The sequence below is a fragment of the Nitrobacter vulgaris genome, assembly GCF_031453995.1.
Classification (GTDB): Bacteria; Pseudomonadota; Alphaproteobacteria; order Rhizobiales; family Xanthobacteraceae; genus Nitrobacter; species Nitrobacter vulgaris.
This window is the reverse complement of record NZ_JAVDPZ010000029.1, coordinates 1-49,603: the sequence shown is the minus strand read 5'-3', so window position 1 is coordinate 49,603 and position 49,603 is coordinate 1. Positions and strand designations below refer to the sequence as shown.

General features: G+C 57.2%; 31 protein-coding genes and 1 pseudogene. 11 read left to right on the top strand and 21 right to left on the bottom strand.

The genetic code is table 11. The annotated features are described in order from the left end of the window. The 7 genes from GGQ85_RS15885 to GGQ85_RS15855 form a co-directional block, all read right to left on the bottom strand. Window positions 1-4,906: non-ribosomal peptide synthetase (locus tag GGQ85_RS15885; protein ID WP_309775329.1), on the bottom strand; the 4,906-nt coding region annotated here is incomplete at its 3' end. A gap of 2 nt (window positions 4,907-4,908) precedes the next feature. Next, window positions 4,909-14,661 (bottom strand): non-ribosomal peptide synthetase, encoded by a 9,753-nt coding sequence (locus tag GGQ85_RS15880; RefSeq protein WP_309775327.1) that lies wholly within the window; start codon window positions 14,659-14,661, stop codon window positions 4,909-4,911. Window positions 14,662-14,724: 63 nt separating this feature from the next. Continuing rightward, window positions 14,725-15,624, bottom strand: a complete 900-nt coding sequence (locus tag GGQ85_RS15875) for a TauD/TfdA family dioxygenase (protein WP_309775325.1) — start codon at window positions 15,622-15,624, stop codon at window positions 14,725-14,727. A 37-nt stretch (window positions 15,625-15,661) separates the two neighbouring features. Beyond that, window positions 15,662-16,417, bottom strand: coding sequence for a thioesterase II family protein (locus tag GGQ85_RS15870; protein WP_309775323.1), 756 nt, complete (start codon window positions 16,415-16,417; stop codon window positions 15,662-15,664). A gap of 20 nt (window positions 16,418-16,437) precedes the next feature. After that, window positions 16,438-16,662: an MbtH family protein gene (locus GGQ85_RS15865; protein WP_309775321.1), complete on the bottom strand. Its 225-nt coding sequence runs from the start codon at window positions 16,660-16,662 to the stop codon at window positions 16,438-16,440. A gap of 1,032 nt (window positions 16,663-17,694) precedes the next feature. After that, a complete protein-coding gene (locus GGQ85_RS15860; RefSeq protein WP_309775320.1) occupies window positions 17,695-20,016 on the bottom strand; it encodes a TonB-dependent receptor in 2,322 nt (773 codons plus the stop codon). A 445-nt stretch (window positions 20,017-20,461) separates the two neighbouring features. Beyond that, entirely contained in the window at window positions 20,462-21,259 is a 798-nt protein-coding gene (locus tag GGQ85_RS15855; RefSeq protein WP_079447727.1) for a universal stress protein, read from the bottom strand. A 325-nt stretch (window positions 21,260-21,584) separates the two neighbouring features. Here GGQ85_RS15855 and pabB point away from each other — a divergent pair, with 325 nt between their 5' ends. From pabB to GGQ85_RS15810, 9 genes are all read left to right on the top strand, one after another. Then, entirely contained in the window at window positions 21,585-23,702 is a 2,118-nt protein-coding gene (gene pabB, locus GGQ85_RS15850) for an aminodeoxychorismate synthase component I (protein ID WP_309775319.1), read from the top strand. 479 nt (window positions 23,703-24,181) lie between these two features. Beyond that, the gene (locus tag GGQ85_RS15845; RefSeq protein WP_309775318.1) at window positions 24,182-24,706 is read left to right on the top strand and encodes a hypothetical protein; all 525 of its coding nucleotides are present in this window, start codon (window positions 24,182-24,184) and stop codon (window positions 24,704-24,706) included. A 12-nt stretch (window positions 24,707-24,718) separates the two neighbouring features. Beyond that, complete coding sequence (locus GGQ85_RS15840; protein ID WP_309775317.1) at window positions 24,719-26,266, top strand: glycosyltransferase family 2 protein; 1,548 nt, start codon at window positions 24,719-24,721, stop codon at window positions 26,264-26,266. Further along, window positions 26,263-27,576 carry a glycosyltransferase gene (locus GGQ85_RS15835; protein ID WP_309775316.1) on the top strand — a complete coding sequence of 438 codons (1,314 nt, stop codon included), beginning with the start codon at window positions 26,263-26,265 and terminating at the stop codon, window positions 27,574-27,576. Before GGQ85_RS15840 ends, GGQ85_RS15835 begins: the two co-directional genes overlap by 4 nt. A gap of 152 nt (window positions 27,577-27,728) precedes the next feature. Then, a complete protein-coding gene (locus tag GGQ85_RS15830) occupies window positions 27,729-28,826 on the top strand; it encodes a LicD family protein (protein WP_309775315.1) in 1,098 nt (365 codons plus the stop codon). Next, a complete protein-coding gene (locus tag GGQ85_RS15825) occupies window positions 28,823-29,284 on the top strand; it encodes an adenylyltransferase/cytidyltransferase family protein (RefSeq protein WP_309775314.1) in 462 nt (153 codons plus the stop codon). Before GGQ85_RS15830 ends, GGQ85_RS15825 begins: the two co-directional genes overlap by 4 nt. Window positions 29,285-29,338: 54 nt before the next feature. Beyond that, the gene (locus tag GGQ85_RS15820; RefSeq protein WP_309775313.1) at window positions 29,339-30,361 is read left to right on the top strand and encodes a hypothetical protein; all 1,023 of its coding nucleotides are present in this window, start codon (window positions 29,339-29,341) and stop codon (window positions 30,359-30,361) included. Between the two features lie 56 nt (window positions 30,362-30,417). Beyond that, window positions 30,418-31,269: a PI-PLC domain-containing protein gene (locus tag GGQ85_RS15815; RefSeq protein ID WP_309775312.1), complete on the top strand. Its 852-nt coding sequence runs from the start codon at window positions 30,418-30,420 to the stop codon at window positions 31,267-31,269. A gap of 45 nt (window positions 31,270-31,314) precedes the next feature. Next, on the top strand, window positions 31,315-31,461 hold the full coding sequence (locus GGQ85_RS15810) for a hypothetical protein (RefSeq protein WP_309775311.1): 147 nt from the start codon (window positions 31,315-31,317) through the stop codon (window positions 31,459-31,461). Here the strand turns inward: GGQ85_RS15810 and GGQ85_RS15805 are convergent. The 5 genes and pseudogenes from GGQ85_RS15805 to GGQ85_RS15785 form a co-directional block, all read right to left on the bottom strand. Then, window positions 31,454-32,686, bottom strand: a complete 1,233-nt coding sequence (locus tag GGQ85_RS15805; protein WP_309775310.1) for a carboxylate-amine ligase — start codon at window positions 32,684-32,686, stop codon at window positions 31,454-31,456. The two genes, GGQ85_RS15810 and GGQ85_RS15805, sit on opposite strands and share 8 nt — an antisense overlap. Further along, window positions 32,676-33,557, bottom strand: a pseudogene (locus tag GGQ85_RS15800) (asparagine synthase-related protein); the annotation flags it as partial. The gene GGQ85_RS15805 and the pseudogene GGQ85_RS15800, both read right to left, overlap by 11 nt. A 5-nt stretch (window positions 33,558-33,562) precedes the next feature. Beyond that, window positions 33,563-34,402, bottom strand: a complete 840-nt coding sequence (locus tag GGQ85_RS15795; protein WP_309775308.1) for a class II glutamine amidotransferase — start codon at window positions 34,400-34,402, stop codon at window positions 33,563-33,565. Window positions 34,403-34,685: 283 nt separating this feature from the next. After that, window positions 34,686-35,000 carry an SWEET family sugar transporter gene (locus tag GGQ85_RS15790; protein ID WP_309775307.1) on the bottom strand — a complete coding sequence of 105 codons (315 nt, stop codon included), beginning with the start codon at window positions 34,998-35,000 and terminating at the stop codon, window positions 34,686-34,688. A 68-nt stretch (window positions 35,001-35,068) separates the two neighbouring features. Beyond that, window positions 35,069-35,290 (bottom strand): hypothetical protein, encoded by a 222-nt coding sequence (locus GGQ85_RS15785; protein WP_079447739.1) that lies wholly within the window; start codon window positions 35,288-35,290, stop codon window positions 35,069-35,071. A gap of 524 nt (window positions 35,291-35,814) precedes the next feature. Between GGQ85_RS15785 and GGQ85_RS15780 the strand changes: the two genes are divergently transcribed. Next, complete coding sequence (locus tag GGQ85_RS15780) at window positions 35,815-36,264, top strand: DUF2231 domain-containing protein (RefSeq protein WP_309775331.1); 450 nt, start codon at window positions 35,815-35,817, stop codon at window positions 36,262-36,264. Window positions 36,265-36,429: 165 nt separating this feature from the next. Here the strand turns inward: GGQ85_RS15780 and GGQ85_RS15775 are convergent, their stop codons facing one another. The 3 genes from GGQ85_RS15775 to GGQ85_RS15765 all read right to left on the bottom strand — a co-directional run bounded on the left by GGQ85_RS15775 (window position 36,430) and on the right by GGQ85_RS15765 (window position 42,852). Further along, window positions 36,430-37,983, bottom strand: coding sequence for a sensor histidine kinase (locus GGQ85_RS15775; protein ID WP_309775306.1), 1,554 nt, complete (start codon window positions 37,981-37,983; stop codon window positions 36,430-36,432). 322 nt (window positions 37,984-38,305) lie between these two features. Then, complete coding sequence (treY, locus tag GGQ85_RS15770; protein WP_309775305.1) at window positions 38,306-41,116, bottom strand: malto-oligosyltrehalose synthase; 2,811 nt, start codon at window positions 41,114-41,116, stop codon at window positions 38,306-38,308. Between the two features lie 224 nt (window positions 41,117-41,340). Beyond that, complete coding sequence (locus GGQ85_RS15765) at window positions 41,341-42,852, bottom strand: protein adenylyltransferase SelO (RefSeq protein WP_309775304.1); 1,512 nt, start codon at window positions 42,850-42,852, stop codon at window positions 41,341-41,343. Between the two features lie 213 nt (window positions 42,853-43,065). On the opposite strand from GGQ85_RS15765, the gene GGQ85_RS15760 reads away from it, so the two are divergent. Beyond that, complete coding sequence (locus GGQ85_RS15760; protein WP_309775303.1) at window positions 43,066-43,254, top strand: hypothetical protein; 189 nt, start codon at window positions 43,066-43,068, stop codon at window positions 43,252-43,254. A 48-nt stretch (window positions 43,255-43,302) separates the two neighbouring features. Here GGQ85_RS15760 and GGQ85_RS15755 read toward each other — a convergent pair whose 3' ends face one another. From GGQ85_RS15755 to GGQ85_RS15730, 6 genes are all read right to left on the bottom strand, one after another. Next, on the bottom strand, window positions 43,303-43,740 hold the full coding sequence (locus GGQ85_RS15755) for a hypothetical protein (RefSeq protein WP_079447745.1): 438 nt from the start codon (window positions 43,738-43,740) through the stop codon (window positions 43,303-43,305). A 132-nt stretch (window positions 43,741-43,872) separates the two neighbouring features. After that, complete coding sequence (locus GGQ85_RS15750; protein WP_309775301.1) at window positions 43,873-44,724, bottom strand: cytochrome-c peroxidase; 852 nt, start codon at window positions 44,722-44,724, stop codon at window positions 43,873-43,875. Between the two features lie 157 nt (window positions 44,725-44,881). Next, window positions 44,882-45,421 carry a hypothetical protein gene (locus GGQ85_RS15745; protein ID WP_309775300.1) on the bottom strand — a complete coding sequence of 180 codons (540 nt, stop codon included), beginning with the start codon at window positions 45,419-45,421 and terminating at the stop codon, window positions 44,882-44,884. Window positions 45,422-45,643: 222 nt separating this feature from the next. Beyond that, on the bottom strand, window positions 45,644-46,276 hold the full coding sequence (locus tag GGQ85_RS15740) for a TonB-dependent receptor domain-containing protein (RefSeq protein WP_309775330.1): 633 nt from the start codon (window positions 46,274-46,276) through the stop codon (window positions 45,644-45,646). Continuing rightward, complete coding sequence (locus GGQ85_RS15735; protein WP_309775299.1) at window positions 46,203-47,801, bottom strand: TonB-dependent receptor plug domain-containing protein; 1,599 nt, start codon at window positions 47,799-47,801, stop codon at window positions 46,203-46,205. Before GGQ85_RS15735 ends, GGQ85_RS15740 begins: the two co-directional genes overlap by 74 nt. A 314-nt stretch (window positions 47,802-48,115) precedes the next feature. Beyond that, window positions 48,116-49,291, bottom strand: a complete 1,176-nt coding sequence (locus GGQ85_RS15730) for a hypothetical protein (RefSeq protein ID WP_309775298.1) — start codon at window positions 49,289-49,291, stop codon at window positions 48,116-48,118. Window positions 49,292-49,603: the final 312 nt, after the last annotated feature.

Sequence of the window (49,603 nt, the reverse complement as noted above, 5' to 3'; positions counted from 1 at the left end):
CAACCCCGCGATCCCGCAGCCGCCACGCCAAACGGTTCGCCTGCGCGTTCAGCTCTCCATAGCTCAACGCCTCGTCCCCAAATACCAGCGCGATCGAACCTGGCGACCGCGAAACATAAAATTCAAATTGATGGACGACCGAACGATCTCGTGGATACCGCGCCTGCGTCCGATTCCATGTCTGCAGCAACCGCTGACGTTCTTCGGAAGGAAGAATATCCAATTGTCGAACTGGCGAGCGAGGTGAATGCTCCAATGTTCTAGCCAGCTGATCGAGCGCATGCTGCATCAAACCGCAGATGCGATCGGCCGAGAGCGGGCGAACCACCTGAACGGTCACACCAAGCGCCCGACCATAATCCTCGACCGCGATCATCAAGGGATAGTTTGTCCGCTCCTCACCGCCGAGCCACTCGATGCCCTGTATTCCAGTGCCACCCTGATCTGAGGATGAAGCCTCCGCCATCGCATTGTGCCGATAGTTCAGAATCGAGCTGAACAGCGGCGCCGGCGCGGCGACACCACTGCATCGTTGCGCCAGTCTCAGCGAAGCATGTTCATGCGCCATCAGTTCGGTCAGCCGGTCATGGGTCTGGCGAACGCTATCCTCGACTGGCGTGCCATCGAGATTGAGCCGCAACGGCAAGGTATTGATGAACAAACCCATGCTGCGATCACTAGCGTCACCACCGTGCAGGCGCCCGGACAGAACGGTGCCGAATACGATCTGTTCGCGCCCGCTGCTCCGTGCCACCACTTGTCCCCACGCCAGGTGACACAGGCTGGCAAGGCTCACACCCATGCGCCGGGCCAATGCACGAAGCCCCGCGTTAAGTGACGCGGGCAGCATCCGTCGGACTTCCTTTATGCCGCCGCCATCACCGTGCACCCGGTCCAGGCAGAACGGCGTGGTCGGCTCATCGATGTCGGCCAGCATGCTCCGGAAAAAGCGCTCGTGCTCTGCGGTCGCCAAGGACTTGCGTGACTGCGCTACCAGGTTTCGGAACGGATGCGGCGCTGAAAGCTCATGGCCGCGTCCGGATAATATCTTACGGACTTCATCGTGCATCACCTCCAGCGTTGAGTGATCGCCGATCAGATGATGCAGCAGCGCCAAAAGCAGCCAGCGTCCGGTGGCGGGATCGCGCGCGATTGCAAATCGTAGCAGCGGCGCCTGACCAAGTTCGATCCTATGGCGGCGCGGATCGAAGCGTCGCGCGAGCTGCTCTTGCGCAGGGTCTTCGCCATCGAGGACGACCTCTTTGACAGCCACGGCAGCCTTTCGCCAGACCACTTGCGCAGGCGCGGACAATCCGTCCCATACAATGGACGTGCGTAGAATATCGTGACGATCGATAACCTGCTGAACGGCGGCGAGATAGCGGTCGAGCAAATCGCGGCTTTCAAACGCCATTTGGCCGACCAGCAGATAGGGATCGCCTTCCTTCGCCAGCAGATGGTGAAATAAAATGCCGTCCTGGAGCGGCGACAGCGCATAGATGTCCTGAATATTTGCAATGCCGCCGGGCACCCCCGCAACGATGCGGTCAATGTCCGATTCCGTCAACGCGATCAGCGGCAGCAATTCGCGTGTGATCCTCGTTGTCTGAGGCGTGATCCGATTGGCCGGGATATCAGCATCTGCTGCGACTTTGAGGCCGGCGGCGAATTCAGCCAGCACGGGCTTTGCGAATAGCATACGCACATCGGCAACGAGCGAATGACGCCGCAACCGCTCCAGCAAGCGGACTGCAAGGAGCGAGTGACCGCCCAGTTCAAAGAAATGATCGTTTCGTCCAATCCGGTCGACGCCCAACAACTCTGTCCAGATCCCGGCGACGACCTCCTCAGTTTCCCCTCGTGGCGGCTCGAAGCTGCGCCTTGCAAAGGCATCGTCTTCCGGAGCCGGCAATACCTTGCGGTCGACCTTGCCATTCGGGGTGAGCGGCAAGGCGTCCAGGCGCACGAAGGCCGACGGCACCATATAGTCCGGCAAGAGCGCGCGGAGATGGCTGCGCATCGCAGCCGCAAATTCACCCGCATCGGGTATCGTACCGGCGTGCTCGCCCAGCGCAACGTAAGCGATCAGCCGTGGATCACCACTATGATCGTGACGCACAAGCACCACTGAGTCGGATACGGACGGGTGCTCGTTCAGGCGAAACTCGATCTCGCCCAGTTCGATGCGGAAGCCGCGAATCTTGACCTGATGATCGTTGCGGCCGAGGAACTCGAGATTGCCATCCGGCAGATAACGTCCGAGATCGCCGGTGCGGTACATCCGCGCGTTTGCGTCGCCGGCGAACGGATCGCGCTTGAAGCGCTCCTCTGTCAACTCAGTGCGATTGAGGTAACCGCGGGCGATTCCTGCCCCACCGACATAGATCTCGCCGGTCGCCCCGAGCGGAACGGGCGCACCGAACCTGTCCAGCAGATATACACGCTGATTTGGAATGGGACGGCCGATGGGAATCGCATCATCGTCAAAGTCCGCTGGCCGCAGCCAGGTGGTCGCGCAAACCGTTACTTCCGTCGGCCCGTAGCCGTTGAAGACAGCAACGTTTGAAGGCAGGTTCTTGATCAGTTCGGCCTTTGGTGATTCACCCGCGAGTACCAGCACCTTCAGCGTCGCCAGCCGGTCAAGATCGGTGCGTCCTTGCAGCATTGCCGGCGGCAAGCCGGCATGCGTAATCGCATTGTCGACGAGGTAGTCAATCAGGTCGGACGTGTTCTGATATTCGCGCTGGCCAACAAGAAACAGCGCGGCTCCCGAGCACAGCGCCATGACGATTTCCCAGACACTAGCGTCGAAGCTGAATGAGGCAAATTGCGCGATGCAGCTGCGCGGGGTGACCGCGTACATCTCCTGCTGCGTCAACGCCAGATTCACCACGCCGCGGTGCTCGACCATCACACCCTTTGGCTTTCCGGTCGAGCCGGAGGTGTAAATGATATAGGCGAGATGCCTTGACGTGAGTGCAACGGTCGGGGCGGACGACGTCAGTCCGGCAATAGTCGAAGCGCTCGCCTCCAGATCCAGAATCTCGCACGCAGCATCCGCAAAGATCGCGCATCCACCGTGATCGGCGATCAACAGTTTCGGCTTTGCGTCCTTCACGATCTGTCGCAATCGCTCCGCCGGATAGACCGGGTCGAGCGGTAGATAAGCGCCCCCTGCCTTGAGGACCCCAAGCAGGCTCACAATCATCCCGATACCGCGTGACAAGCAGATTGCGACCAGTTGATCCGGGCCGACGCCGGACGCAATCAAATGTCTTGCAAGCTGATTGGTTCTCGCATCAAGTTCGGCATAACTTAGCTGAATACCATCGTGGACCACCGCCACACCTTCGGGCGCGCGGCGAACCTGATCCGTGAACAGTTCGTGGATGCAGCGTTCGGACGGGAATGGCGCGACAGTCCTGTTCCACGTTTCCAGAACAAGCTTCCGCTCCTCGTCGCCGATGATATCGATACGGTCTACAATTCGATCGGCGTCTTTGACCATGACACGTAGCAAGGCCAACAGATAATCCCGGTGCCGCCTGATCGTCGTTTCGTTAAACAGCGCCGTTGCATAATTTAGGGTTCCGGCGATACGGTCCTCCGTCTCGCCAAGATCGAGCTCAAGGTCGAACTTGATCTGCTGCAGCGGGATATCGACGATCTCTGCCTTGAGGCCGGGCAGTTCGAGAACTGGTGCTGCGTTGTTCTGCCAAGCCAACACCACCTGGAACACCGGCGGATGCTCCAGCCGCCGGGGAGGCTGAATGATCTCGACGAGCTGCTCGAAGGGAAGGTCCTGGTGGTCCTGAGCCGCGAGCGCTGCCGCGCGCACACGCCCCAGTAACTCGGCGACGTCGGGTTCTCCTGAAAGATCCACGCGGATCGCAAGCATATTGACGAAAAAACCGATCAGACCCTCGATCTCGCGCCTGTTGCGATTGGCTATCGGCGTTCCGATCACGAGATCGGTCTGGCCGGAAAGCCTTGACAATACGGCTGCCCACGCCGCGAGCACGATCATGAATGCTGTTGTGCCGTGCCGCTGGCCGAGTCGTCTGATAGCTAGCGTGAGATCACGATCGAACTCGACTGGCAGCGTGGCGCCAGCGAAAGACTTTTCCAGAGATCGCGGTCGATCGGTTGGCAGCTCGATCGCCGCAGGCGCGCCAGCAAGCGCCTGCCGCCAGTAGTTGACCTGCCCGTCCAATCGATCTCCCGTCAACCACTGCCGCTGCCATGCAGCGTAGTCTGAGTACTGAATTTCAAGGGGAGGTAGTGGATCGTCTATACCGGCTGTCAACGCCCGGTAAAGAGTGCAGAGCTCACGCACGAATACATTCATCGACCAGCCGTCGGATATGATGTGATGCTGCGTGAGCAGGAAGAGATGCGTTCTTTCCGCTGTTCGGATCAAACGGCAGCGGATCAGCGGCCCAGCCGCAAGATCGAAGGGCGTAGCAGACTCCTCGCGGCACAAGTGCGCGAGTTCCTGTTCGACGTTGTCGCGGCCACACAGATCATGTTCGAGCAACGGCACATGTACGTCAGACGGCAACAGTTCGACGCACGGCTGCTCATCAACCACGCGAAAGACGCTGCGCAGCGCTTCGTGGCGCGCAAACAGTCGATCGAGGCTTTGACGCCATGCGTCGGCGTCGAGCTCGCCGGAAAGACTTACTGCGCCGCGAATGTGATAGTTGGAATTGGCGCCATCGAGCTGCGCCAGCAACCAAAGTCGCTGCTGTGCAAAGGAAAGTTCGAGCGGCCGGTTCCGCGGCACCGCCGGAATCGTCGTTGAATTCTCACCAACATTACGACCGCGCTCCCTGGCCCGCGATACAAGCTTCCTCACCTGCGCAAGATCTAGATCGCGTAAATCCGGTTTTGCCATATCAACCATGCTCACTGCTCCGCCGCGATCAGCTCCCGAAGTTCTTCGGCATCGAACTCCTGCTCGATCAACCTGATCGACACGACGCGCGCGAACGAGGCGAGATCAGGATGCGCGAAAAGATCCGAGATCGGTATAGAGACGCCGATCTCTTGCGACACCAGACTCAGCACCCGCACGGCAAGCAGCGAATGTCCGCCGAGCTCGAAGAAGTGGTCGTTACGCCCGACCCTCTCGACGCCAAGTATTTCGGACCAAATCCTCGCCAGCGCGATTTCGACGTCGTCCTCGGGGGCCTCATAGCGACGGCACGCCAGCATGTCCTCGTGCGGCGCCGGCAATGCCTGCCGATCGATCTTGCCGTTGAGCGTGAGCGGCAATTTCTCGAGCACGACGATCGTCGCCGGCACCATGTAGTCAGGTAGCACGGCGGCCAACGCGTCGCGTAATGCTGCACCATCCAGCGCCGCATCGCCACTCACATAGGCGACCAAATGGCGTCCCGTCTTGCTCTCGCGCGCTACCAAGGCCGCCGCGCGCACACCGCGCTGCTCGATCAGGCGCGCCTCGATCTCCCCCAATTCGATACGGAAGCCGCGGATTTTAACCTGCTGGTCGGCTCGACCGACATAGTCGATCACCCCGTCGTCGCGCCATCGCGCAAGATCGCCGGTCCGGTAGAGGCGGTCGCCGCTAGCACCGAAGGGATCTGGAATGAACCGCTCCGCAGTCATCGCGCTACGGTTCAAATAGCCACGAGCCAGTCCGGCGCCGCCGATGAACAACTCGCCCGTGACTCCGGCGGGAATGACATTCAGGTCGGAATCAAGAATGTAGGCAGTTCTGGCACCGACAGGCCGTCCGATCGAGGCAGCCTGCCTGGGCTTTAACTTTGCGTCGTCGACGACCCAAGCAGTCGGCGCGATCACTGTCTCAGTCGGACCATAAGCATTGATCAAAAGATCGGTGTCGATGACTTCACGAACCGCCTTGATCCCGGTGTCCAACCAAGCTTCGCCACCGACGATGCATGCCCTGATCGATAGCTTCCGCCCACTCTGCCGCAATGCCGCGCTCAACTGATCCGCATAGGCGGGCGGCAAAAATATCGTCGTGACCGAGCTTCGCTCGATCTCGTGAACGAGATCGTCGACCAGCAAGCCCGGCCGGGACGGCAGAACCAGCGACCCACCCGACATCAATGGCACCAGCCACCGCTCGTGGGCGATGTCGAAATTGATGGACGCCGTCTGAAATTCCCGATCCCGCGACGTCATGCGGTAGAGTCGGCTAATCGCTTCGCAATGCATGGCGAGCGGCCCATGCGCGACAGCCACCCCCTTCGGCGTACCCGTCGATCCTGATGTGTAGATCACATAGGCCAAACTATCCGGATGAATTTCGATATTCAGATTCCCAGCATCCTCCCCGGCAAAGAGCGATGGTCTATCGATGCAGAAAGTCTCGACAGCGATCTGGTCCAGCACCGACGAAAGCGACTTAAGCTGATCGCTTTCCGTCAGTATGAGCTGCGTCCCGCTGTCGCGCAGCATGTGGACGAGTCGCTCGGCCGGATAATCCGGATCGAGTGGCAGATAGGCAGCCCCTGCCTTCAGGACTGCAAGCAGCGCGACCATCATCTCCGGGCTGCGCGCCAAGGCGATACCAACGAGGCAATCCGGCCCGATACCCTGCCCACGAAGCTGCTTGGCGAGCTGGTTAGCTCTGGTGTTCAACTCACCATAGCTGAGGCGCCGATCGCGCCAGATGACGGCGACGGAAGAGCGCGCCCGTGCCGCCTGCGCCTCTATATGCGCGACGACGCCGATAGAGGAAGCGGGCGACGCCAACTGCGCTGCATTGCTCCAGTTGAACACCCGCGCTTCATCGGAAACCGCCGATCCAAGCCTTCCGAGGGGACTGCCTGCATCGAACGCGATTTGCTCGAGTAATCCACGCAGCATGTCACGAAGACGCTGGATGGATGCCTCATCGAATCGGGCCAGATCGTAGTTGAATTCGAGATTGAGCCGGTCGTTCCCTGCGAACACGGCAACCGCCAGCGCAAAGTTAGTGGGGGTGACATGATCCACCCGCCCCAGGCGCGGGCCACTCCCTCCGGCCTGCTGCAAGCCCTCATCGATCGGGTAGTTCTCGAACACCAGGATGTTGTCGAACAGTGTTTGCCCGCCGTGACCCGCGAAGCGCTGGATCTCATAGAGTGGCGTCCAGCCATGCTCGCGCAAGACGAGGTTCTGCTCCTGCAGCCGACGCAACCAATCACCCACCTTTGTTTGCGGGCTCGGTGCATCGACGATCGGCAGCGTGTTGATAAACAGGCCAACCGTCTCTTCGGATCCGTGCAGTTCTTCCGGACGGCCGGATACGGTCACGCCAAAACAGACCGCGAACTGTCCAGAAAGACGCCGCAACAACTGCGCCCACGCAGCCTGAATGACTGTATTGAGAGTCACTCGCTCGCGCTTCGCAAGCGACTTCAGTGACCAGGTCAGTTCGGCATTCATCGTAAGCACGGTGCTGGCGTGTCCCCGAGCTTCCGATGCCTTGTTGGTGACCATCGTATTCGCGAGCAGAGTCGGCGTTTCGAGCTCGGCCAACGTGTCGCGCCAGAACTTCTCGGCGCTCGCGGAATCACGATCCTGAAGCCACGCGATGTAATCGCGATAGCTACCCTGCGCCGTTGGCAGAGCGCCTTCCCTCACATGCTGCAGAACCTCGGCTACCAACCGCGCCGAACTCCAACCATCGGCAAGAATGTGGTGATGAGTCCAGATGAGCCAATGGCGCTTTTCGTCAAGGTGGATCAACCGCACGCGCTGCAATGGGGCTTGCGCGAGGTCAAACCCCTTCTCGTATTCCTGCCGGGATATTTCGGCGAGCGCGGTTTCAAGCTCCGCACGCTTGTCGCCGCGTTCGAGCACCGCTGCTCGCTGTCGCCAGTCCTCTTCAACGAAAGGTACCGCCACATGACGATACACCACCTGCTGCGTAGCGCCCGAAAGATCCTGCCACACAAAGCCAGTTCGTAACGCGGCGTGCCGGTCGCTCACCGCTTGCCACGCCATCCGGAGCTTGCCGGCATCAAAGCCGAGCAGTTCAATCCCTATCTGGTTCACGTAGGCATCATTGCCGCCATCGCGGAGAGCGTGGAACAGCATGCCCTGCTGCATCGGCGAGAGCGGATAGATGTCTTGGATGTTGCGTGCATCCAGCGCAAACCGGTCGAGATCGGACTGGCGCAGTCCGGACAACGCGACATCCGACGGGGTGAGACCGAACGCGCCGCTGCAGCAATGGGTTACCAATTCCCGCAGCGCTGTCTCGTAGAGCTCCGCCAATCGTTCGATCGTCGCGCGCTGAAAGCGCTTTCTGCCATATTCAAGGGACAATCGCAGCCGGCCATCACGCACCAGCCCGTTGATGACCAGCCAACCGCGCATGGGACCGGAAGCGCAGCGAGACGGACCCGTATTCTCCGGAGCAAACGAAAAGCGCGAAGATGTTCCCACGCTACCATCGAAGCGGCCGAGATAGTTGAAAACGATCTGCGGCTCCGCCATTCGCTTCAAGACGCAGCGTTGCTCCTCAGAGCCGAGATAGCGCAACACGCCATAGCCAAGTCCATGGTTCGGGATATCGCGAAGCTTCTCCTTGACCGCCTTGATCAGCGAGGCGTCATCACCTCCACCTTGCAACCGCACCGGAAATGCAGTGGTGAACCATCCCACCGTGCGCGAAACATCCGCGCCGGGGAAGATATCTTCGCGGCCGTGGCCTTCAAGCTCGACCGTCACATCGTCACATCCGCTCCAGCGCGAGACAGCTCTGGCCAGGCCCGCCAGCATCAGATCGTTGACCTGCGTCCGATAGGCGGCGGGCGCTTCCTCTAACAATCTCGATGTAAATTCGGGATCGAGAACCAGAGACACTTCCGCGCTGTCCCCTACAAGATCGACACCACCATGATTGCCATCGCAAGGAAGATTTGAGTTTGCCTCACAGTCGAGCCACACGGGCAATTCGGAAGCTACTTCCGCGGTGGCCGCGTAGGTGTGCAAACGTTCACCCCAGGATGCATAAGAGTCGCTCTTCGGCGCGAGTTCGAGAGCACCGCCCTTCTCCATCTGCTCATAAGCTGAAGCCAAGTCTTCCAGAAGGATGCGCCAGGATACGCCATCGACCACCAGATGATGGATCGCGAGCAGAAGCCGCTGGCTGCCATCGGCAAGATCCATGCCGACCGCGCGTAATAGAGGACCTGACGACAACGACAGGCTCTTTTGCGCGGCGGAAGCAAGCGCGGTCACCTGTATGGCGTCGCCGACACCGGCATGTGTCCATAATAAATCCGACGGCGCCGGTGAGACGTCTTTCTCCGCCCGCCACCCGCCATCCACCTGCTTGAACCGCAAGCGCAACGCGTCGTGGTGCTCCACGACCGCGATCAAGGCCCGCCGCAGTATCTCCCAATCCATCCGCCCCTGCGGAATCAACAGCACAGCCTGATTCCAATGATTCCGGTTTTCAATCTCCTCGGTGAAAAAACGAGTTTGGATCGGCAACAGATGAGACATGCAAGGTGCCGGATCGCTGCCAGTCCGCGAGCCGGACCTTTCCTTCTCGGGAGCAGATGCCGTCGTGAGAATCGCGACCGCGGCGAGGCCGGCTATCGTTTGCTGACTGAAGATTTGCTTGGGCGTCAGGCGGATGCCCCGCTTGCGCAAACGGGCAACGATCTGCAGGCTTAGAATGGAATCGCCACCAAGCTCAAAGAAATTGTCATTGCGACCGACGCGCTCGCGCCCGATGACTTCACACCAGACCGCCGCGATCGTCGTCTCGGTACCTCCCGCAGGCGCGACATAGTTCGAGGCGGCGACACCTCCAGCCGACTCCGGCAAGGCCTTGCGGTCGATTTTGCCGTTGGGCGTCAGCGGCAGCCGCTCCAACACCACTATATGGGACGGCACCATATAGTCGGGCACGAACGCCGAAAGCTGGCGTTTGATCGCTTCCGCTTCCAGAGTCATGCCGTCGCCGGGCACGCAATAAGCAACGAGCTCCTGCCGGCCCACCTTCGCATCGATGCTGCGGACGATAACAACGGCGTCATTGATTCCCGGCAGGGCCTTGATGGCGCGTCCGACTTCGTCAGGCTCGATGCGGTAGCCGCGCAGCTTGATCTGATCATCGTTGCGGCCGATAAAGATCAGCCGGCCCGCCTGGTCACAGCGGACGCGATCACCCGTCCGATAAAGCCGGTCTCCGGCCGCACCGAACGGGTCCGGCACAAATCGTTCTGCGGTCAAGCCAGCGGAACCGCGATAACCTCGCGCCACGCCCGCACCTCCGATGTAGAGTTCGCCCGCCACCCCAATCGGAACTTCATTGAGTGCATTATCAAGAACATGAACGCGCAGATTGGCGAGCGGCAAGCCAATCGGAACCGACCCGTTTTTATGCTCCGACCCGCATTCATGAATCGCTGCGCCGACGGTCGCCTCGGTCGGCCCGTAGTGATTGATAATTCGGCAATGCGGCCGCAAGCGGCGGACCTCATCGAGCAGCGCCGCGTCGCAGGCTTCTCCGCCCAGAATGAGTGTTTCACACGGCAGCAGATCGGCCGAGCGCCGTGCCTGCAGCAAACCGCGCAGATGGCTGGGCACGATCTTAAGGACTCCAACCTTCCCCTCTTCCATGGCTCGCGCGAATGCGTCCGCATCAAGCACGGCCTCAGAAGACAGGAGATTTAGCGTCGTGCCGGACGCAAGCGCGCCGAACAGCACCGTATGTCCGAGATCGGCTGCCACGGTCGAGACCATCGCCATGCTGGCTGACGATTGCGGCTGCAACCTTTGCAAAAGAGCCTGCACATAGTTGGCAAGCGCGCCATGCGAGACCGCGACGCCCTTCGGCGTTCCAGTCGACCCGGACGTATAGATGACATAGGCGGTTTGTGCCGGATGGATCACCGTTTCCGGCGGACCGTCCGATATTGCTTCGTTCGTCGCCTCAGCATTTGCATCGATCACAACACAGTCGAGCGCGTGCGATTCTGACAGCTTCTCGGCAGTCGCAAGCAGAACTTCGATAGGCCCATCATTCAGAATGCGCTTGATGCGTTCCAGCGGCCACTTGGGATCAAGCGGCACGTACGAGGCGCCAGCCTTCAGCACGCCCAGCAGCGCGACAACGAAGGACGGCGTGCGTTCCATCCACAGCGCGACCGCCACTTCGCGTGTCACGCCGCGAGCGATCAGCATATTCGCAATCCGGTTCGATCTTTGCTCAAGATCGGCGAACGTCAGCGTCTCGTCGCCGTATCGAACCGCAACTACGGCCCTTTTTCCGAGCGTCGAGGCACGATGGAGGCTCACCACGTCGTTAAATTCAAACGTCGCGGACTGCGTCGCCACCACTTGCCGACTCGCATCGTCAATGACGAAGTCCGATATTCGTCGCTCTGCGTCATCAATGATCTGACGCAGCATCAAACAAAACTGCGCTGCAAATCGTTCGATGGTCGGTCGATCGAAAAGATCGGTCGCGTAGTTGAACGTTGCCTTCATGCCGGACAGGCTATCGACCACATCGAGCGCAAGATCGAAATGAGAGCCCGCGAGGTCCATGATTTCGATATCGGCCGTGAGCCCATCGACGCCGTCGAATCCGCGCGAGGCCGTCATATAATTGAACTTAGCTTGAAACAGCGGGTTGTGGCTGCCATTACGTTCAGGACGCAGGCCATCGACCAGCATTTCAAAGGGCAGATCCTGGTGCGACAGCGCTTCGATTACCGTTTCTTTGACCTGTTGGAGAAAGCTCGTGAAGCTTGCGTCATCGACAATCTCCGCACGCAGCACCAGCGTGTTGACGAAGCATCCAATCAGGCGTTCGAGTTGCGCTTGCTGCCGTCCAGCGATCGGCACGCCGATCCGTAAATCGCTCTGTCCGCAATAGCGATAGAGCAGCGCTTGATAGGCGGCGAGAATCAGCATGAAGACGCTTACGCGATGCTCTGCGGCAATCTTTTGAAGCCGCGCCGCCAGCCCACCGTCGATCGCAAAGCCGACCGTGTCCCCGCCATGACTTTGCGTTACCGGTCGCGGGCGGTCGTGCGGCAAGGCCAACACCGGATGCTCGTCACCCAGTTTCGTACGCCAGTATCTGAGTTGCCGATCGCCCTCACCTTCCGCTAGCCAGTTTCGTTGCCAGATAGCAAAATCGGCATACTGTACCGCCGGCACCGGCGGCAGGTCCGCCTTCTGCCCGAGAGCACCGCGATAGAGACTGGACAGCTCTTGAAGCAAGACATCCAGCGACCAGCCGTCGACGATAATATGATGAGCAAGCAGCAGAAGTTCGTGTGCGTCATCCGCGAGTTGAAGCAACACGGTCCGCAATAGCGGTCCATTCGCGAGATCGAACGGCTTGGCGAGTTCGGATCGTCTTATCTCCGCCGCATGTGCGTCGCGAGCGTTTGCCGGGTAGGCGCGGAGATCCTCATGCTTGATATCAACGTCCATTGAATCGTGAACGACTTGCGTTGCCCGCCCCTCAATCGCGACAAAGGTGGTACGCAGCGCCTCGTGGCGACAAACGATCTGATCGATCGCGCCCGTCAGGGCAGCATGATCGAGGCCTCCCTTCAGTCTGATCGCGCTTGCAACCGTATACGCCGTCCCAACGGGGTCCATATTCCACAGGAACCACAATCGCTCCTGCGCATGCGACAACGTCGCACGATCCGCCGCAGCAGCCTTGAGAATCGACGGCAGCGGAGGCCGGACGCCGGTCCGCGCCAGACTGTCGATATGACTTGCGAAAGCAGCAAGCGTCGGCGCGTCAAAGAAACTGCGCAGCTCCAGTTCCAAGCCGAAACGTTCTCGGATCTCAGAAGCAACCTGACCAACCGTAATGGAGTTTCCACCCAGGAAGAAGAAATCATCTTCGCAATGCACAGCCCTTAGGCCGAGCGCATCGCACCAGATTAAGGACACGGCGCGCTCGGTGTCAGTCACGGGCGGCGTCAACGTCGTGCTATCGCGGCGGCGTCCCTTCTCGAACACCATAAAGCTATCAATCGTGTCGTTAGCCAGCCGCGCCGCGCAGGCTGAACGCTGCAACTTGCCGCTGGTCGTCAGCGGCATGGCCCGCGGATTCAACAGAACGATTACGGCCGGATATTCCTGCGCCTGCCGAAGCACAGCCTGCCCGATCGCGTCCGCGAGCGCTTCAGGATTTTCGCTCTTGAGAACGGCACGGCTGAATTCGGCCGCCACCCCGATACCTTCCCGTCCTTCCGCTTCCACTGCGAAAGCAGCAACCCTTCCTCTACGAACCGAATTCACATCGGCCTCGACCGCCTGCTCGACATCTGTCGGGTAGACGTTCTGTCCTCGCACGATCAGGACGTCCTTGAGCCGGCCCGCCACAACCAATGCGCCATCACGAATAAAACCCAGATCGCCGGTGCGCAGCCAACGGAATCCGTCTCGCTCCACGAAAACCTGACGCGTGGCATCCGGGTTATTCCAGTATCCGAGCGTGACGCTGGGGCCGCTCACCCAAATTTCGCCGACTTCGTCCGCCCCGGCCGCGACCGATCCGTCCACGCGCATGATGCGCGTTGCGTGATCGGCGGCCGGTCGACCGCATGCCACGAGGTCGGTTCCTTTATCTGCGCAAGCAACGAGGCCAGCGGCGAGCTTCGCGGTGTCAAGCGTGTAACTGATAGTCTCCGCCGTGATGTCACTCGCTGTTACCAGCAGCGTCGCCTCGGCCAGACCATAACAAGCGTTTAACGCACGCCGATCGAACCCAGCCCGCGCGAATCGGTCACCAAACCTCTGCAGCGTGGTGTGACGAACAAATTCCGATCCGGAGAATGCGAATTTCCATCGGCTCAGGTTCAAACGATCAATGGTTTCATCAGAAACGCGATCGGTACACAGCGCGTAAGCAAAATCAGGCCCGCCGCTAATTGTCCCGCCGTGACGATCGATGGCTTCCAACCAGCGCCGCGGCCGTTCAAGAAAGTTACGCGGCGACATCAGAACGCAGGTAAAGCCCGTGAACAATGGACTCAAGAGTCCGCCGATCAACCCCATGTCGTGATATAGTGGCAGCCAGCTTACAAAGACATCATCAAGCGTTCCGCCTGTGGCGGATTGCATGGCGCGTTCGTTGGCCGCAAGGTTCGCATGCGAAACGCAAACGCCTTTGGGCTGCGATGTCGATCCCGACGTATACTGCAGGAAAGCGATGGCATCCGCAGCAAGCCTGGTCTCGCGCCATTCATCGGCAGGTTCAGTCAAAACTGAATCCACTGCGATGACCTGAACATCTGTTAGTTCTGGAAATGCTGTCTCAACAAGAGAACGGAGATCGGATTCCAACAAAATGAAACGAGGCGCCGCATCCCGCAAAATGCCACTGAGGCGTCCCGCATAGCGCTCCGAGCTTCCTTCAGGCGGATACGCCGGAACAGCGACCACACCCGAATACAGACAGGCGTAAAAAGCGACGACATAGTTGATTCCGCTCGGCAGCAGTATCAACGCCCGCTCGCCGACACCGCCTAACTGTTGCAACCGCGCTGCAACGGACCTTATACGTACGTCGAGCTCTGCAAATGTCAGCTCCTCGACGATGTCATCCTGTTCCAAAAAACGTAGCGCGGCCTTATCCGGTCGGCGCGCGACGTGTTCTCGCAATCGTTCGACAAGATTGTCGTTGTACATCTTCTCGAATCCCTGTCGGTTGCGGTCCGAAAATCCACCATTCGTGGTAACGAATGGAAACAATCAGCTTTGCCGATTGGCTTCCGCCATCGCGACAATGACCTTGCGCGGCCCTTTGAATGGCGCCCGGGCATGAGCCGTGAGCATGTTGTCGAGCATCACGACGTCGCCTGCTTGCCATGGAAAGCTGATCTTGTGTTTGTCCAGCGTGGCACGAACGACCGACAACGTTTCATCTTCAATCCTGGTACCGTCACCGTAAAAAGCGTTACGCGGCAGATGCATCTCGTCGCCGACCACGTCGAGCAGACTTTCGCGCACTTCCGAATCGAGATTTGAAACGTGAAACAAATGCGCTTGATTGAACCAGACCCATTCTCCCGTTACCGGGTGGCGCGCAGTACCCTGGCAGACCTGGCGCGTGCGAAGCTCGCCGTCATCCTTCCATTCGCATTCGATATCATGACCGGCGCAGTAGGCTTCGACTTCCGATCTGGAGTCGGTTCCGAACACGTCTTGCCAGTCGACGTCGAGACCATTGCCGTAATTGCGCACATACATCACTCCCTTATCGGCAAAGCGCTCACGAATGGCCGTCGGCATGTCGCTATAGATAGCGCGGCTATCGGCAATCGGCGTCTCGCCGCCCTCCAGTGCAGGCTGCACGCAATAGAACCATATCTTCATCGGCCAATCGCGCGTGTAGGCCTGTTCGTTATGTAACGGAATGTGCTGGTGAGGCGGGTATTCAGTAGAAGTGTAGACGCCGGAAGTAACCTGCGACCGCGGCGTTGAACCGAACTCGTATGTGAGCAGAGGGTGCCCGAAACCAGCGGCGAAGACGCGAAACGCATCAGGACCATTCAGGGAAAAATCGCGAAACACGATGCCGCCGCAATCAGTCAGGTGTCTGTCGATGACAGCTCGCAGCAAAGGAAGCGCTTCATCCAGTGGTCGTCCCACGTCTCCCGCCTTGAGTAATAAAGGGAGACTCCGACCATCAATGAGTGGCTGAATGGAGAATGCGCTCATCATCGTCACTCCGCTGTAAATCGACCGATCGCTTTGATTGCTCCGCCAGTACCGCTTCGATCAAATCGATCAACTCGGCCTGCCGCGTGTGAATAAAAAAGTGATGCCCCGGCAAAACGTCGAGCCCGAAGGACGCCGAAGTTTCCTGTTCCCAAGCCCGCAGGTTCTCGTTGCTTGTCTCGTCATCAGTCCCGCCGAAAACGTGCACGGAGCAAGGCAAGCGGGGCCGCATTCTGTAAGCATAGGCACCACACATCATGAAATCGGCGCGCACCACCGGCAGCGCCGATTTCATGAATTCGGTATTCGACAGCACCTCGTCAGGAGTACCCCGAAGTTGGCGCAACTCCTGCAGCAGCGCCTCGTCATTCAAAGGAAGACGCCACTTGCTGTCATCCCGAACCGCCGGCGCCTCCGCACCCGACGCAAAGAGAACGGCCGGCGCCCTAACGCCGCGGTCGAGCAGATTGTGAACCAGCTCAAATGCGATGATCGCGCCGAGGCTATGGCCGAACACTGCATAAGGAACATCAAGGTTCGCGCTTAGCTCGCTAGCGAGTTGTGACGCTAGCTCGTGAGGATTGGTTGCCAGCGCTTCATCCATCCGTGCGCCGCGTCCAGGCCATTCGACCGGCCAGACATCGATCCATGACGGTAGAAGCCTGCGCCAGCGCGCATAGCACATCGCGCTTCCGCCGGAGTAAGGCAGACACAGAAGCCGCATAGGATGATTTGGCTCCGCCACTACGCTGATTGCGACGGTGCTTCGTCCATGAATTTTCGCAAGCTCAAGGGGCGCATATCGATCCACACCTCTTCGATGTAGTCGAGGCATTCCTTCTTGCTGCCGGTCTTGCCTACCTCTTTCCAGCCGTTGGGAACATCTTTGAACATCGGCCAGATCGAATATTGCTCTTCATTATTGATGACCACTGCAAATGTCACATCGTCTCTATCAAACACCATCATGGCCCAGTCTCCTTTTTCAGAAAACGAAAGCGACAATGTTTGACTAAGTCAGAAGCAGATAATGGTCAAAGCAATATCGACCAGAGCATTTTTTAATGTCTCAAAACTAATGAGCGAACATCACACTGAACTCGGTTTCGCCATCACATCGTGGCGAAAAAGATAACAATGAGGCGAAGTTTAATCTAACTGCAGCGACTTTTTGACATTATGACTACGCGTATCGCAAATGGTTCCTATCGCACTATCGTCACATCTACACATTCACGTAGTCGTTCTGAGATTTCAAACGTGAGATCGAAATCTAGCTTGAAAAGCGATCATCTTCGATCTGAGCGCCGATGGATTCAAGGAACAGAGCTACTAAGAAACAGAGCTACTAAGAAATCGAGCCACGGATGATCACCGTGCAGGCTGAGACGGCAAAGCAGAGAGCGGGAGTCTAAATCAGATCTTCGCAACGTGAGTCGCAAAGATCGTCGAGCGGTCATGCTCGATGCGCAGCGGTGTTTCGTTCAAGCCTACCGAGCGGCATCAAACGGCGGCCCACTCACGCGGTGCACCTTGTCGATGTTCAGCCGCTTGAGACGCGTAAGCGCGCTATCGGAAATGTTTTCTTTTTCTGACGCGCGCTGACTCCGACGCACGCACCTCTTCATCCGGGGCCAGTTCAGGTTTCTTGAGCTGGTTATCGTTCGTTGCACAGAACAGGGCGCACAACGATAAGCAGATCACCGCGCTGCAATCGAATTGATTCAGCCGGACGATTCTTCACCGCCAAGTCTTCAACACATCAGGTCTTCAGCACATCAGGTCTTCAGCACATCAGGTCTTCAGTACATGAAGACGAATCCAATCCAGGCGGATGGCAAACCCGATAACGCCAAGAAGAACAAGCTGGGACCAATAAGGCTGAAGCCGATCGTGCATTGAATGCACCGTAAAGGCGACGTAGCCACCACGCCGCGCACATGCTCGACCTTCGTCTCAGCGCATCAAACGCTGAGACCCCGGTGGTGAGCTGTAAAGACGCTAGAAATTGAAGGTCGTCGACACCAGGTAGGTCCGGGGAGCGGCAAGCGTGATAACCCCGCTAAATGCCGACGCCCAGTACGCCTGGTTTGCGACGTTTTCGACCATACCCCGGACAATGATCGGCTTTCCGTTCCAGGGCGAGATAAAGGTGTATCGTGCTCCCAGATCGACCCGCGTCCAGTCGGGGATGGTCAACGTATTTGTGACGTTGACGTATTGCGCACCCGTATAGATGACCCTGCCAGTCACGGTGAGACCGCGCACGAAGGGCGTATCCCATTCCGCTCCGATATTCGCAGTGACCACAGGAACGCCGACTGCTTTCTTGCCGTCGTTGATCCCGCCTTGGGTTCTTTCCTGCACACCATCGATCAACGCGGCGCCGCCGAGCACGCGGATGGCGGGAGTGACCTCTCCGAATACATTGAGTTCCATGCCGCGGTTACGCTGCATGCCGTTAAGTTCCTGAGTCTGATTTCCGACTGCGCCGAGAGTGATGATGCTCCGCTGGCTGATATCGAAATAACTCAGCGTTGCCGTGAGTCGGTCGGCATCGAACTTAATACCGCCCTCGGCTTGCTGGGTTGGAGTTGGCGGGAACACGGTCCCGGCATTCGTAAAATTACCGGCCACCACGACGGGTGTCTGCAGACCTTGGATATAGTTCGCATAGAGCGAGATGTGCTCGACCGGCTTGACAACAATTGCATAGGCCGGACTCCACACTGACGAGCTAGTCTCCGGCCGACTCGAAGCGGGCGCCAGGAAATTTGTCACCTCCGTGCTGGCAGTCTGGTGACGAGCGCCGACCGTGAACTGTACCCGATCGTTCAGCATCGACATGGTATCGGATAGGCCGATGCTCGATAGCCTCACGCCGGTCCTCTGAGTGATAGCCAATCCATTGAAGTTGGTGGGCTGCGGTATGTTGGTCGGTTCGGTGTAGAGGTTCCAGGCAATTAGGCCCGCTGCGCGAAGGTTCTGGTCGTAGCCCCGGTCGTTGACCGAGTAATTGATATTCATCAAGTGATGAATAGGTCCGGTATCGACGTTCGCCCGGATACCAGTCGTGCCCGCGAAGGTCTCGAACGTCTCCTTGCCACGACCCGGTAGCCCGAGGAGATTCCCTGCATTATTTTGGATGTTGGGTGACGGATAGAGATAGTTGATGTTGCTGTCGTGATAACCGAACACGGCATAGGCGGTCATCCAGTCGGTTAGATCGACCTCTCCCTGTGCAGTCGTGAAGAAGTCCGTGGGCGCGTAATAAGCCCACGGAACTTGGAAATTGAGGCCAGGTGTCGGCGGCTTAGGAATGGACGTCACTCCCGCACCAATCCCGAAGAATCGCAGAGGCGGCCTCAGATTATCCGCCTGATAGCCGACATCGAAAGCCGCGCGCACCCTTTCGCCCCGATAATCAACGCCGAGGACCACGTTTCCAAACTCGTCCGTCTGCCGATTCCACGGCGTATTTCCGTTCGAGTAAGTGCTGTTCAGCCTGACGCCCCACTCCTTGTGTTCGCCGTATCGCCGGCCGAGATCGACATTTGCTCCAAATTGCGATTGGGAAACATAAGTTCCCGTTATTCGCGTGATGTCAGCGTCGGTCGCATGTTTGCTGATCAGATTGATGGCGCCGCCGACCGCCCCGCCGCTCGCGACGCCGGTACCGCCGACGGTCATGCCGTTGAGCAGCGCGCTCGGTCCCTTGAGGACTTCGACGCGCTCGACGAAGTTGGCCCTCGTGGAATAGTATGGTGCGATTCCGTAGAGTCCGTTCAGGCCGTAATCGCCGCTGTCATAGAAAAAACCGCGGATAAAAAGACCATCGGCGCCGCCACCGGCTGGTTGAACAGCCCTGACCGAAGGATCGTTGGCAAGCACGTCGCGAATCGTCCGCGCTTGCTGATTCTCAATGAGTTCAGCAGTATAGCTCGTCTGATTGAACGGCGTATCCATCACGCTGCGATTGCCGAGCATTCCTAGGCTTGCCCCAGTCGCAACCTGGCCACCGGCATAGACGGGCGGCACGGTGCCGACCGTACCGGTTGAAGGCACCACATAAGGGACGGGCGCCGTCTCGCGCGGCGCGGGTGCGGCCACCCGTCTCTGAACGGGACTGGCTGTTCGGGTTCGTGACCGCTTGGCCGACTGTTGTGCTTTCGGCTTGGGTGCGACAATCGTCACAGGCGGCAAGTTGGATTGCTGCGCGCGCGCGGCTTGAATGACGCCGGATGAATCCACCGAGACGACGAAATAGCTCACCGCTCCCAGCGACGCTATGCTCACGATCGTCTTGGCTGAAAGTTCTCGCATGGTCCCCGTCCCCCAATTATCTAAGCAATCCAAACCCCAGCGGCTCGTAACATAAGAAGCGATTCTGACGAAAGGATCGGGAACTAGAAACTATCTAAAGTCGTGAGGAGCCTTCTACTATTTCCACTTTGGTACGCATGCAGACTCACGGTTCGGAATTGCTCCTGCTCGACACAACTGACGCATTTTAGATTGCGGATGCAGACGAGAAGTCACTTCAGCGTACGAGCGCAGGACGAGAATTGGGCGGATTGAATGACCATTCGCAAATGGACCATCGCAAATGGAAGGGGCACCCCGCAGGGTGCCCCTTTTTGCATAAGCTTGTAAACGGGAGGTCCTCAATCACCTCCTGCAGGCAAGCCTTCGCGCCGCAGGATTAAAGCCAGTTTAGCGGAGTGGTGATTGAGGGCCAACAGCAAGTCTCAAGGTATCCGATCCCACTTTAGTGCGACATGAAAACGGGAACGGTCATCGCCGAGAGCATTCCGCGCGTCACGCCACCGAACACAAATTCACGCAGGCGAGAGTGTCCATAGCCGCCCATCACGAGCAAGCTCGTCGAACCGCCAGCAACATACGACAAAATGGCATTCGCGACGTCCCTATCGGCTGCCGGTATCGTTTTCACGTTGACCTTGATATCGTGTCGAGCGAGATGCTGGCCGATTTCAGTTCCTCGAAGAACCTGTTCATTCGCGGTCTTTTCATCTTCAACAATAAGCAGCTCAACAGCATTGGCTTTTTTCAGAAACGGCAATGCATCATTGATGGCACGCGCCGCGGTGCGACTTCCATCCCAGCAGCACACGATCTTCTCAAGCTTCAGAACTTCCCGCTGGTTGCTGGGAACAATAATAAGCGGCCGGCCAGAATCAAAAAGCGTCGTTTCAATTAGAATGCTGTTATTGATGCCCTTGTGATCATCGGATTGCATGACGATGCTTAAATCAAAACACCGCGCCACTTCTGAAAACGTCTGAGGTGTTCCTAAAACGAGACGCGATTCAGCTGAGAGTTCGCCGCGTTTCATAGCCAGTTCAAAACGCTCTATTGCACCGCGCGCCTCTGCTTCACTCTCGGCAAATAGATCGCCAAGAGCATCCGCGGGAATGTTCGCTTCGAAGTTAGATATAACGGCCGTCAAATGGGCGGAGAAAAGTTCGGCTATCGAAGCAGCAAAATCACGGGCGATATCCCGCGAGGGGTCGCGCTCCAGATGAAGAATAATGTCTTTAGGCATGCGATTCGCTCTCCAATCTGAACCATCCCCCGCAGAATTATGATATCGAGCATCAAAGCAAGGTCAAAGCTTCAAACCTTCGAAGGTTTTTGCGCGATAGCTGGCGCCCTTTCGAAAGCATGATCGATCTTCCCGAGACGAAATATGGTTCATCGTCCCGACGGAAGCAAAATAAGCATATAAGAGGTTCGTATGGCACACCGCCAGTAGCGGCGAGACTTCGCGGAAAATAAATGTATCGTTTCTAACCTTCCTGCGATCATTTTGGATCGATCAATCCTCGCCGGCCCTCCGTGCGGGAACCAGTGCATGCCGAGGTCATGTGGTGAGGACGCTGATAATCGACAACTACGATTCATTTACCTACAACCTGGTGCACTTGATCGCAGAGATAAACCAGGAAGAGCCCCTGGTCGTCCGCAACGATGCGGTGACATGGTACGAACTCTCCCAAAGACGATTCGATAATATCATTATCTCGCCAGGCCCGGGGCGGCCGGACCGGGCGGCGGATTTCGGCTTATCCAAGGCTGCGATCGAAGCGGCCGCCGTTCCCTTGCTTGGCGTATGTTTGGGACATCAGGGCATTGCCGTCGGGTCAGGCGCATCGTTGGCGCGGGCTCCATCTCTCGTCCACGGACGCACATCCAGAATCGTGCACCGGGGGTCCGGCCTCTTCGCCAACATGCCGCCATTGTTCAATGCGGCCCGCTATCATTCTTTTGTGGTCCAGCGTCCTCTCCCGCCCACTCTTGAGGAAATTGCTTGGACCGAAGATGGCCTTGTCATGAGCATCGCTCGTCGCGGGCGGCCGCAATGGGGCGTGCAGTTTCATCCGGAATCGTTTCTCACAGAAGACGGCCGGGTCTTGCTACGAAATTTTCGCGACCTTTCCTTTCGTTTCACGGGAAGAACCTCAACGCCACCGCTCGCAAGGCCGGACAAGCGGCGCACGACGGTGCCTACTGCCACGTCTCGCAAAGCATTCTGGCTCGAAATCCCGCGCGCGATTGACACCGAAGCGGCGTTCTGTTCGCTCTTTGCCGATCAGCCCTTCGCCTTTTGGCTCGACAGCAATCTTGCGGGGTCGCCGCTGTCACAATGGTCGTATATGGGAGATGCATCCGGGCCACATGCGGAAACGGTACAGTATAACAGCATCGACCGAACGATCCTTATCGACGATGCTCGCGGGCGCCGAACCGAGAACGTCGATATATTCGAGTATCTTCAAAGGGAGCATCCGAGCCGGCCGCAATCGCCGCCGCCATGTCCTTTCGTCGGCGGTCATGTCGGGTGGTTTGGTTACGAGCTGCGACATGATTGCGGCTCGCCGACCACGCGGCGGGCTGCAACACCCGACGCCTTGTGGATCCATTCCGACAGGTTCATCGCCGTAAATCATCTCGACGAAAAAACCTATATATGCGTGATCGATAGCCCCGGGGAAGCCGACCGCGCGCAGCATTGGATTCGTTCCGCACTTAAGCGGATCGAATCGGCGAACCGCCCGCCCCTGAATTTCCCTGACGTGATCGACCGGAGTCCGCTCGTGTTCGCCATGAAGGATGGAAGAGCGAGCTATCTCTCCAAGGTCGCCCGCTGTCTCGATTTGATCGCGCAAGGAGAGACTTATCAGGTCTGTTTGACCAGCGAGCTTTCCTGCACCGCCACAGTTGAGCCACTGCGAGTTTATCGCGCAATGCGAGGCGTCAATCCCGCGCCGTTTGCTGCGTTTCTCAAATGGCCCGGCGGAGCAGTCCTCAGCGCCTCACCTGAGCGATTTCTTGCCGTCGATACAGACGGCAACATCGAAGCAAAGCCGATCAAAGGAACGATCCGGCGCGCCGCCGATCCGCTTGAAGACCAGAAGCTGGTCGAAATGCTGCGGACCGATCGGAAAAACCGGGCAGAGAACGGAATGATCGTCGATCTCTTGCGTCACGATCTGTCCCGCTGCTGTGAGACCGGAACCGTATCGGTGCCAAGCTTGTTTGACGTCGAAACATATCAGACCGTCCACCAACTGGTCAGTACCATACGCGGCGTTTTGAAACCGGAGTATACGCTCATTGACGTGCTGCGCAGCGGCGCATTTCCGGGCGGATCGATGACCGGAGCGCCCAAATCCCGTACTCTTGAGCTTATCGATCAGTTGGAGCAGCGCGCCCGAGGTATCTATTCTGGATCACTCGGCTGGCTGGGTGATGATGGCGCCGCTGATCTGAGTATCGTGATCCGATCCATCGTGCTGACCGATGGACGGTTCTCTATCGGTGCGGGAGGCGGAGTAGTTGCAGAATCCACCCCCGAGGGAGAATTTGAGGAAATGCTCTTGAAGGCCGAGGCTTCGATCAAATCAATCGTCATCGCCACATTTGGAAGCTTCAGCGAAGGTCAATTTCGTCTGCTGGAGTCCAGCGACAGCACAGCGCAAGGCTGAGCACATCTGACGATCGCACATGCCACGGAAAAGCTGGTGTGCACCCGCTGGCCTTGCCTTCGCGCTCCAAATTTACCGGCTACGAAGATAAATCGCTCGCCGGCGGCATGGCATGAACAAGGACCGCGCCGATCGACGGGGATGGCGTCTTTATATCCACGCACTCCAACTTATCCCCTTTGCTGCGGCTAATGGCCTGAGACCTTTGATGGCGAAACGTCATGAGTAGCAGTGAGAGGTTCATCGAGATTCGGATTGTAATCAAAGCACTTCTATTTTGTGAATCAAAGCACTTCTATTTTGTGAACGGAAACGCAGCTTGTGTGAACTATCGATGACAGCAGTTTAACAACACACCGAATTTCATCATCACTAACATTGAGAACACGCATCAGGAGTCGTGCCTTGAGATTTGCTTTCGTGATCTGCGCGGACACCGCGGCGCACATGTTGAGGAATTGCAATCGGGACGAATTCGAATGGTGAATATCCCGCATCCCCGGGTCGCCTTTGGTGATTTACCTGATCAGTTCAATGCCGACGCAGACGAGGTTAGGCTCTCTCGGAAGACGCTGGCCGGTCTTCTTGATTTGTACATCTCCTCCTGGGATTTCGACGAAGATTGGTATCTCACAACTTACCCTGACATCGCGGCCGCCGTCAGCAGCGCCCGGTTTGCATCAGGATGGGCACACTTCAGATCGGTGGGATACCTTGAGGGGCGTCTCGGCTCTCCGACGATCGTAGACAGCGAATGGTATCTTGAGACGTATCCCGACGTCGCTCAAGCAATGCTGGAAGGCAAGATAGCCAGCGCTGCGGAGCACTTCGAAAACTTCGGATACGCAGAAGGCCGACTGCCGTCCAACCCTGGCGTAGACGCAAGGTGGTACGCCCGCCGCTATATGCACGTTCGCAAACCAAGTGAAGAGGAAAAAAACGCGCACGAAGATTTTGTCAGGCGTGGGTACCGCGGGTTGGCGCTACCCGCTTCGCCCCGCTGAGATTTTTGAGGGATGAACATGTTAGAAGCGCCGCTGCTTCCTGTAGCTCTTCGCAATTTTGACGAATCTCGATATCTGGAATCCAATCCGCACGCGCGCCATGCGTTAACTTCGGGTGAAGCCGCCAGCGCGCTCGATCACTATCTGCGATTCGGCATCGATGAGAACAAGCACTCTACCATCCGCCGCGAGCCGGGCGCTGTGGCATGCTCGGTCGAACGATACTTGGTTTCGGAGTCAGGGTTCTGCCTAATCATCGGCTGGCTCGCGGATGAAGGCTGTGAAACTCCGCGAATGAAGCTGATCGGGGGCGATTTCACTGTCGAGTTACCGCGAACCGCATGTTTTAGGCAGGCCCGGAAAGACGTCGAGCAACACATCCGCGAGGGCGCCTACGACTATGGGTTTGTTGGGTTCGGTCAATCTCCCTCGAAGTCTCTTTTGAAGCAGCCACTTCTGTTTCAGGTGGCCTCCCTGACTGGCACGTTCCAGACAAAAATTACTCCGGAGATCGTGTCAGACAAGCGTCTTCTAAATACGTTGTTGCAGATCATCGCTACCTGTGAATCTCATTCTGGTAAACAAGCGTCTCTGAATAGCTTTCTATGCGGAGCTTCGGGAACAGCTCTCATTCAGCTGTTTCGCTCTCATGTCGCATCCGCCGTGTCTAACTCTTACGTTGAGCGCTTCAGACCGCGCAAGGTATCAAGCTCATTTGTGACGGTACTCTTTGGCTCAACCGAGCCGATTAAGCTTCAGCCGATGTTATTCCGGGAAGCGGGGATCGATTTCGGAGAATGGATCTACGTCTGCAACTCGCCCGAAGACGCGGACGAGGTGTTGCGGTACGCGCGCCTTATGTCGGACCTTTATGACGTGATGATCACTGTCATTGCTTTGGGAGATAACGCAGGCTTTGGCGCCGCAAACAATGCAGCCATTGATCACGCCGCAAGCAACCGCATCTTCATTATCAATCCCGATGTATATGCAATCCCCGCTTATGCACGCCAGATGAAGCAGGTTCTGGCAGATACCAAGCTGGGAAAGACGCTCTGGGGCGGGTTGTTGTTCTATGATGATCACAATCTCATGCATTCAGGCATGTTCATCGATAAAGATGAATTCGTCCGACGCAATTCTCTGAATCGCACCGACGACTCGGTACTGGCACCATACGGACGCCTGTTGCGAGTCGAACATTTTGATAAGGGCGTGCCATTTTCCGAACCAGAATGGCAGAAGCCCAGGGCTGTGCCTGCGATAACCGGCGCGGTAATGGCCTTTGAAAAGCCAATGTTTGAAAAGCTCGGAGGATTTTCTACGCGCTACATTTATGGCCACTACGAAGACGCCGACTTATCACTGCGTTGGAACGCATCGAACGGGCCTGTTTGCGTACACCCGCAAATTCGCCTTGTGCATCTGGAGGGACAGGGTTCGCGCGCTCGCGGTGAAGAATATCGCGGCGCCTCCATGGCGAACCGCTACTTCTTCACCGCCGAACATGGCGCTTACTTCGACAAGCATCTCGCCAAGACAAGCAGGCGGACGCCATGAAAATGGTCTACGTTAGCTATCTTCATCCTTCAATAGCGCCGGGTGGCGCTCAACAGGTGGCATACGAAATGTTTCAGGCTAGCCTGAAGCGAGGACACGATGCCTATTTTATCGCAGCGCTCGAAGCCAATCACGATCAGATCTACGGCAAACCCGGCGCCCCCATCGTCCCTGTCCAGGGCGAAGAACGGCAGTACTTTTATTTCCCGCAGTACTACGATTTCCTCCACCTTTCCGTTGGAGATTGGCGCTCGATCCAGTTCTTTCGTGAATTGATCGAGCGGATCAAACCAGACGTCATCCACTTCCATCACTACCATCGCGTCGGCGTGGAATCGATTCGTGCGGCCAGGATTGCGGCGCCTGACGCAGTCATCTGTTTTACGTTCCATGAGATGATGGCGATATGCATGGCGGATGGCCAGATGGTGAAGAAAGGCTCGCGCGATCTCTGTCGATCGGCCTCTCCTGTTTCGTGCAACAAATGTTTCCCGGACCTTCGCCCCGAGTTTGTGACCCTGCGAGCCGCTCGTCTGAAGGCCGCTCTCGGGGAATGTGACGTTTTTGTTTTTCCATCCGAGTTTATCGCCGAACGATACGTTGAGTGGGGGCTACCTCAGGAGAAGTGCGTCGTCATACCAAATGGCCAGACAAACCTTGGTACGACATTCGACCGCAGTCAGCATTCGCGGCAGGTCAACCGCTTTGGCTTTTTCGGACAATTCATCGACAACAAAGGCGTAGACGTCATATTTGATGCCCTTCTGTTGCTTGGTAAAGAGCAGCGGCTTCCGGCACAAGGTATCGTTGTCGAAATAAATGGTGGCAACAAGCACTACGCATCCGGTGCCTATCTGGAGCGGATCAATCAACAGGTCGAAGAACTCCGCAAGTCCCAGTTCGGCAGGATCACCGTGCGTGAGAATGGAGCCTACGGTCGTGATCAGTTGGCCGAACGGATGGCATCGGTTGACTGGGTGATCGTTCCGTCGACGTGGTGGGAGATTTTTGGTCTTGTTGTTTCTGAAGCTTGGATGTTCGGCCGGCCGGTCATCGCTTCTGCAATCGCTGGTCTGAAGGAACGAGTGATCCCGCAAAAGAACGGGTTTACTTTCTTGCCACGGGACGGCCGGTCGCTGGCAGGTCTCATGTCGAATCTGGTCGGAAACGAGCAGCAATGGATCGCAACAAACCGATCCATTGAACAACCCTGGAGCGAAGACGAAATGCTGGACGCTCACCTGAGCCTTTGGAAGGAGTTCTCACCTACTGTTTACGATCGCCGGCACTCTCAGGCGGTGGCGGTCTAACGCACGGAGGGACGGATCATTTCTTTCCATGAGCAAGTTTCAAACCGAAAGCGAGGCATCCGGTTCATGTCCGCAGCCATCGGCCTTTGCGACTCTCAGCAACACGCAAAGCATAAGATCGTCCTGGCGAGTATGAGTAAGCGAGTTCACACGTGAATCTAGCCGCACCTCTATTCAATAGTTCACTTCCGGCAATCCGAACTTCGATCGCTGGGATATCCAATGCAAAATACGAACAGCTGACCGACGGTTCCAAGGAGATCTACAAACAGGTTCTGCGCATCTTCGAACGCCATAAGCTCGAATACTTCTTGTTCGCAGGCGCAATTGTCGGATACGTCCGAAATGGTCGTATGCCCCCGTGGAATGATGATCTGGATGTTATCATTTTCGAAGATCAGATTAAGATCTTCGAAGACAGGATCCTGCCGCTACTGCGAGAATGCGGCTACGCTTGCTGGCCGGTGGCAGCGCCCTATGCCGGCGGAGGGTACCACATCCTGGCATTACAGCAGGACGCAAACTCCCGTCATGCCTCCATCGAACTTGCAGACGGAATACAGGTCGTAGTGCCATGGGCCCAGATAGACGTATTCTACACAAGCGTTGATGAAGCGGGCTTTATAAGAAACCTGTCAAACTGGGGCATGTACCATACAAAGGAAGTTCCCGAAGCATGGGTGAGGCCGGGCACCTTTGTCCACTTGGATTCCTTTCGCGCTCGCGTCTTCAGCTACTACGAGGATGATATCTGGCACGAGTACGGGAACGTGGCCAAAAATATCGTTGTTCATTCTCACGATAAAGTCGCGCTCAAGTTGATGGGGTCCGACTGGGAGAAGTTCGAGTTTGACTATGATGCTTTACTGTCCACGAATGTAAGAGGCATACCACCGAGTTTGAGCCGAACGCGACTTGCTGAATTTGTACCGGGTGCGGGCCAAAGGGTTGAAGCGTCAGCTGACGCAAACTTTGACACCATTGCGAAGATGATCTGCGAAGGTGGGTTTAGCGAAGTCACCCTGACCGGGGCTGACCAAAGCTTCTGGGTCCTGGATTTGAAACGTTTATTCCCAAGCGTAAAATTGGATGTTTTGATCAGTACTGAGAAGGAAGCGAAACGGGCGGTTCACCTGCGGCGATTCATCGATAGTGTAAAATGTTCCGATCCGGCAGTTCGTAAGATCTACGAGGATTGTCTGCTCGCCACCGATGCCACTTTCAACTCAAAGAGGGGTGATTCGACATGAACAACGTAATCACCTACGGAACCTTTGATTTGTTTCACGTGGGCCACGTTCGCCTGCTACAGCGCCTGCGAAGCCTCGGAGACCGCCTGATCGTTGGGTGTTCCACCGACGAATTCAACGATATCAAAGGGAAGAAATCTGTAATCCGCTACAACGAACGCGCCGAGATCCTTTCAAGCTGCAAGTATGTCGATCTGGTGATACCCGAAACGACCTGGGAGCAAAAAAGCAGCGATATCCAAAAGCACGACGTCAGAATATTCGCTATGGGCGACGATTGGGTTGGAAAATTCGATCATCTGTCTGCGGAAACCGGCTGCATCGTGACCTATGTGAGCCGAACATCGAATATCTCTACGACCGATATTAAGGGCTATCTGCGAAAGATTGATAGCGATACGATCGCGTCGATGAAGAACAAGATCGATCATCTGCGTGCGCAACTGGAGAAGTATTAAGCGTTCAAACCCAGGGCCGAGTGCTTGGACCCGTCCCGATCGTCGGATGCGGAAATGAGAAAGCAGCGGCTTTTCGTTCGCCCAACAATTTCAATTCTTTTACTGCTGGTCTCAGGAGCCTTTGGCATCCTGTCAGCAACCGAGATCTGGATCGCGCCTCAAGCTTCCGTCCCGCCCTCTCCGCTCAATCGCGCAGTCGATTTTCTGGATATGTTCAAATCTGATGCCCCTTGGCGGAAGGCGGCTCAGGTCATAAGCGTTTTCAAGCTCTACGGCTCGTATCTCGAACATGCCCCTCAGGATCAAGTGAACCTGATCGTGGAGAATCTCAATAGTCGTCATATTTCGATCGCGGTTGAAGCGGGAGTGATGAACACCCCGGTGGCGAATCCGGCATGTGGGGGACCTGGGGTAGAAGGCTATTCGACGATCTCCCGTGCGAAGTTGATTTCAGAAAAAATCAAGAAGGCAGGAGGCTCGATCGCCTACGTCGCAATGGACGAACCACTCTGGTTCGGGCGCTATTACAAAGGGCTTCCCGGTAAGAAGCCCGGATGCCGGCTCTCGATAGAGGGGGTCATTGATCTCGTGATGCCCGTGCTTCGGGTCTATCGCGACGAATTCCCGACGGTGACGATCGGAGACATCGAACCGAGCGGCGTCGCATATCAGCCGGAATGGGAAACTGAGACGCGACGATGGCTTCGCGGGCTTCGCGAGCGTCTGGGATCACGCATCTCGTTCATGCAATTAGACGTACCGTTTTCCGCCGGCTCACAACAGGTAGCCGCTGCGCTACGTTTTTATGATCTGCTGAAGGCCTTGCGTGCAGAGAACTTGGTAGGAGCTATCGGCATAATTTATAACGGACTACCGACTGACCGCACTAACAGAGAGTGGATCGACAACGCGAAGAGCCATATCAAATTTTTCGAGAACGATCATAAGCTTTGTCCCCAACAGGCGATCATTCAATCGTGGGCCTCGCGTCCAACACATGCTTTGCCGGAGACGGATCCGGATAGCCTCACGAGTCTGGCTCTATACTATGCCAGCCAGCTTCGTGGCCCTAAATGAAAGCTTTTCGCGCGCCATGATTAATCAAACGTTGGCGTAATTAAAGGCGGTTGGCGATGGCAGGAAAGACGATCATCCACGGCGGAGGCCAGATAGACGGATATATACAAACCAATTCGATCGAAGCAGTCCTTGCTTCGCTCGCATCTGGTGAGAGGCAGATCGAGCTCGATTGCGTCAAGTTGGCTGACGGCTTCGCATTGGCTCACGACGAAGCTGAAAGGAGATTCTACGGGGTTGAAAAGAAGTTCGCGTCAATAACTCAGGATGAATTTCAGCGCTTGCGGGTGTTCGAAAGATTCAATCCTGTTACGTTCGATATGGTCGAACGACTGTTAGAGATTCTACCAGACACAAAGATAATCATCGACGCGAAGTTTCCGGATTTTCAGTTTCCCGATTTTTTGCAATTTTTGACAAACTGCCACGGATCTCTTCTGGACCGGCTATACTATCAGGTCTATCGGCGTGAATGGGTTGATTTTTGTCGCCCGTTCGGAATCCGAAAGGTCGTGATAGCTTTGTGGAAGCACTACGACTCAGATCCCTACTCAGACGAGGCCTATGACTTCGCTCGCAATGCCGCATCAGAGTTGGATGCGCTCGGAATAAGTGTCAGATGGAAAATTCCTGGCAAGCAAGTCGAAAATCTTCACCGTGAGGGTATGACGCGCTTGACAGGTTTGGCCGACGTATACTTCCACGGCCAGGACATCTCTCTGTGTCGTGAGAAAGAACTGCTGGATGCAGGAGTCAATTTTTTCAGTTCATATTCACTTGGCGCGTTACCGGAAAGCTTCGATGCAAAATCTTACAAGAAGAGGTATGCTGATCTGGCGCATTTGAGTGACATAGGTGCGGGTTGCCACTACCTGGAATTTGGCGTTCGGGAAGGCAGAGTAATTTAAGTCACTCCAATACACTAAAATCCTGGTGTAAAAGAGAAGAGACAGGTGATCCGCACCGCACGCTTTTTCTCGAAGCTTGACGCGCTGTCGTCCATGAGTTCGTCGAATAACTCACTGATCGCCGGTAGAAAACAAGAAGCGGCGAGGGTTTGCTCATCTTCGATCCTGTTTGATGCCGAGCTCCTTAAATGACCGCCTTCTCGGTCGCCGAGCACGCCGCTCCCATCTGGCCGGCCGCCGTCGTTTCGGCGATCCAGCGATTAACTTCAGTCAAATTGAGTGCGTTGTCTCGGTATATCCGTAGCTGGGCATCGGCGGAGCTTCCCCGCTCAAGTATTCTCTTGCAGTCCTCCAACTCCCGTTGACACGTAAGCTTCGCCGCATCTTCGGAAATTTGCTCAATCAGTGTCGATAGCACGTCGTGAATTTCGACCGGACCGTCTTTTCCCACGAATATGCAGCTTATTCCATAACGTTGGGCTCGCCACTTGTTCTCGACCGCGATCGCACGATCGACGCCCGTCACTCGTTTTGACAGCTCGGGCCGCTCGTAGAGGTAACGCGCAAGGGAGCGATATAGCGCCGCGATTGCCACAGCGTCGTCAACGTAAGTGCACACGTCAGGAGCACGCAGCTCCAGCGTCGGGTGTCGTGAAGATGGACGCAGTCCCCACCAGACATAGCTTTCGTCCGGCATAACGCCCGATTTGACGAGGGCAGCTACGTACTCTTCGAATTCCTGCTTGTTCTCGAATAGTTCAGGAAGGCCGCTGCGGGGTAACTCGTCGTAAGCGGCGAGTCGATAGCCCTTCAGGCCCGTGTCGGCCGAATTCCAGAAGGGAGAGGAGGTCGAGAGTGCAATGAAAATCGGGAGGTAGGGGATCATCGCGCGCATCACCGCGAACCGCCGGTCCGCATCGGGCAATTGCACGTGAACGTGCATCCCGCACACCATGTTCCGATGTCCAACCGCTTTGAAATCTTCGATCATCTCTTCATAACGCACCTTCGGACTGGGCTGCGAAAGCCGCCAGGAGGCTGTCGGGTGCGTAGCCGAGGCCATGATGACGAACCCATATTGAGATGCAACGGCCGCAACCTCGCGGCGCAAAAACTTCAATTCCTCGCGGGCGTCATTGATATCACCATGGATGTTCGTGGCGACTTCGAGCTGAGCCTGCAACATCTCCCGCGTGGCCAGGTCGCCTGTGGACCAATTTGCAGCCTCGAACAGCTCATTGGGCGTCTGCATTGCGACTTCGAAGGTTTCTCTGTCCGCCAGGAAGTATTCCTCCTCGATACCGAACGAATACTCGCTGACTTCCTCACGCCCAGCGGCCGATCGGATAATGAGGTGGCCACCGTCGCGACTGAGGTTGAGACGCAGCGTTTTGAGTATTTTCGGATCAAACTGCATGTGCCTGCAACCACGCTTCGAGAACAGCGGCCTGCCACAAGCGCGAGTGGCCCTTTGGACTCATTTCAGCTTCGGGGTGTTGCAACATGTGATCGACAAAGCCGTACCGATACAAACCTCTTTCCCTCGCTTTGGCGGATGTCATCGTATCGCAGACGAAGTCGAGGAACGGACCGTTCAGGTAACGCAGGGAAGGCAGTGGAAAGTACCCCTTCGATCGGTCGATGACCTCGCTCGGCACATAGCGCCGAGCTATCTTTTTGAGGATGTGTTTGCCGCCACCGCTGACTTTCAGTGCCGCAGGGAGGCGCGACGCAAGCTCCACCACTTCATGGTCGAGGTAAGGAACCCGCGCTTCGAGGCCAAAAGCCATGGTTATGTTATCGACGCGCTTGACGGGATCGTCGGCGAGCATGATCTCACCATCGATCTGCAACACCTTGTCGACAGGAGAGACCGCTTCGGCCTGAGTGAAGAACGCGTCGACGAAGTCTCTGCTGAAATCGTCCGAAATGAACTCTTCCGATAACAGCTCCGTCAGATCTGAATGCTTCCAGTCGAAGTAGGACGCTTGATACTGCTGGGTAGCATCATTGGCGGAGAGGAAGGATGGATACCAGCTGTAGCCACCGAACAACTCGTCCACGCCCTGACCGCTTTGCACCACCTTGACTCGTTTGGATACTTCAGAGGCAAGTAGATAGAACGCAACCGCGTCGTGGCTGACCATTGGCTCCGACATGGACCTGATCGCGGCCGGGAGCGTGTCCAGCGCTTTGTTTGCATCGATCCGTATTTGCTCGTGCTTGGTCCCGAACCGTTGCGCGACGAGATCAGAATATCCGCACATTTGTTTTCGTCGGAACTCCTCGCGCCCTATTTACCTTTACCGGCGCCTGCGACAACTGTTTGAGCCGGCCAGCGTTCCTCTCCGAGCTGCCTGAGTTCAGATGGGAGAAATGGAACGATATCGATTGAGCCTGACGCGGCTCCGATCAACACATGATTGGTGGGAACCTCCTCCCATCCGGATTCCCTATCGAGCGGCTCGGAAGCGACAACAAGTCCATCGCCGGCGGTCCGGTAATACAACGAGTTGGCACTATCATTCTCTGCAAACCTGAATGCGAACAGGTCATGGCCATTGGTCAGTGCCGATGTAAAGCGCACAGGCTCGCGGTAATCCTCTTCGTTCACCAACTTGCATAGTTCGGACATTACCCGGCGCGTTGCACCCACGGCATCTTCGACAAGCCCCGCGCCCATCATGGCAAGGAATACTGCCTCGGAGTCGGTCGTACCGAGCCGCGAAGGATAGAACTCGTCGGAAATCATACTTTCTACCCTCCGCCGGAGCCGGTTCCAGCTACCGATGAAGCCATTGTGCATGAACATCCATTGGCCGCACACGAACGGGTGGCAGTTCTGCCGCGTCACCGCCGTACAGGTCGCCGCCCTGACATGAGCGAAAAACATGTGAGACTCCAGATGGCGACAGAGATAGCGCAGATTTTCGTCCGACCACGCCGGCCGCGTCTCCCGATACAGACCGGGTTCCGGATGAATACCGTACCAGCCGAGACCGAATCCATCTCCGTTCGTTCGAGCGGTGGCCTCAAGCGAGCGCAGACTTTGAGCGATGAGAGAATGAACGGGCTCTGTGACGTATTGTTCGAATGCCCGAGTCTCTCCTCGATAAGCGATCCACCTGCACATTGATGAGCCTTTTCTTCCACGTGTCAGGAACAAAGTCACAAACGTTGCTTAAGGAACAGTGCGGGGCACTTCAAGTTCCCTCTGTTGGAACAGCACGAAATCCGGAATGATCCCTTGCCTCATAGACATGGTGGGCTGGCGAAGCCTACTTGGTTTACGGCCATCTCCAAAACGAGATTGCGGCATTTGTTCGGACTGGTCGCTCGCGCGGCGGCTGACGACCAAATCCATGCAATGGTGGAGCGCCTGCGGGCTGCCGATCGCCGTCCTTACACCTAGCTGTTCAAGCGGGATCCAACTTCTCTCTGAGCTTGAACCACAATATGCCGGACAGGCAGCAGAAGCTCACGGCGTTCGCGATGACGATAACGACGTCGTGCTTGAGAACGCCGTAAAGCACCCACGCCCCCACGCCGGTGGTAAGAATGCTGAACATCAGGAGGGACAGATCCCCGCCTTGCCGGTTTGCCAGCACTTCTTCAGTTGAGGAAAGTACGAGATCGAGGTGCAAAAGGCTGCGAAGAACCCGACAAGGGTAGTAGTGTCCATAGCCAAGATGAACGTGCATACGTCGTGGCGGTTCCTTTACGGAACTCAAGAAAAGATTCCTTTGTAGTGACACAAAGAATCCCTCGACTCGTCAAAACAATCTCAGCACTTTTGCGGTCAGTTAACAGAACCAAAAGGCAGGATGGAGACGGTTTTACCGACATCGTCAAGAATAGTAATGCACATCCCGTTATCGGTCAGGTCGGGCGTGTCACCCAGCATCTCTCGAGCCAAGAGTGTTCCGTACATGACGGCCTCCTCATGGGTCTGCAAGGGGACCTTGATGGGTTTTGATTTACGCTCGGCCAGGTCTGTGATGATGTAACTGAAAATCGGCATGATGAGCGAATACCGCCTAGGTTCGTTGTTGTTAAAGGAGGGATGAGTTCACAAGGACAAGCAACGAAGCCCGCTAAAAGGCGTTTGATTTCTTAAGGCTGATGAGTTGATGTCCGTTCGTGGGGACCGGCTGTTGCTTTTGTTATTGATCGTTTCTTAGACCATCACGGGCTCCACCGCCAGCCGGATTGCATCGGCCATCCTCACTACGGATGGGCATATTTTATAAGCTTCGACCGGCGACATCAGTCAAGGCCAAAGAGCGAGAATAAACGAAAACGCCCTCGCTTCCCGACATGCGCTCTTGCGTCCCTCGCCTGCGTCCTGACCATCCCCGTGACGAGTAATTCGGCCGGACGGCACGAATGGGCCTTTGGCGTTCATCATCTGCAATCTGTCGGCGACAAAAAGGCAAACCTTGTGACACGCAATCATGCGTCGCTGCCATCGGCGCCGCAATTTACACCCTCGAAAAGGAACGGACCGCGAGGAAAATTGTTGCCCGCCCAACAAGGGAGTTTCCTATGGCAACAGACAACCCACGTTCTACCGTGCAGATAGCCGGCCACCCCATCCATCCAATGGTAATAGCTTTTCCCATTGCTTGCTTTGTGTTGGCGTTCGTTTCCGATCTTGCTTTCGCCGCGACTTCGAACGGATTTTGGGCAACGGCTTCGCTGTGGTTACTCGGCATAGGCCTCGTTACCGCGGCGTTGGCTGCTGTGACAGGCCTTGTCGAAGTTCTAGGGGATGATCGTGTGCGCAACCTGTCGGATACGCGGCTTCACGCGATTGGCAATGCCCTCGCTCTGTTGATCGCGGCTTTTAACTGGTACTGGCGGTTCGATCACGGCAGCTCAGTCATCGTTCCAACCGGCGTAGTTCTCTCGGGCCTTGTCGTGCTCGGCCTGGCGTTTTCCGGCTGGAAGGGCGGCGAAATGGTTTTTCGCCACCGGGTCGGAGTTGCCGATTAAAAAACGAAATCCGGATTCTAAGCCGGTTTCCGCGATTTCATTCAATGCTCGGGATCGGCCGCTTTCCTGGCGGCCGATCTTTGCACATTCCCAGCGTTATATCCTGATGCTTTGTGCGGAGTGGTTCTGGCGAGAGCACGTTCACGCAAAGGCAAGCAAGGAAACTCAGATTGGTCCAATTGGTAGACTGGATGGGACTTCGCTGAAAAGTTTGCTCGGCAGAATGATCTCGATATCCAAACCGTCTTCTGTACGAGCGCGGACGTAGTTTCCATGCAATTGTTGGTTGATCGCTAGATCCAGAAGCTTCGATCCGAAGCCGCTTTCGGCCGCATCAGAATAGCCGGTTTGCACTGGAGCCTTTTCCGTCCACTTGATACGCAGGCCATCGATATCGCGACTGATATGGACTCCCAAAATGCCGTCGGCATGCTTCAACGCACCATATTTGGTGGAGTTAGTCGCCAGTTCGTGGAAAACGAGAGCCAGCGGTGTAACGGTTCCACCATTGACGAGAGCGTCATCACCGTCGACCGTGAAATGTTTATCTCCCGCACTCTCATAAGGCCGAAGCAGAGCGCCAATAAGTTCCTTTAATGAAACCGATCCTCCCCGTGCAACCGACGTTGCGTGCGCGGTGCGAACGAGACCATGCGCATGATGCAATGCCGTGAGCCGGCTTCTTAGTATGTCTGCCAGCGGTTTCATCTCGGGTTTGTCACGAACTGATAAACTGATTAGCCCGTTGACCAGCGTGAACAGATTTTTGATCCGGTGATCGAGTTCATTGGCCACGATCTCACGCTCAGCCGCGAGGTGTCTAAGCTGGTTCAGCATTTCATTTCGTGTCGCAGTCGTCGTGGAGATGACGAGAGGGGCCAGGGAAATAAGTGCAGCCCCCATGCTGATCGACAACACGAGCGATTGATCGACATGTGAAACGTCAATATAGCCCAGAGTTGTCGCTATGATCACCCATATGCAAAAGACAAAGGTCAGCAAGGCCGTCAGGAACACGCGATAGGAAATTGCGCACCAGAGAAGGGCCGGTACAGGGAATGCGAGGGCCCCCATTCCTCCGAAAAAGAGTCCCGTAACGGCCGAGACGACCAACACAATAATCGGCACTTGATCGTGAAAGGTCGAATGCGGCAGTTGAAAGCGCGCCCATTTACGGCCCTCCGGGTAGGACAGGATCATCGGCAAAAAGGCGAGCTGGTTTATAAGCTCAACTGAGAACCAGTATCGAAAAGAGCTGACCGCTGCCGGATCGTAGAATAAAGGACCGACCAGGATCGACCCAACAATGCCGGCGAATATGGATGCGACGCCCACCGCAAAAAGAAGGTAAAAAACCGAGGTCCGACGTTCCAGACGTTGGTCAGCCGGATCGGCCCTGGAGAGCACGACATGGCCGACCGCCACGATACCGAAATTGTATGCAGCCAGTCCCGCACTCGTTATTGGGCCGTAATCGGTAACTGGAACCGCAATAACAAATCCGACAAGACAGGCCACCCATCCCAGGGGATGCGCCAATAAAGGAAAGCGCACGAGCATACCAAGCATGAATGCGTTGGCAGGCCAGATCAGCGACAAGACATTGTTGTTTGCCGTGCGAAAGCCGAAAATGCAGAGTACGGAGTACGCTGCGGCAAAAATCAGAAAATAAAGCCATTCCCAGCGCGGATTGGTCGCAGTCTTGAACCAGCTTATCATCGTTGCGGCTTTGGATCTCAGCTTCCTGCGCCAGTCTCAAGCTTAACATTGCACAGTGTGTCAATTGGGATTTATCAATTGCGCGTTGTGCCGAGTACTTTTGCACTCTCCCGAACCGCGGCAGCGATACTACTCCGAGTTTTCGCCCTGCCCACGTGCCCGATGGGAACTTCTCAAGGGAGTTGATCAGAATTGGCCTTTCCTGCGGTAAATAGAAACAGGCGGGCGGCTGATACAATGGCGTGCAATTGAGTTCCCCGACGCGGCAGCTCACGGCGATGGGTCCTATCAATCTGTATACGAAATTCGAACGCCCACAGGCTCAGGCGGGCGGCAAATTCTGAGAAGGCGTGAGCAGCGCGACCGGCAAGCTGGCGAACAGCTCGCGTGCTAGAAACGACCCTTGCGAGAGTATGAGCTCACGTCCGCTGAACAGCTCTGACCATCGCTGCGGAACGACCTCAGACGATAGAGTCAGAGTGCAGTCGCCCCATGTATCTGCCCCATGCCCACGGGACGGGTACAAAGCCACCGCGGTCACCAGCGCGCTATCTTCGCTGGTGCGCATGAAGGCACAGAGGCGATCTGCCTGCGGACCTGTGCCGTGGAGCGCTTCGTACGAACCGTGCATGAACAGTTCCGGTTCGCGACGGCGCAACGCCAACGTCTCGGCAATAAGGCGGAGCTTTAAACGGCCGTCACGCCAGTTTTCCAGAAGCTCTGGAAGATCACCCCTGCCCGATTCCACGGATACCAGTGATGCTTTCCGGATGTCGTAATCAACGGGACGACGATTATCTGGATCGACCATGCTGAAGTCCCAGAGTTCCGCACCCTGATAGAGATCGGGCACGCCGGGCGCCGTGAATTTCAGCACGACCTGAATAAGGCTGTTGAGAGCGCCAAAGGTAGCCACGCGCTGCTGAAACGCGGAAAAAGATTCCAGAAAGGGATTGGTTCGCGACGTGTCCAGCGCGTAGCGAATGAACTCTAAAACGGCGTCTTCGTATGCGGCGTTCGGCGCAGCCCAGGTCGTATGGACCTTGGCTTCACGCATGGCTTTCGTTATGGCGCCTTCAATCCGCTGGCGAAAGGCATCCACTTCCACTGGATCGAGCTGGCCCGCTGAAAGTTGGGCCGGCCATGCTCCGAGCAGGAGTTGATAGAACGCATACTCGTCATTGCGATCTGGCGGCGCTGCGTCCGGATTTCCTGCGCTGCGCGCCCGCAGCATCCGACTCCAAAGTGCAACGTGTTGGGCCCAATCGTCCGGCATCTCCGATAGCACCGCCAGCCGCGCCCGCGTATCCTCGCCGCGCTTGGTGTCATGCGTGGCGGTACTCAGCATGGCATGCGGCGTTCGTTTCGCCCGCTGGGCATTGGCGTGATGGAAGGCGGCTACGCTTACACTGAACTGGTCAGGGTGGCCGCCGACCTCATTCAGCGCCAGCATCCGGTTGTAGCGGTAGAAGGCGGTATCCTCGAGGCCCTTGGCCATTACGGGGCCGCTATATTGCTGTGCGCGCATTGCGACGCGAACCACCTCCACGCGGCTGAATCCGCTACGCGGCTCGGCAACGAGATCGCAAGTCAGGAGTTGGTGGAGGAAATCGAAAACGCTGGGGTCCAAGGCAGCACCATTGCGGCGGGCCTGAGCCATGGCCCAATCGATATCGCGGCGGTCTGCTTGGGTGGGCGGGCTCCGTCCGTCAACATATGTGCGGTAGACGGGAAAAACGGCGATAATTTCTTTTAGCGCCCGTTGCAGGACGTTGTTGGTAAAGTCGGCGGTCCGCGGATTCGAGCGCGCCACCCGCGCTGCCTCCCTGGCCAGCACGTTCAGTTCGCTCGCCATCTCGTTCTCCATGATCCGCATCTTCGAATCGCGGACGATGGCACTGAAGGAGGCCCGTTCACCGCTGAAGTCGGCGTAAAGGCGCGTGAGATCCTCCTGACCCGCCGGATCGTTCAGCAGACCGGTGACGAGGTTAGCGAACTCGTAGCCAGTCGTCCCTTCGACATCCCAGTCATCACGCAGGTTTTCATGCGGCGCAAGGATCTTCTCGACAACGAGATAGAACGGACATGGCGCCTTTTCCCGTAAGCGCAAACAATACCCTTTCGGATCGAGAAGACCATCGACGTGATCCAGCCGGATTCCGTCGAGCACTCCTTGTTCGAGCAGGCGGAACACCAGCGAGTGCGCATGGTCGAAAAGCTGAGGGAGCTCCATCCGGATCCCAGCCAGGTCATTAATGTTGAAGAAGCGGCGGTAGTTGATGTCGTCGGCCGCGACGCGGAAGTGGGCTGCGCGCCAGTGCTGGTCGCGGATCAACGCGTCAAGTTGCGACCAGCTTTGCAGTTCGCCAATCTCGCCGTTGAAGCGGTCCACCGCGGCCTGGATCGCGACCGCCAGATCGGGGTTTTCCCTGACTGACTCGGCCAGCTCCAATTTGAGATCCGAAGCCCGGCGAACGATATGCGGGCGCCATGTCGAGAGGTGCGCAAACGCGTCGCCGATGCGCTCCAGGTCCGGATGGTTATCGCCGAGGACGCGCTCGTAGTGAAGCGGGCTGATCGGAAGCTTGTGGTTGTCGTATGCCCACACGGCCAGCGAGCCGGCTTCCGCATCGAACCTGAGTCGGAGCGCACCCGACTGGAGTTCAGCACCGTACTGCTCGCCCAGGAAGGGGACCAGCAGTTTGCCTTGCAGGTAGCTGCGATCCGACTCCCAATCGATGTCGAACCAGCCTGCGAATTGCGAATCCGGACCCCATTCAAGCACGTCCAGCCACCACGGATTGTCCGCACCGCCCACCCCCATATGGTTCGGGACGAAATCAAGGATTTGGCCGAGACCGTTCTCCCGGAACGCGGCAACCATCCGCTCAAAGGCTGAGGTATTGCCGAGCTCAGGGTTCAGTTCGGTGTGGCTGACGATGTCGTAGCCATGCGTGCTGCCGGGGCGAGCCCGCAAATAGGGTGAGCAGTAGACATGGCTTATTCCCAACCTGGCGAGATAAGGCGCGAGCGCCGCCGCCTGATCGAAGCCGAAATCCTTGTTGAGCTGCAGCCGGTAGGTGGCGCGTGGGATCGGCTTGCGGTCAGGCTGGCCCTGTCGATCAAAAGTCATCCGGTATATCCGCCGCCAATTGGGGTCTCAAAAGAGGGGCCGGTACGTTGACCTGATCGACGAAGTTGCCATGCGTCGGTGATAGCCTCTTTCAACTTTTGGATGTTGCAAGAGTTCCCTACGCAAAGCCCGAGTCGTCTGTCGTGCTTAGGCGAATTGCGCCGGCAAGAGTTACCCACATCTGAAAGAAACGGGAGGCGCAGTCCCTGCGCGCATCCTACCGGTTATGTCCCGCAGAAAGTCTGCCGGACTTCTTCCTCCGGTTGGGGCGGCTTCGCATAGTCAGCAAACTTCGGCTGGTCGTCGAAGGGATGCGCCAGCACCTCGACGAGTTCGTGAAACTTCTCGAAGCGTCCCGCTTCAGCGTCCCGAATGACCGCTTCGATGCGGTGATTGCGCGGGATGAACATCGGATTGACGGACAGCATCTCGGTGCGCCTCGCTTCGGCCGACCGTTCTTCAAGCGACAGGCGTTCCCGCCATCGTCCAGCCCATTCGTCGAAAGCGGAAGGGTCTGTGAATAACCCCCGTACGTCCACATCGCCTTTGGCATGGGCGGCTGCCTCGCAAAGGGCGCGGAAAGTCAACGTGAAATCCGCATCATTCTCCGCCATCCGGTTCAGGAGATCAGACGCGAGTTCGAAATCGCCTTCCACCGCGCGCGCGAGGCCGAGCTTCTGACGCATGCCTGCAAGGTATGCGGCATTGAAGTGATCATCGAAGCCAGCGATCGAGGCATTTGCAGCTTCAATCGCCTTGTCACCGCCACCCGCTATGAGCGGTAGTAATGTCTCGCCAAATCGGGCCAAATTCCATGCCACGGCGGCAGGCTGATTTGCAAACGCATAGCGTCCGAACTGGTCGATGTAACTGAAAACCTTGTCAGGCCGGTAGGCGTCGATGAAAGCGCACGGCCCGTAGTCAATCGTCTCGCCTCCAATCGCAGTGTTGTCAGTGTTCAGAACACCATGGATGAATCCAACAAGCATCCATCTTGCCGACAACCGGGCCAACGCTGCGACGACGGCGGCGTAGAAAGCCCGATATGGGTCTTCAGCCAAGCGCGCTTCCGGGTAGTGCCGGGCGATCGCATAGTCGGCCAGAGCGCGAAGGTTTTCGATGTCCCCCCGTGCGGCAAAGTATTGAAACGTGCCGACGCGCAGGTGGCTCGACGCAACGCGGGTCAGAATTCCGCCCGGCAGCGCCCGCTCGCGCATGACGTTTTCGCCTGTCAACACCACGGCGAGCGAGCGTGTTGTAGGAATGCCAAGCGCAGCCATGGCCTCGCTGACGATATATTCGCGGATGACGGGACCGAGCGCGGCGCGGCCATCACCGCCCCGGGAGAAGCGGGTTCGGCCAGAGCCCTTCAGCTGAAGGTCGAATCGCTTACCCGCAACGTCCACGACTTCGCCAAGCAGAACGGCCCGCCCGTCGCCGAGCTGGGGCACGAAGTCTCCGAACTGGTGCCCTGCGTAGGCCTGCGCGATGGGTTCGGATCCAGACGCGATCTCATTGCCAGAGAGGACAGCGACGCCTTCCGGGCTCTCGAGAAACCTTGGATCGATGCGCAGTTGGCAAGCCAGCGCGTCATTTACGCGCAAGAGCCTCGGCGCTGCTACCGCTAACGGTTTCACGCGTTGATAAAACGCCTCCGGCAACCGCGCATAGCTGTTGTCGAACGGAATGGGCCCTGCCGCGTCCGCGGACGTAGAACTTTCTGCAAGCGATCTCATGATTCTAAGAGTCGTCCCTCCGTCCTAAAAAAGCAAGGTTCACCCGTTCCGGCCTCAACGTCTCAAACCCAGCACATTGGGGCCAAGAGCAAGAATCGGCTTAAAAGTCCTTCTCTTGCAAACCTCTTCTCGCAACGAAAATTTGGGAACAAACTCAAGCCTACGCATGTTCTCCTCCGCAAAGTTAGAAGAGCGCGATCATGGAGGCGCCAAATGACGATGATTGGCTGGCTCAAAAAACGCTTAACGAACATCAGCTCAGCGCCCGCCTCAATGGCTTATGAATTCGGCGGCGTTCAGGAATGGCCACTCGACTACGGCAACGATCAGCGGCTGGCCGAACTGCTCGCCAGTCGCCCGGCAAAGCTTTTGGGACGATCTGGGCGCCGCGCCAAGCTTTAGCCGCTGGCAGCCCGCATCGGAAAACGCCCGGACACGCCCCGCGACGTATTAGCCTTGGTCGGTGCCACGCTGCGGTGGCTGAGGGTTATTTTCGGGGTTCGTATCGTACTTGGATATCCGGGTAATGAGCCCACTCGTAGCAAGCGGTTGCAGATCTGACTCCAAGCTATCAGCGATCTCCTTCGCATACACCTCTTGATCCTCCACATAGAGCGTGAAGGATTTCAGATATTTTTCCTTCTTTGTCGGGTTCTGAATCGTTGCCTTGGTCCATTCATAAAGCGGATAGCCTTCGATGCCGCGCTCTTCTGCTACGGCGACATACTCGGAAAATGCATCGAACTGGGATTTTGGCACCGCGCGATGTCTGGCGAGAATATCCAAAAGGCGTGTTAGCGCCGGTTCTTGTACGTTTCGTCGTATCGATTCCGCGATGACCGAATCGTTTACGTCGAACCTGACCTGATACTGCAACTGAGGAGCCATGCTACTCGTCTCGTTCTCTGATCGCCCCTCGCCGCAAAGCCTAATGCTCGCTCATAACTATGTCCAGTAAGGAACCGGCTAACTGTACTGCTTGCTCGATGGAGGCAAAAAGCGCTTCGCACGGTCTGTGTGTTAGAGGCGCTTGCCGCAAGCCTCTTCAGGCATGGCAAGCGACTGGCGCTGGGTGAATTCGGTGTCGGACAGAGCCGTGAGGAAGGCGATCAACTGTTTCGCCTCGGCTGCGTCGTACGTCAGGCCGTGCTTGGCGACAGCCTCATCGATCGTCCGCGCCGATCCATCGTGCCACCAGGGGCCGGTGAGCGCGACGTTGCGCAGCGATGGCGTCCGGAATTTGCCACGGTCGGCGTCGATCCCGGTCTTCTCGAACAGCCCCTGATCGGGGAGCGCGGGATCGGCCGGACCAAGCCGGTGCATGGACAAATCCGTGAAGTTCGCTCCCGAATGACAGGCCGCGCAATCGCGGGCGAACAGCGCTGAACCAGCTTGTGCATTCGGAGCGAGCTGCTGCCGGTCCCAGGCGCTGCCATAAGAGATGAGCGTACGTTCGAAGCTCGCCAGCGCACGCGCCACGTTGGGAAAGTCGATGCGACCGCTATTCTCGGGAAAGGCGCGTGCGAACATCGTCTGATAGCAGCTATCGCGTCCGAACCGTTTGCCGATCTCCGCCTCGCGCCCTGCCATGCCCATCTCGACCGGATGAGCGCCGAATACCGGGGTCGCCGCCTGCGTCTCAAGCGTTGTGGCTGCTGGATCCGCGAAGTTCAGTGGTGTGAACCAGGCGACGTTGGCCAGCCCGGGAACATTGCGTCGCCCGGACTCGTCGGTCACTCCAGGATGAGTGCGATTGCCATCGGCGAAAGCGTGCTTCTGCTCGTGGCAAGTAGCACAGGACATCGTGCCGTTAGCCGAGAGATCAGCGTCGTAGAATAGACGCCGCCCAAGCTCGATCTTGACAGTGGTCATGGGATTATCGGCTGGAATCGGCGGCGCCGAAACGCCGGCAGGCAGCGTCCAGCGCCATGTTGAAGTCTCTCGCGGTAGAAATCCTGCTGACAACAAACTTGTCAGCAGGAGCCCGGCTGACAGCAACAGGAGTGAGAAGCGCGGGGTCTGCACGGGATCAGGGCAAGCGCGCGAGCAGCACTGTCATCTGCGGCTGGCCATTGGCCGATATTTGCAAGATGTAAGGGCCGGGGGTGAGAGGGTAATCTACCATCTTGCGGATTCCGGTGCAGTTCGGCCCATGGCCATGCGCGGTCGATTTCACGGCCTGCTCGTCTCGCACGAGATCGATCCAGGCGGCCGAATCGAGCGCCACCCGGTAGGTGCCGGCCTCATGCACATCGAGCAGCACAAGACCGCCATAGCTGACCGAGCCGCCCGGCTTCTCCGGGCGCAGTGGGTAACGCACATCAGGTGTCCGCAGCAAAGTGAGGCTTGCGGCCTGGCCGATTGGCAGGCGCGCGCGTGACGTACTTGTCTCGGTCTCCGCCGCCTTTAGTTGGAACGGTGTGGTCCAGGGCGCCAGTTCACCTGTCGGCGCGACCGGAGCGGCACAAGCCGGCGGCGGAGCAGCTTCCTGTGCCTCGATCGGCCCGGCTGCAACGGCGGCAAGGCCAAGCGCGCTCAGCGCCAGACCCCATGAAATCTTCCTGCGCATGTTTACCTCTCGTCACCATTACCTGAATATAACGTGCAGACTCCGCAACAAGCATACCAAGCACATCGAGGCCAAAGTCTGGCTGACCGTGTTAAGACCTTTCGAAGTTCGTTCGCCAAACGGACAAAGCGGCCCACAGGCATACACGATCAGCGCAGCGCCCTTTGAAGATGCACGCCGGAGAGCCCAGCGTGCATCTTCTCGCCGCGCCGCCGCACCAAGCTAAAATATGGCCCGCACCTTCGCGTAGAATGTGCGTCCCGGCTGCGGCAGTCCCCACACCAGTTCGTAGTTCTGGTCGAGCAGATTCCTCACGCCGCCGGCCAACTCGACATTCTCGGTGACCTGGTAGTTGACGTTGATGTTGGCGAGCGTGTAGGCCCCGGTGCGGATATAGAGATCGGGAAAGGCGGCGCGGATCGGCGCGTTCGGTCCCTGGGTGCCGACGAGGACATCGCTCCAGCGGTCGCTCGCGACCTCCAGATTCGGCGTGATGGCGAGCGGCTCGATCGGCCGCCATGTGGCATAGACGAACGCCTTCTGGGTCGGCACCCCGACCGGCCTGAATCCGGGAATTGATACGTCGCTAACGTTTCGCTCGATGAATGTGTAGTTGCCGCCGATCATGAACTGCGCGGAGAGCTGCGCTTCCAGCGACGCCTCAAAACCGTAGAAGTGGCCTTGGTTGATGTTCTGCGTCTGCGACTGTGTCGGGCTGACACGGACCGCCTGAATCAGATCGCGCACGTCGCTGTAGAAGATCGCAGCCGTTCCCTTCAGGTTAGAAAGAATCTGACCCTTCCAGCCAAGTTCGTAATTGGTGGCGCGCTCCGGGCCCAGGTTGGGATTCGGAATCGCATTGCCAAAGCGCTGGCTGTAAAGCTCGAAGATGGTCGGAAAGCGCGCGGTCAGATACGCTGAAATAGACCTGCTTGGCCTCGCTGTAACGCCAGATCGCTGCCGTTTGCCAGTTCAAGGCATCGGCGCCACCTTTGGGATACTCGTATAGTCCCCTTATGTCGTCATACTCTTCAGCTTTGTCGATCCGATATTTGTCATAGCTGACACCCCCCACCAAATCGACGTCCGGGGTGACGTGGAAAGTGTCTTCCAGCGCCGCCGACCACGTCGTCTGGTTCTGATGCTGCCACGGCTCGGTGGTATTAAAAACAGGACTGGTCGGACGGTTGTCATTCTGCTCGGTGTGAAAATCCTGCCGATAGTGGAATGCCGCCTTCAACGTGTTCATCGGAATCAGCTCGGTGCCGGCCTCGATCGAGCCGCCGCGCGCGTTGTCGTTATACTGGCTGTTGAAGCGGCCGGGATTCGATTGCGACCTATAGGTGATGTCGTCATACGCCGAGAGCGCGTTGTAAAACTTGTTGTAGAAAAGTTTGGTCCTGAGATAGGAGGCGTCGCCGATCTGCGTGTTCGACAGGAAGGCCAGATTCTCGACATTCCATGCCGGCCAGAGCCAAAAGCTGTTCTGGCTCGATGGCGGGTTGTTGTAGACGTTCAGGGGCGCACCCTTGGCGCCGGACTGCTTGGTATAGTTGATGCTGTATTCGTCGGTGGCGTTAGGCGTGTAACCAGCCTTGAGGTTGACTCGCCAGTCCTGGGTGTCCGATCCGTTGCGCCGTCCGCCATCTTCCAGCGAGCCGGGGTAAGGACCCTGCGCTGGATATGGCGAATAGCCGCGCGATAGCGACCAGAAATTCTGGTCGAGTTGGTTGACGCTGCCCTGAACGTAGAAATTCTCCTGGCGTGAGCCGATCCTCGCGTAGCTGTTCCAACCCTGAAATGCTCCGCGATTGTCGAACATCGTGCCAGCGCGGATTTCAGACTCGAACGGCTTGACCGGTTTAAGCGACACCAGGTTGATGGCGCCGCCCATTCCGCCCGGCCCGTCGAGCACCGAAGCATAACCTTTTTGAATTTGGATCTCGGAAATGTCGCCGGTGAGGAAACGGCTAAAATCGAGCCGGTTGTCGGCTGGAAGATAGAGGCGCACACCGTCAATCATCAACGGTACCTGCCAGCGGCCAAAACCGCGCACGAAAATGTCGGTCTCGTTACGCTGACCGGCGGACGATAGCGTGCCGTTAACACCCGGCACCAGGTTCACCGCCTGATCGAGGGTCTGCTTTTCGAAGGTCCACATCTGCTCGCGCGTCACCGTTGAACCGCCGACGCCGCCCCCGCCCGCACCCCCGCTCCCGCTTCCTCCGCGTGCTGCGCCCGAAACGTAGATCTCGCCGAGTTGATAAACTCCGTCACGATCTTGGCCACGATCTTGCGCGTCCGCGCCGACCGTCATCGCAACAATCGCTACGGACGACAGGAGCGCGCCCCTGCCGGGGAAATTCACTGATCGTATCATCGTCACCCCCAAGCAATCGCTATATTTATAAAAAAAATATCGATACCGAGGATGGAGGTAAAAATCTCAGCGACATATTAACACATATATAACGACTGAGTTGAGCGACTCTTGCGCCGGATGTTTCAACCGGCGCGGGCAGCGGCCGCCTCGCTATAGTGGCACGGGTATTACCGCACACATTTTTTGGATAGCGGATAGCGCGACGTTCTCACTGTTCGCTTAGACCCCAGCATTGTCTCGATTTCATATCGGCGGACATATCGAAATCAAAAAAGACCGAAAAGGCCAAGACGAGAAGCGCTGCGGCTCAATTACGGAAGTCCTTTTGTCATCGTAAAGGGATTGAACCCACGTTCCGCGAGGGCAGCCCACGAAGCTGCGCCAAGATGTGACAATCGGAAATAGAGTCGCGGCTTGGTCGGGTCGGTGTCCAACACGAACCCGGTTGGTAACTCGCGGACAGTCGAGGCATAGAACCCACCATCGGGCGACCTCTGTGATTCGATGACAGCGATCAACGACTCTGCCCTCTCAGTCTTGCCGAGCAATTTCATCAAGAGAGCCACTTGGCCCGTCCCTTCGGTCCACACACCGTCCCGGTCTTCGCCGTAAGAAAAGCCTCCGCCGACACTCATTCGCTGTTCGGCGGTCGTCATTGCCGATGCAAATTTCCCGGCCGCTCCGTGAAGCGCTGTTAAAGGCCAGATCTGAGCATCCAGAGCCAAAATCGGATTGTGCGTGACGCCGTCTTCAGCTGTCCCTGCGGCGAAACAGGCGCATGCCGGATTCCACATCGTATTTACGAAGTACTCAGCAACCGTTGCCTTATCGCGCCAGCGCGAATCGCCTGTACGGATCGCAAGAAGGCCAAACGCAGCGGCGAGGTCAGTATTATGTTCGGTCGATTTCCACGCCCGCACTTCCGGCGTCGGTTCATGCCCAAACGTACCGCCCGTGAAACCGCCAGTACCGCGCGTATCGGCCCATTGCGCGACCCAGGCGCCAAGCCGTGCTGCACCATCGCGGAACCGAGAGCCGGTGTTCGCATCATCAATCGACAGCAACGCCAACATGGCCCATGCGATGTTACCAACATCGCTGCCCACCTGATATCGATCCTCTAACCATTTGTTCTGAGTATTGTCCCACCACCCTGGAAGTTTGACGGGGCCATTCGCCACCACACCCGCGGCGTAAGCATTCCTGAGCCGCCCATCATGCCAGGTGCGGTCGTTATCGATGGCCCAAAGAACCGCCGAGCCAATCCGATACGCTTTGTCCTGCTCACCGCAACCGACCAATGCGATGGCGGCTACCGCATTGTCATAGAGGTAGGCGGCGCCATGCAGAGGCCCCGATTCGACGGTCGGATAGCTGGGCAGGAACAACGGCCCTGACGATGGTGCCTTATCAATTAGACCAGCGAGGTATCCGCACGCTGACGCCTTTGGTGCTGCTGAAGCCTGTAGCGGAGCGACGGCCATCATGATTGCGAAAGTCGCGACGACCCAAGTGTGAACGCAGAGCCCGCGACAACGGGAAGAAAGCCGGTCAGCATCGAGTAAAAACATCGTGCCTTCATCTTCAATGGCAGCTTATGGCCCTTCTCGGACCTCGCACAATGTCCGCTTTTGTGCCGTTGTTGAGGGACAAACGGACATCAAACGCGCCGCAACCAAGTTTCCTGATTTTATGAGGACACGGCCTAGCACTACTTTGGCAGATTTTGCTGAAGGCGGCCTGCGAGCAGCATTTCACAGTGCGTGCATCGTAACGGTGGAGGCCGCACGAATAGGTCG

Excerpts from the sequence above, each read along its gene's own strand:
- GGQ85_RS15855 (WP_079447727.1), bottom strand. The coding sequence starts at position 21,259 with ATGCCTAAAGACATTATTCTTCATCTGGAGCGCGACCCCTCGCGGGAT.
- GGQ85_RS15750 (WP_309775301.1), bottom strand. The coding sequence starts at position 44,724 with ATGACCACTGTCAAGATCGAGCTTGGGCGGCGTCTATTCTACGACGCT.
- GGQ85_RS15840 (WP_309775317.1), top strand. The coding sequence starts at position 24,719 with ATGAACATGTTAGAAGCGCCGCTGCTTCCTGTAGCTCTTCGCAATTTT.
- GGQ85_RS15795 (WP_309775308.1), bottom strand. The coding sequence starts at position 34,402 with ATGTGCAGGTGGATCGCTTATCGAGGAGAGACTCGGGCATTCGAACAA.
- GGQ85_RS15815 (WP_309775312.1), top strand. The coding sequence starts at position 30,418 with ATGGCAGGAAAGACGATCATCCACGGCGGAGGCCAGATAGACGGATAT.
- GGQ85_RS15845 (WP_309775318.1), top strand. The coding sequence starts at position 24,182 with ATGGTGAATATCCCGCATCCCCGGGTCGCCTTTGGTGATTTACCTGAT.
- GGQ85_RS15785 (WP_079447739.1), bottom strand. The coding sequence starts at position 35,290 with ATGCCGATTTTCAGTTACATCATCACAGACCTGGCCGAGCGTAAATCA.
- GGQ85_RS15765 (WP_309775304.1), bottom strand. The coding sequence starts at position 42,852 with ATGAGATCGCTTGCAGAAAGTTCTACGTCCGCGGACGCGGCAGGGCCC.
- GGQ85_RS15880 (WP_309775327.1), bottom strand. The coding sequence starts at position 14,661 with ATGTACAACGACAATCTTGTCGAACGATTGCGAGAACACGTCGCGCGC.
- GGQ85_RS15860 (WP_309775320.1), bottom strand. The coding sequence starts at position 20,016 with ATGCGAGAACTTTCAGCCAAGACGATCGTGAGCATAGCGTCGCTGGGA.
- GGQ85_RS15835 (WP_309775316.1), top strand. The coding sequence starts at position 26,263 with ATGAAAATGGTCTACGTTAGCTATCTTCATCCTTCAATAGCGCCGGGT.
- GGQ85_RS15780 (WP_309775331.1), top strand. The coding sequence starts at position 35,815 with ATGGCAACAGACAACCCACGTTCTACCGTGCAGATAGCCGGCCACCCC.
- GGQ85_RS15745 (WP_309775300.1), bottom strand. The coding sequence starts at position 45,421 with ATGCGCAGGAAGATTTCATGGGGTCTGGCGCTGAGCGCGCTTGGCCTT.
- GGQ85_RS15760 (WP_309775303.1), top strand. The coding sequence starts at position 43,066 with ATGACGATGATTGGCTGGCTCAAAAAACGCTTAACGAACATCAGCTCA.
- GGQ85_RS15735 (WP_309775299.1), bottom strand. The coding sequence starts at position 47,801 with ATGATACGATCAGTGAATTTCCCCGGCAGGGGCGCGCTCCTGTCGTCC.
- treY (WP_309775305.1), bottom strand. The coding sequence starts at position 41,116 with ATGACTTTTGATCGACAGGGCCAGCCTGACCGCAAGCCGATCCCACGC.
- GGQ85_RS15805 (WP_309775310.1), bottom strand. The coding sequence starts at position 32,686 with ATGCAGTTTGATCCGAAAATACTCAAAACGCTGCGTCTCAACCTCAGT.
- GGQ85_RS15870 (WP_309775323.1), bottom strand. The coding sequence starts at position 16,417 with ATGCGGCTTCTGTGTCTGCCTTACTCCGGCGGAAGCGCGATGTGCTAT.
- GGQ85_RS15755 (WP_079447745.1), bottom strand. The coding sequence starts at position 43,740 with ATGGCTCCTCAGTTGCAGTATCAGGTCAGGTTCGACGTAAACGATTCG.
- GGQ85_RS15730 (WP_309775298.1), bottom strand. The coding sequence starts at position 49,291 with ATGATGGCCGTCGCTCCGCTACAGGCTTCAGCAGCACCAAAGGCGTCA.
- GGQ85_RS15775 (WP_309775306.1), bottom strand. The coding sequence starts at position 37,983 with ATGATAAGCTGGTTCAAGACTGCGACCAATCCGCGCTGGGAATGGCTT.
- GGQ85_RS15820 (WP_309775313.1), top strand. The coding sequence starts at position 29,339 with ATGAGAAAGCAGCGGCTTTTCGTTCGCCCAACAATTTCAATTCTTTTA.
- GGQ85_RS15825 (WP_309775314.1), top strand. The coding sequence starts at position 28,823 with ATGAACAACGTAATCACCTACGGAACCTTTGATTTGTTTCACGTGGGC.
- GGQ85_RS15865 (WP_309775321.1), bottom strand. The coding sequence starts at position 16,662 with ATGATGGTGTTTGATAGAGACGATGTGACATTTGCAGTGGTCATCAAT.